Below are 57,671 nucleotides of genomic sequence, written 5' to 3'. Positions count from 1 at the left end.
TAAAGTCTGGGCGTCCATTCTGTCGGTGTCAGGTGACTGTTCGTTCTGTTTCAGAATGTGACAGTTTAAAATGAGATTGTGTCAGAGTGAGTACGCTGCGTGTACGGCATTTATGCGAGAACAATGAATATGATTAAAAACGGTATACAGCATACCGTTGTGAATCATGCCCTGTTTGCGCAGGACAGTAGCGCCGATAAAACATGTTCAGCTGAGCATTTCTCTGCATCTGATCTGCGTTCTGCATTGCTGCTGTTTCCTTTGTTCCTTGCAATGGCGTTCTACAGCATTCTGCCGGCAGCATCCCTTCATGGTATGCTGTTCACAGGATTGTCTTTTGCCGGAATATCGGTGCTGTTGCTCGCGGCGCAGGCCTCTCATATCCGTAACAGCCTGACCGGTATTGTAGCCCTCTCATTCTATAGTGCGGTTCTGGCCTTTACAGCATTATTTGCCGGTGCGGATAATGGTCTGGTTTGGGCGATGGTTCTGGCACTGCCTCTGGAGATATGGCTTGTCGCCCGCCACCGTGCGGCAGTCTTTGCCGGAGTGGCCATTTCAATGGTGCTGATTACGGTTTCGCTGACAAAAGGTATCAACACACAAGTGGCACTGCCTGCCGCTGTTTCAACGACATTCCTGTTTACCTATGTCGGGACTGTTTTGCTGCGCGTCTTGCGTATGTCGCTGCCTGCCGCTGCCAAACAACAAAATTCTGGCGCATCTGATAGCGCTGACAGCGATCTGGAAGCGGCGCTGGATGCTTTGGTTATTCGTCTGGATAGTGAAGGACAAATCCGTTCTCTGTCAGAACGCTGCGTTGAACAGTTTGGCGTAGATCGCGCTGTGCTCAATGGCACATTGCTGCTCGATCGTGTGCATGTGGCTGATCGCGTGCAGTATCTTGCCTTTCTGAATGGTCTCAAGAATAAAAATTCTTTGATGAAGCTCAGTGGTAAAACGGAAATCCGTCTGCGTTGTGTGGATAGCCGCGTGGCAGATAAAAACGGGCAGGCAAAAGTTTATTTCAGCGCTTTTGAAATTGAAGGCCAGATTAAAAGCGCTGTTGATGCAGAAGGCTTCCTGATTGTTGCGCGCAATCTGGCGCAGGCTGAGGAAGTACAGCAAAAGTTTAGCCGCCAGAGCGCGACCATTGAAAATCTTGAAACCTCACGCGGACGTTTGCTCGGCACTGTCAGCCATGAACTGCGCACACCGCTGAACTCAATTATCGGCTTTTCAGATCTGCTGCTGCATGATGTGGCAGGGCCGTTGCAGAGCGATAAACAGCGCGAATATATTGATCTGATCCGCAAGTCCGGCAATCATTTGCTGGAGGTTGTTAATGGTATTCTTGAAGCTTCTCGGCTGGAGTCCGGTCAGTATCCGGTTGTGCAAGAGCGCTTCTGTGTGCGTGACAGCATAACAATGTGTAATGCCATGCTCATGCCGCTGGCTGAGAAAAAAGGCGTTATTCTGTGCGACCGTATTCATCCTGCGGTTACGGATATGATCGGTGATCGCCGTGCAATCCGGCAAATTCTGATTAATCTGGTGTCCAACGCGATCAAATTTACAGATCGTGGCGGCTGTGTAACGATTGATGTTATGCCTGAAGGGACAACGCTCGGCTATGCGGGCGCGGTGCAGAATCTGGTTATCTCTGTTTCTGATACCGGCGTCGGTCTGGATGCTCATGAGATTGAGCGCCTGTGCCAGCCTTTCACGCAGATTGATAATGCACAGACCCGTATGCAGGAGGGTTCAGGCCTTGGTCTTTATCTGGTCAAAGGACTGGTGAGCCTGCATCAGGGCGAGATGGATATCCGCAGCCGTAAAGGGCAGGGTACAACAGTTTCTGTAAGACTGCCCCAAATGCAGCATCAGGTTGTGGATAACGCCGGACCTGTTGCAATGCAGGCCGCAAATTCTGCATCATCAGCCTCTATAATGCAGGCGGGGCGTTCTTCAACCGATGTTCGCAGCGCTCTTGAACAGGTAAAAACAGCAATTATCAATATTCAGGCCGACCAGACAGAAGATAGTTTGGTAGAAAAGGGTCGGGCAGAAAGTAGTTATGACGGAAAGACAGAGCCGCAGCGGTACGAAACGCAAGGGGACTTCCATGCGCAAAAACGCAAAACGGCGTAGCTTTGGCAGACGATTTTTTGATGCATGCCTGACCGGCGTGTCACGCATGGCGCTGGCGGCCGGAGATATTGTTGCGCGCAATCCGGTGGTAGCAGGCGGTTCAACCGCTTTTCTCGTAACACTGGGTTTTGTTGCCAGCAATGCAATCTGGTATCAGCCGCAGGCGCATGATGGTGTGTTTTTTAAAACCCGTCCAGAGCAGGTTTTCCGTGCTGTTGTTAAAGATGATGAGGCGCAACGCAGGCTGACAGGCAGTGCGGTTGTCCAGTCGTCGCAAACCGCGCCTGTGCGTGAAGCTGTCAATACACAAAGCGGCAATCATACGCCGCAGCAAACAGTTGCAACATTGCCCGACACCACTGTTGATGGCGGTGATCTTCCGGCTTTGGCGCTGAATGGCGACAAGCAGGTTGCGATCCTGCAATATAATCTGAAGCAGCTTGGCTTCTATAGCGGGGCTGTGGACGGGCTGACCGGCCCGCAGACCCGTAATGCGCTTGAGCAGTGGCAGAGTGTGCAGGCAAAGTTGCAGCCGTCACTGACTGCCGAGGCAAAGCCCGCCGAGAAAAGCCTGACAATTGCTGAAGCCATTGCTGTTGCTGTGCCTGAAAGCAAGCCGGAGATGAAACCTGAAAGCAGTTCTGCGCGATCTGTGCCTGTGGCTGAAAAAAGACCTGCGCCTATAATGGTCAGAACAGAAGATAAAACGGCTGCTGCACAACCGGCATCAGGACGGGCGGGGCCAAATGTCAGCGCTGAAGAACTGGTGCGCATTCAGGCCGGACTGAAAGCCTTTGGCAATGATATGGTTGTTGTGGACGGTGTTCCGGGTAAATCAACGGAAGATGCAATCCGCGAGTTTCAGAAGCTGTTCCGTCTCAATGTCAGTGGTAAGCCCGATTCTGAGCTGATCGGTAAAATGCGCGAAATCGGCCTGATCAGTTGATTGTGTGCTTGAGTAACAGGTATTCCCGCTCATGCGTTTGACTAGCGAGTTTTGGGTTTCCGCATTGATGCGCCGTATCCGGACAGCTGACGGCTTTGCCTATCTCGTCAGACGCGGCGCTACGGAAGCCGGTGCAATTTTTATCAAAATCCGCAATCGCGACGGGCAGTTTGATCTGTATATGCCTGCGCCGCAGAGTGAATATGATCCGGAGCGGGCGGATGAGCGCCGCTTCATTCTGTATAAGCAAAGCGAAGATGAGCAGCTTATCAATGAGCAGCTGGAAAAAGAATTGCGCTTTGATCCGGATCTCTGGCTCGTGGAGATAGAGGATTATCCTGATGCCGGTGAATTGCTAACCGGCCAGATATAACCGGCCGGATTTTTCTGACCAGATTTTTCCAACTAGATTTTTATTGTGCTTGTTTGTGCAGTGCGCCGCTGTCGTTATTGGCGGCATTGGTGAAGTTCTCGCCGGCGTTCTCTGCCAGATTACGCAGTTTGTCGCGCAGTTTTTCATTCATATCATCGGCCTTCCAGCGGCGTACGGCAGCGGAAGCCTGTTCTGTGCTGATTGAGCGGTAGATATGAACGAACTCGCGCAATTGTTCACGCTCACCATGAATGGTGCCGAGCACAGCTGTCAGGATCAGATATGTATCCTGCGCAGTGAGGCCGATGGCTTTGAGTGCCAGTGGCAGCTGAGAATTAGGCCATGTGCCGATAATTGTACTGGCGCGGGCATAAGTGACATCAAGCGCATCAGCCAGAGCGGTGCGGAACATGTTGTTGTCAATCAGCAGTGCCATATCAATCAGATATTCTGCCAGAGCCGGACGCAAATGCGACGTGATCTGCAATGTGCTGAGATCATGTGCTTTGAGTGTTTGCGTCTGATGAGGAGCGTTGCGCACTTCTTTGACGGGAACCGGCTTATGCACGGGCGCAGATGATGCGTAATGCATGTTTTGGATGTCTGGTTCGTTAGCGTCTTCAATTGCCTGCGGTGCGGCAAGAATTGGCTCGGCAATCAACGATTGGCTGATAACCGCATCTTCAAAGCTTTCAAGCATAGGCACCAGCAACGGATCAACCGGCTGGCGGCGTGCAATGATACGCGCATGGGAAAGGCCGTGTTTGCCGGTAATCTCGGTGAGGTCCGACGTTGTCAGAACAGGGGAGCGCAGCAGGAGCGGTGCTGCAACTTCAATATTATCATTGGCGAGCGCCAGAACCAGCCTGCGCGGGGCAACATCATGCTGGGCGAGAATGGCGGAGACTTGTCTGCGTGCACGTGGCGTTGCTGTTTCAAGAAGCGGCAGTGCCAGATCTTCAAACTGCTGACTTTCGTATCGTCCGGGGCGCGTGAGCGATGTAAAACCTGCTACTGCGGCGGCAAGCAAATCATCGGTCTTGTGGTGAACGGAATGACCACTTCCGGATAGGTTTTCCAAAGCGCGGAACTGATCAGTGGTCACGCGTATTTACCCCTTACGCCTACACAACACAGACAACAAAACAACAGCGCCCTTTATCTGCACAGGGCGAACTTGTTTCAATTTAAGGGAGAACACTTAGCAATCAATTAACCATCGGCCGGATAAGCCGATTTTTAAAGCTTATAAGTGAAATATTAATGCCTTTATTAACAAGGCAGAGCTGCTTCCTGCTTTGTTGCAAAGGCTCTAATTTTCTATTGAAACATTCATGCATTCAGCTGATTTCATAAATTCAGCAACCTCATCACGCCATGTCGCATCCGGTTCAAAAACGCGCAGCACGGCCATACCTTCATTGATGGCCTGATTGATAAGGACAGATTGTTCCAGCTGCTGCGGAATTGTCTGCTCAAGAAGGATTTTCTGTAAGGGCGATACGATCAGCAAATCAGTTGCCGGAGATACCTGATCATTCAGGCTGAATGTAATATCGCCCTGATGATTATAGATCGCCAGCGACCAGAACGGCACTTTGCCGATTGCACTGATATGAACAGGGCCGTCAGTCAGGTCAAAACGGCAGACCGCACTGCGCATCAGCGGATCGTTACGCTTTGCCCAATCGGCACCTTCCAGCTTGTGAAACGCGCCTGCCGGTCCCAGCTCTTCCACACGCTTCCATAATGTTTCAGAGGCATAACCCGGTACGAGCAGAATAATCGCAATATGCACGATTGCTGCGCCGACGAGGCCAAGAAGCAGCGCATAAAGGAGCTGCAAAAAGGAGTGTCTCATTGCCTGCCTCCTTTGCAGCTGCCTTTAATAAAATGCACTTCCGGCATTTGCGGGTTTTCAAAGCCGATAGAGGTTCCCAGATCTGTATCATACAGGGTCATAACCAGCTGATAGGGGCCGGCTGCATTGATGGCCAGCCAGTTAGCGGGCTGGGCGGAAGCGGAGACATTGATGAGGAAGCCGGAATCATTTTGATACCAGATCATCTGGCTATGCAGTTCCTGCGGCAGTCCGTCTTTTGGGGCAAGCGGGCGATCCTGCAAGTCACTGCCGTATAATGTCCAGAATCGGGAGGCGGGCGCCTTGCCTTGCAGGATATAATCGCAGCGCGGATCAAGCTTTGTCCCCGTTGCATCATGTCTGAGGACAAAACGCTGACCTTCAGCGCTGCCGAGCGGCAACAATGCAGCACGGCTGCGCTGTGCACGGGCATAAGGGTCGGCCTCTGCGCTGCCATAAGACGGGGAGGCATGCCACTGGCCGATTGTCAGCTGATTAAAGCCATCAAAATTGTTCAAAGCATAAAGCGCACTGACTGTTCCGCCTGTAAGCACAATCAGACAGGTTAAGCCGGCCAGCAATATGGTTCTTAAACAGGTCATGGGTGAACCATAAAACATGTCAGGTTAAAATTGCCTGTCAGTATGAGTTTCCCGGATACTTTAAATTCCATCATGATTGAAATCAGAGCGAAGATATGGTCGTGCGTATCAGCTGCGGTGTTTCATAAGCGCGAAACTTTTCATTCAGACTGCGCATGAAACGGGTGGTTTCCGAGGAAAGCACACGGGGATAATCCGGCGTGCTAACCGGTGCTTTTTCATCCGTGCCGGACTTGCCTTGTGCCACAAGTTTGGAATCCGTTGCAGGTGCCTGTTTGGGAAACGGATTGCTGATGCCCGGGATAGGTTTCAGATCAATATTCTGATGCGCCTGCATCATCATCATCTGCCATGTCATGGCCGGTATAATCCCGCCGGTCAGATTGTTCATCGGTGCATAGCTGTCATTACCAAACCAGACCGCAGCAGTATAATTGCCGGTATAGCCGACAAACCATGCATCGCGATAACTCTGGGTGGTGCCGGTTTTGCCGGCAACGCGTGTCATCGGCAGGGCTGCACGTCGTGCTGTGCCACGCTCAGGAACCTGAACCAGCATAGAGTTCATTTCAGAGGCAGCTTTTTCGGAAAGGACGCGATGCGGCTCAGGTGTATCGCGTTTGAATTCCCACAGAGTTTTCCCGGCCGGATCAGAGATTTGCACAATGCCGTGACGCATACCTGCAAAACCGCCATTGGCAAAAACACTAAAGCCGGTTGCCTGATCCATAACAGTCATGCCGGATGTGCCGAGCACCATTGTTTTATGATCGGATATTTCCGATTCAATGCCCATCGCCTTGGTCAGTGCCACAATCGGTTTGGTTGTCAGGTAATCCTTGGCAAGGCGCACCGGCACCGTGTTGTAGGATTTGACCAGTGCGGTTGCCAGATCAACGCGACCGGCAAAGGAGCGGCCGTAATTACGTGGCATCCAGTTGCCCCATGCTATCGGCGCATCGGAGATAACCGTGTTTGGCGTCAGCCCCTTTTCCATAGCAACAGCATAGACATAGGGCTTGAATGATGAGCCTGCCTGCCGCAATGCCTTGGTGGCACGGTTGAACTGGCTTTCACCATAATCACGCCCGCCGACAATCGCTCTGACCGAACCGTCATCTGCGATGACAACCGTTGCTGCCTCCGTCACTTTATATTCGGCACCATATTGGCGCAGATGAAACTCAATCGCTTCTTCCGCAGCTTTTTGCAGGTTGCGGTCAAGCGTGGTGCGCACAATCAGATTATGCTGCGGGATGGTACGGGTGATTTTCTTGACTTCATCAAATGCCCAGTCGAGAAAATAATCCGGATTATCGCCCTTGGCACGGTCAACAACACTGGCTGGATTACGTCTGGCAAAAGCCAGTTGGCCTTCGCTCATAAAGCCTGCATCTGCCAGATTGGACAATACAACATTGGCGCGTGCACGGGCCGCGGGCAGGTTGACATGCGGGGCATATTTGGCCGGTGCCTTGAACAGGCCTGCAAGCATAGCGGCCTCTGCCAGAGAGACATCTTTGACATTTTTGCCGAAATAAAACTCGGACGCTGCCGCAATACCGAATGTACCGCCGCCCATATAAGCACGATCCAGATAAAGCTGTAGGATTTCAGTTTTGCTTAAATTGGCTTCCAGCCACAAGGCGAGGAATGCTTCATTAATTTTGCGCTTCAGCGTTCTTTCATTCGACAGAAACAGATTTTTCGCCAGCTGCTGCGACAAGGTAGAGCCGCCCTGAACAACACCGTTAGCACGCATATTCTGCGTCAGTGCACGGCTCAGACCCCAGAAATCAATGCCTATATGTTCAAAGAAACGGCGATCTTCGGTGGCAAGCACAGCTTTAATCACATGATCCGGCAGCTCGGCAATCGGCACCGCATCGCGGTGCATGATACCGCGCTGACCGATCTCATTGCCGTAGCGGTCAAGAAATGTGACGGCATAGTCATCCTGTGCCCGCCAGTCTTTCTTGGTTTCTTCAAAAGCAGGCATGGCTAAGGCGAGCAGAAGCACACTGCCCAATACGCCGAGGGTAAAGCCTTCATCTGCTATTTCAACAAACAGACGTTTCCAGCCGCGTACGCGAAACTTGCGGGAAAATATTGTTGCGCCTTCCCAGAAACCGGCAAGGCGTGAGCGCAGATTATAAAGGCTGCTGTCCAGCCAGGCATCAACAGACATCAGAAACGGGCTGCGGGTCAGGCGGCGCGTTTTCTTTTTCTGGGTATCGTTGTCAGCCTGTTTGCTCATAGCCGGAAAATAACCCGTTTCGCTCATTCAGATAGGGTCAGTATTGTCCCATTCTACCACATCCTTGTGAATGGCCAATAAAGCAGAAGTGACAATGAAGGGTTTAAAATTATGCTTAATGGATAAACGAATTATTTCAGAATGATAAATGTTTCGCTGAAATTGAATGTGACGAAACTGGTTCCAAAAGCAAGAAAATAGGAATTTTATCCTTGACGGCGTGACGGTTCTGAAGTAGCTTTCAGATACAGTCAGAGAAGTGTGGCTGAGACATATAAGTGTTGTTTTGATAGGGCGTGGCATTCTGTGCTGCGCTTTTTTGTTATCTGAATATTGTACCGGCTGCGTGCATTTTGCTGAGATTACGGAGCCGGAACTATGGAAACCGTGAAACTGCCGCATAGCGCTTCTGCGGATCGCTTGCAGGCGGCGCATCGCTTACAGCGCCGCTATCAGATTGCCGCGCAGGATATAGCATTCCTGCTGGGATTAACGGCTGAGGCCTATCAAAAGCGCCTGAAAAAAGCGGGGCTGGATGCCGGAGCCTCTGCCATGCCGGTTCTGGATATTGAAGATCTGCTGATTAAAATTAATGCGGAATTGCAGAACTTTTCGAAAGCGGAAGGCCTGCCGGAAAAAAGCGCGGTTGAAGCCTTGGCGGCTCTTGCTAAAGCGGTGAAAAGCATCAGCGAGCTTTCCAGAGAAACGCGGGTGGAAGCACTTAGCGATAAGAGTGAAAACCAAAATCATAATGGCGGTGTGAAGCCGGAGGATGTGCGTGAAGCTCTTAGCCTCATCAGCGCCAGAATTGCAGAACTCAGCCATCACAACTGAAGCCTCGTTACAACAATATCTGGCGGATGCCGGTGTTGCACACGAGGTTATGATCGCAACAAGCAGAGAATGGCTGTTTCAGGGGCGGCTGGCACAATTGCCACCCTTTCAGAATAAAGACTGGCGTAACTGGCTGATTATGGGTGGTCGTGGTTCTGGAAAAACCCGTGCTGGCGCTGAGTGGATCAGCGGTATGGCGCAGGGGCTGGCACCTTTCAGCGATAAATCATGTGGTTCGATTGCACTGGTAGGAGAGACGCTGGCTGATGTGCGTGAGGTGATGGTTGAGGGGCCGTCGGGCATACTGTCTGTTTCCCGTTTACAGCGCCCGCGACTTGAAACAACACGCCGCAGACTGGTCTGGGAAAGCGGGGCGGTGGCCTCGTTCTATTCATCAGAAGATCCGGATAGTTTGCGCGGCCCGCAATTTTCCGCCGCATGGTGTGATGAGCTTGCGAAATGGAAAAACCCGCAGCAGACATGGGATATGCTGCAATTTGGTCTGCGTTTGGGAGACTATCCGCGGCAGGTGATAACCACCACACCTAAAATGCAGCCATTGCTGCGCGCTGTGATGGATGATCCGGCAACGGTAATGACCCATATGCGCACCGATGAGAATGCGGCGCATCTGGCACCCGCATTTTTGCAGGCTATGCAGCAGCGTTATGCAGGAACGGCATTGGGGCGGCAGGAACTGGACGGTGTGCTGATTGCAGATCGTGAGGATGCGCTCTGGTCGCGTGAGCAACTGGAGATGTTGTATGATCCGGCAGTGCCGGAGTTGCAGCGCATTGTCATTGCGGTTGACCCGCCTGCCACATCAACCAGGAACTCGGATGCATGCGGGATCATCGTGGCAGGGCTTGATGCTGGAGGCGGCGGTTGGGTGCTGGAAGATGCCAGTATGCAAGCGGCCAAACCACACCAATGGGCGGCACAGGTGGTACGGCTTTATCATCGCTATGATGCCGATCAGGTGGTGGCAGAGGTAAATCAGGGCGGCGATATGGTGACAGCTGTCATCCACGGGCAGGATTCAGACGTACCGGTTAAAGCGGTGCGGGCGCAACGGGGCAAGTTTTTGCGGGCTGAACCTGTGGCTGCACTCTATGAGCAAAAGCGCATTCGCCATGCCGGCCGGTTTTCTGCTCTGGAAGATGAAATGTGTGATTTTGCCGTGAGCGGGCTTTCATCGGGGCGCTCTCCGGACCGGATGGATGCACTGGTCTGGGCGTTGCATGCGCTTTTGTTGCAGGAAACGCATAAGCCGAGGATTAGAGCCTTTCCGGCAAAGGTGTGAAGCGCCTTCGCACGATATTGCGGCCGGATAAGAAACCGGTGCTCGTTAAATTTTCCGATTAAACTGAATGAGGTGAACATGGCTTGGACATGGCCGTGGCGGCGAAGTGCTGCCATAACTCAGGAACAAAAAGCTGTATTGCCGCCTTCTGCGAAAATGCAGCAAGGCTTTGTGGCTTTGCATATGGAAACGCAGGCGCGTTGGACAACACGCCATTATACCGCTCTGTCGCAGCAAGGATTTATGCGCAATCCGGTGGTGCATCGTTGTGTGAAAATGATCACCGATGCTGCCGCTAATGTGCCGTTGCTGCTGTATCAGGGTGAGACCGAGCTTGCAGAGCACCCGCTGCTGGATCTCCTGAAAAACCCGTATGAGGGGGCTTGCGGAGCTGGTTTTTTCGAGCAGCTTTACGGTCATTTATTGCTCTCCGGTAACGCCTATATTGAACGGCTGGATCATGAGGGGCAGGCGCGGGAATTACATCTTCTGCGCCCTGAACGCGTAAGCGTTGAGAGTGATGGCAATGGCTGGCCGCATTCACTGATCTATCGCAATGGCAGTGCAACCCGCCATATCAGTTTGACTGCCGGACCAGCCCTGTCGGGGAGGGCGCTGCATTTGCGCCTGTTTCATCCTCTCGATGATCATTATGGTTTTCCGCCGCTTGAGGCGGCGCTGATGGCGCTGGACATTCACAATGCCACGGGCGCTTGGAACAAGGCACTGCTGGATAATTCAGCCCGACCTTCCGGTGCGCTGGTCTATGCGCCGAAAGACGGTGGTAATTTAAGTGAAGAACAGTTTGACCGGCTGAAGGTTGAGCTGGAAGAGGGCTATACCGGTGCAGGCGCTGCGGGCAGGCCGATGTTGCTTGAAGGCGGGCTGGACTGGAAAGCGATGGGCCTTTCTCCCAAAGATATGGATTTTATCGAGGCCAAACATGTAGCGAGCCGCGAGATTGCACTGGCTTTTGGTGTGCCTTCCATGTTGCTTGGCATTCCCGGGGATAATACCTACGCCAATTATGCCGAGGCAAACCGCGCGTTTTACCGGCTGACCATTTTACCGCTGCTCACGCGCACAGCACAGGCGCTGAGCAACTGGCTGTGTCCGCTCTATGGTCATGGGCTGCGGCTTGTGCATGATTATGACCGCATCGACGGACTTTCCGAAGAGCGCGAGGCATTGTGGCGGCGTATTGGTGCGGCAGATTTTTTGAGTGATGCTGAGAAACGACAGGCAGTTGGCTATTCTCTTGAACAAGAGGGATGAAACACATGAACTTGTTTGGCCAATCGGGTGCATTAACGGAAGAGCAATGGATATGGCTCGCCAAAATATCCGGTGCTGTGAGCGGCTCTGCCGTTTCACTGGTTTATATGTTGCCCAAAGGGCGGCGCGAGGCGGCAATCCGGTTTGTCGTCGGACTTATCTGCGGTATGATTTTTGGCGGCGCAGCAGGTGTTAAAATTGCTGAGCACCTGACTTTGAACGGCAGCCTCGGACAGGCGGAACTGATGCTGATGGGCTCTGCCGCTGCAAGCTTTGCCGCATGGACGGCGCTCGGATTTTTCAAACGCTTTACCGATAAGATGAAAAATCAGGACAGCCTCGTACCCCCGCAACGGCCCGTATTTCCGCAAAGGCCCGTACTTCCGCAAAGGAATGAGAGCGATGAACATTAAAAGCGGTCGTTTGAGCGTTGTGAACAGTGATGTGCAGGCACTCACCTTCAGCGGTTATGCCAGCCTGTTTTCGCTTGCCGATCTTGGCGGGGATATTGTTGAGCGCGGAGCCTTTGCCGCCTCATTACGGCGCGGCAGCACTGTGCGCATGCTCTGGCAGCATCAGGCGGATAACCCCATCGGTATCTGGACCAAGATCACTGAAGATCAGCATGGGCTATATGTTGAGGGGCAACTGGCCTGTGGCGTGGCACGGGCTGAGGAGGCGTGGCGGTTGATAGAGAGCGGCGCACTTGACGGCTTGTCTATCGGCTTTCGCGCCCTGCGCAGCAAAAAATCTGCAGCAACAGGCAAAAGGCATATTCTGGAGGCGGATTTATGGGAAGTGTCACTGGTGACATTTCCGATGCTGCCGCAGGCGCGGGTCACCGCCGTTCAGCATAAAAATCAGGATGCAGTGATATCCGCACATATTATCCGGCGGGCTGCGGCCTGCTTGAGAACCAGAGCCTCTTTCTGAAATCTCCGTCCGGTCGGTTTGTACCGTCTTTTTAAACCAAGCCCGAAGGGACAGGAAATGACAACCAAACATATGAAAACTGCGGGAAACACGCAGCCGCTGGAGATCAAAGCGCTGAACAGCCAGCAGGAAGTGGGACAGGCTTTCGGCGAGTTTATGCAGGCCTTTGAAGGTTTTAAAGAAGCCAATGATGAGCGCCTGACCCAGATTGAAAAGCATGTTGGCACCGATGTTCTCACGGTTGAAAAGGTCGAGCGCCTCAACCGCGCAATGGACGAGCAGAAGGCTGCCCTTGACCAATATATGCTCAAACAGGCACGCCCTTCGCTGGGCGGGGAAAACCACCTGCTATCCGGCGTTGTTGCGCAGGAGCATAAACAGGCTTTTGACCGTTATGCGCGCCGTGGTGACGAGCAGTCTTTGCGGGGGCTTGAGCAGAAAGCGCATTCTTATGGTGCAGGGCCGGATGGTGGCTATCTCGTACCCGCCGAGCTTGAAACTGCAATTGGTACACGGCTTGCAGCTTTGTCACCGGTACGCGGGCTGGCAACAGTGCGTCAGGTCTCCGGTGCTGTTTTAAAGAAGCCGTTTTCCATCAGCGGTCCGGGAACGGGCTGGGTCGGTGAGGAGGGCGCCCGCCCGCAAACCACCACCGCCAAACTGGCAGAGCTGCAATTTCCGACTATGGAAATTTATGCCATGCCTGCGGCGACAGCCAGCCTGCTGGATGATGCTGCGGTGGATGTGGAGCAGTGGATTGCCGCCGAGGTTGAAAGTGCCTTTGCTGAGCAGGAAAGTGCTGCCTTTATCAAGGGCGATGGCGTGAATAAACCGCACGGTTTTCTGGCCTATGACACGGTGAATGAAGCAAGCTGGGCCTGGGGTAAGCTGGGCTGCCTGAAGACCGGCGTGGCGGGCGCGCTGCCTGCCAGCAACCCGTCTGATCTGTTGATTGATCTGGTCTATGCGCTCAAATCCGGTTACCGCCAGAATGCTCACTGGATGATGAACCGTAAAACGCAATCAGCACTGCGCAAGCTGAAAGACAGTAACGGAAACTATCTCTGGCAGCCACCGGCATCGCTCGGTCAGAAAGCATCCTTTATGGGCTTTGGTCTGGTTGAGGCTGAGGACATGCCGGATATTGCGACTGACAGCACACCGGTTGCTTTCGGTGATTTTGCCCGTGGCTATCTGATTGTGGATCGTATCGGCATCCGCATATTGCGCGACCCGTATTCTGCCAAGCCTTATGTTCTGTTCTATACTACGAAACGCGTGGGCGGTGGTGTACAGGATTTTGATGCGATCAAACTGCTGAAATTCTCCGTTTAGTCGCTTTTTATTCTGGCTGTCCGGTCTGTGGCAGGCTGAATGAATCATTCTGACAAAGAATGATTTTATCTCATTGATTTTCATATAAATTAGGGGAGATAGCATGGTTCTCCGACTTATAGCGCCGCCGGTTGAAGAGCCGGTGACGACAGTGATGTTGCGCGATTTTTTACGCCTGCCGGCAGATCAGGAAGAGGATCTGCTGGGGCGGCTCATCCGCGTGGCGCGTGAAACCATAGAGCAGTATTGCAATCTGGTGATGCTGCCGCAAAGCTGGCACTTACAGCTTGATAACTGGCCGCAATCGGGACGTGTCGCCCTTTATAAAACGCCGGTCATTTCCATTGATAAAGTGCAGGGTTTTGGTGTTGACGGTACTGCGGTACTGTTTGGCTCAGATGATTGGCGGCTAGATACGGATAGCCGTCCGCAGCGGCTTTATCTGTCTCGTCCGCAACATATTACCATTGCCCGTGGGCTGGTGATTGAGCTGACAGCAGGCTTGAGTGATGATCCGGAAAAGCTGCCGGAACCTCTGCGTCATGCCTGTCTGGTGCTGGCTGCACATCTTTATGACAACCGCAACATTTCTGATGTGCAGGGCATTGAAGGTACTTTGCCGGAAACAGTTGTGCAACTGCTCTACCCCTGGTTGCGGCGGGGGCGCTTATGAACCTGCAATTTATCGATGCGGGACAATTCAGAAGCTTGCTAAGCCTGCAGGAAAACCAACCTGTGTTTAATGATACCGGCGGGTATCTGGAGCAATGGACGGAGATCGCCACGCTCTGGGGGCGCATTGAACCAAAGCAAAGCGGCAGTCAGGTTTTTGCCGGTCAGCACATTCCTCATGTCACGCATCTTATTACCATTCGCTATCGCAGCGATATTTCCAGCCCCATGCGTCTTACGCGCGGGGGACGGGTTTTCACGGTTTTGGGGCTTCACGATCCTGATGAAAGCCAACGCTATCTCATCTGCTCAGTTAGAGAGGAAATCCGATGAATTTTTCCATACGCTTTATATTTGAAACTCTGTTGCGCAGTCTGCGTCTGGTTGGCTTGCAAGCCTGTGAGCAAGCACTCGCCAAAAAGCGCGACGGCCTGTTTTTGAAAAGCAGCGAGACAAAAGTAACTGATCAGGAACACCGCGAATGAACGGCGCGGCACTGGCTTTGCAAAAGGCAATATTGGCGTGGCTGCAAGCCGCGCCTTTATTGATGGAGAAGCTGCGCGGACAGGGCATTTACGATCATGTGCCGCCTGCCGCGCCCTATCCTTATATCAGTTTTGGTCAAGGTCAGGTCTATGCGTGGAATACGGATAACACCAATGGTGAGGAGCACAGCATTGTGCTGAACATCCGTGCTCGTTCCACTGGCCGCAGGCAGGTGCTGGAACTGATGATGCTGGTGGAGGAGCTGATGGAAACGCTTGGAGCAAGCGGCAGCGTTTCCGGCCGACGGCCGGATATCGGCGGATATTCTCTCGTTAATCTGACACTGCAATCGTCACAGATCCGTAATGAGGAACTGCGTGACGGCTATAGCGGCCAGTTGCGTTACCGCGTCGTGACGGAACAAATCGGAAAGGAAACATAATGAGCGCTCAGAGAGGGAAAGACCTGCTTTTGAAAATTGCAGCTGCGGGTGGTGCTTTTCAGACCTGCGCAGGCTTGCGTAGCAAGCGCATTGCCTTCAACGCAGAAACGGTTGATGTGACGGATGCTGATGCTTCCGGCCGTTGGCGTCAGTTGCTGGCAGGCAGCGGTGTGCAGCGCGCTTCGGTCAGCGGTGCCGGTATTTTCAAAGATGCGACATCGGACGCCTTGATCCGCACGGCATTTTTCAACGGCGATATTCTGAACTGGCAGATTGTTGTGCCGGATTTTGGCACTATCAGCGGTGCGTTTCAGATCACTGCACTGGAATATGGCGGGGCACATGACGGTGAGGTGACATTTGAAATCGCTCTGGAATCCGCAGGTGTTGTCAGTTTCGGAGCACAGCCATGATGGTCAATGCCAGACGCGGTGAAATTGCGGCCGTATTGAATGACAAGGATTGGGTTTTGTGCCTGACACTCGGCGCACTGGCTGGTCTCGAAGCCGCATATAAGACCGAGGATCTCTCTGCTTTGATTGCACGCTTTTCAACGGGCAGGCTGAAGGCCGAGGATATGATCCGGATTGTTACTGCAGGTTTGCGCGGTGGAGGTCATGATGTGGCCGAAGATGATGTGGCGGATATGCGCATTGATGGTGGCGCAGTCGGCTTTGCGCTGCTTGTGGCGCAATTGCTGGAAGTTACGTTCGGCGTAGCTGCTGAAAAGCCGGAAAACCCTGAACAATCAAAAAATTAGAAGCCGTAGTTGAATCAATGTCTTTCCCCTGGGATGCGCTAATGCATTTCGGGTTGGGGCAGTTACGGCTGTCGTCAAAGGATTTCTGGCGATTAAGCATGCTCGAGATCAGGGCGCTTAACCAATCTGTGCGCGGCGGCAGGCAGGCACCGTCACGCGATATTTTAACTACGCTGATGCGGGCTTTTCCTGATGGTGAAATATGATTGAGACAGGCACAGAACAACAAACAGTTATGGTTGCGGTGGAGGCCGATACCAGCGGTTTTGACCGCGCACTTGATAATCTGCAAAAGCGATCAGGCTCATTCGGCCAGAGTTTGACCAGTGCATTTAAAAGCGCAGTTACGTCCGGCAAAGGGCTGGATGATGTGCTGCGGGGGCTGGCTGGCAATATGGCATCAATGGCGCTTGATGCAGGGATGAAGCCTTTGCAGGGGCTGTTTTCGTCCATGTTCTCCGGCGTGATGGGCGGGCTTAAAGGGCTGGGTGGTGTTACACCTTTTGCAAAAGGCGGGGTGGTTTCCAGCCCGACTTATTTTGGGCTGGGCAGTGGCTTTGGCGTGGCCGGCGAGGCGGGCGCTGAGGCCATTCTGCCGTTGACACGGGGCTCTGACGGCAGTCTTGGCGTGGCGACTGGCGGTGGTGGCGGGCGCAGTATGCAGGTCAATTTTTATATGTCATCGCCGGATGCGGCCTCATTTAGCCGCTCGGAAGCACAGGTCAGCGCTATGCTGGCGCGTGCTGTTCGTCATGGCACCAGACAGATGTGAAAGGGGCGATATGCAGGATTTATCTTCATTCCATGATGTATCCTTTCCGCTTGGGGTGTCTTTCGGTGCCACAGGCGGGCCGGAATGGCGCAATGAGATTGTGAGTCTGAATTCCGGTCATGAAAAGCGTAATGCGCGATGGTCGATGTCGCGCCGTTTCTACGATGCCGGAACAGGGCTGCGCTCGCTGAATGATTTGCGCGATGTATTGCGCTTTTTCGAGGCACGGCGTGGCTCGCTATACAGCTTCCGGTTTCGCGATCCGTTTGATCATCTTTCTTCACAGCAGGATGCGCCGCCGCAAGCAACAGACCAGTTGTTAGGCTATGGTGACGGTACCACACGACATTATCAATTGGTGAAACATTACGGAGATTATCAGCGGGTAATCACCAGACCCGTAGCTAATACTGTGCGCATTGCCGTGGAGGGGGAAGTACTCGCCTATGGCAAAGCATTCAGCGTGGACTGGCTGACTGGTATAGTGGAAATCCATCAGGATTATGCACCGCCGCCACAGGCTAAAATTACGGCCGGTTTCCTGTTTGATGTGCCGGTACGCTTTGACACAGACAGGCTCACCGCGAGCATTGCCAGCTTCAAAGCAGGAGAAATCCCTTCCATTCCGATCGTTGAGGTGAAGTGATGCTGACACTCGATCCGGCATTTGAATCTCATTTGCAAGGCGATGTGACAACACATTGTTTTGCATGGATTTTAAGACGAAAAGACAATCAGGTTTTTGGCTTTTGTGATCATGACAAAACATTATCAGTGCATGGAATAAACTGCTTTCCGCAAAGCGGTATGAATGGCTCGGAGGTGAGCAGTCAGCTCGGGCTTGCCAATGACAGTGCGGAACTTGAAGGGGCTCTGACCAGCGACGCTTTGAGTGATGAGGATATCGAACGCGGGCTTTATGACGGCGCGACAGTCGAGACCTATCTGGTAAACTGGGTTCAGCCTGAGCAGGCAGTTTTGCTGCGCAGTGCGGTGATCGGTAAAATTACCCGCAGCGGTTTGAGATTTGTGGCGGAACTGAAAAGCGTGTCGTCCTTGCTTGACCGTGTTTTCGGGCGCCGTGCCAAACGCTGTTGTGATGCGGAATTTGCAGACCGGCGCTGCGCGATGAATCCGGTTGATCCGCGCTATTACGGTGAAGGTGTGGTGGTGGCCGTCAACGGGCCGGATATGATCGTGTCAGGCATTTCAGGTTTTGTCGCGCATTGGTTTGAGCGCGGTGCGTTGCACTGGCAGAGTGGTCAAAATCAGGGCAGTTCCAACACGATTGTTTCGCATCTGCGTCAAACGGATGCCGCAAGCCTGCTGCTTCAGGAACTACCGGTTTATGACGTTAAAGCGGGTGACCGTTTTAGTGTTCTGGCGGGGTGTGACAAGAGTTTTCAGCAATGCCGCGACCGCTTTGGCAATCATGAGAATTTCCGCGGTTTTCCGCATATTCCGGGCAATGATGCTGCTTATCGCTATGCGGACGGGCAAGATAATTTTGACGGCGGGGTACTGGTGCCATGACGATGTCACCGGTGAATGTCAAAGTGCTGGGTATAGCTGAGCAGTGGCTTGGCACGCCCTATCGTTATGGGGCAAGCCGCCTGCAGGTGGGATGTGATTGTCTGGGACTGATCCGTGGTATCTGGCGTGAACTTTATGGCGCTGAACCGGAGGCTTCCGGCAGGTATTCACGCGACTGGGCGGAACTGACTAAGGGGGAACCGCTGATCGACGCTGCAAGGCGCCATATGCGGCTAAAACTGCTTTCAGATGTGCAGGCCGGTGATATGCTGATCTTCCGCTGGCGGGATGGGGTGGCAGCCAAGCATCTGGGTATTATGGCGCAGGAAAACCGTTTTATTCATGCCTATGAAGGCAATAGCGTCATGCGTTCTGCCCTTGTGCCGCAATGGCGGCAACGGATTGCAGCGGTTTTTGCATTTCCGGAATAATCTTGAATTTTCGGTTTGAAAACAGGCAGTCCAGATTATGGCGACAATGGTTCTTCAGGCAGCGGGCGGCATGATAGGCAGCCTGTTCGGCCCTGTCGGCACGGCGATTGGCAGCGCAATCGGTGCAATGGGCGGTTATATGATCGACAATGCGCTGATCAACTCAACGCGGCGTATTGAAGGGCCGCGTTTGTCCGGCACGCGGCCGATGCAGGCGGAGGAAGGGGCTGCCTTGCCTGCTATCTACGGCACGATGCGTGTGGGCGGCACCCTGATCTGGGCAACACGCTTTGAAGAAGAAAAGATCACGACCCGTCAGGGTAGTAAAGGCGGGCCGAAAACAACCACTTACAGCTATTATGCGAATGCGGCCTTTGCTGTTTCGCAAGGGGAAATCTCCGGCATACGCCGCATCTGGGCCGATGGTAAGGAGCTTGACCAGACACAAGTCACGATCCGTGTTTGTAAAGGCACGGAAGAACAGCAGCCTGATCCTTTGATTGAGGCGCGGCAAGGTGCGGGCAAAGCCCCCGCCTATCGCGGCACAGCCTATGTAGTGCTCGAGCGGTTGCCGGTTGATGCCTATGGTAACCGGCTGCCCTTGTTGCAGTTCGAAGTCATGCGCAGTGTGGGCAGGCTTGCGCGTGATATCCGCGCTGTGGCGCTTATTCCCGGTGCAACGGAATTCGGCCTGTCACCGCAGGCGATCCGCGATGAGCCGCAGCCTGGTGAAACTCGGGCTCTGAACCGGAACAATCTGCGCGCGCAAAGCGACTGGAGTGCATCACTGGATGAGTTGCAGGCGCTTTGCCCGAACCTGAAAACTGTGGCGCTGGTTGTGCCGTGGTTTGGTACGGATTTACGTGCAGGAGAGTGCCGGATTGTACCCGGCGTCACTGCTGTACAGGCACGCAACCCCAGCCGTGAGTGGCGTGTTGGCACTGTGGGTCGTATGGACGCGCACCTGATTTCAGATAATAACTTTGAGAAAGCCTATGGTGGTACACCGAGCGATTTCTCAGTGATTGATGCAATCAGAGATGCTAAACAGCGTGGTCTGCAAGTGACGCTTTATCCGTTTATCATGATGGATATACCGGCAAACAACACCCTGCCTGCCTTAGATGGTAATGGTTTTCAACCGCCTTATCCGTGGCGTGGCAGAATAGCTCTGCCATTGGATCAGGATAAAACGCCGGAAGCTGATATACAGCTTTCCCGTTTTATAAGCGGAACTTGGGGCTATAAGCGCTTTATCCGGCATTATCTTGAACTTGCAGGCAGTGCCGGTGGCGTGGATGCCTTTTTAATCGGCTCTGAGTTACGTGGTCTGACCCATAGCCGCAATGCGCAAAATGGCTTTCCTTTTGTGAATTGCCTCTGTGATCTGGCAACTGAGGCACGCAACCTGTTGGGCACGCAGTGCAAAATTACTTATGGCGCAGACTGGTCAGAGTATTTTGGCTATCACCCGCAGGATGGCAGCGGCGATGTCTTTTTTCATCTTGATCCGCTCTGGGCACATCCGGCTGTTAGCTCTGTCGGTATTGATAATTATATGCCGCTAAGCGATTGGCGTGATGGTGATGAGCGCAGCATTGATCCTGCTCTTCCTGTCTCTGCATATGATGAAGTTGCTTTGCAAAGCGCTATTGCCGGCGGGGAGGGCTATGACTGGTATTATGCTTCTGCGGAAGACCGGCAGCAGCGCAAGCGTAGTGACATAACGGACGGGCTGGCGGGTAAGCCTTGGGTCTATCGTTATAAAGACTTGTGCTCATGGTGGCAGAACCGGCATTATAATCGCGTTGGTGGTGTTGAACTGACCGAGCCGACCGCATGGCAGCCGATGTCCAAGCCTTTTTGGCTGACCGAACTTGGTTGTGCGGCTGTTGATAAAGGCTCCAACCAACCTAATGTGTTTCCCGATCCGAAATCGTCTGAAAATGCTTCGCCTTATTTTTCAGACGGATCACGCTGCGATATTGCGCAGGATCGTTTTTTGCGGGCGCATTTCTCCTATTGGCGCAAAACCGGCAGCCACAATCCCGTTTCCCCTGTTTATGGCGCGCAGATGCTTGATCCTGAGCAGATCTATGTCTGGGCATGGGATACGCGGCCATTTCCGGAATATCCGCTGAAAGCAGATATCTGGGGAGATGCTGCGAATTGGGCGACCGGTCATTGGCTGAACGGGCGGTTGAGCGGGGTGGCGCTGGATGAACTGTTTGAGGCGCTTTTTAAAGATTTTGATCTTGCCGGACTGGCCGATTGCCGTGGTGTTGAAGGTTATTTATCCGGTTATATTGCTGACAGTCCGGTCAGCGGCAGAGCGCTGCTTGAGCCGCTGATGGATGTTTTCGGTGTTGCCGCCTTTGAACAGGTGACAGAGCGGGAGGCTACTCAGCAAAGGTTGGTTTTTCGTAGTCTGTCGCAGCGGCAAAACCCGATACTCCTGTCTGAAACTGTACAGGAAAAAGCTGAAGACCAGCCGGTACTCACGCTGGAGGATGCGGAAGAACTGCCTGCCAGTGCGGAGCTCTACTTTAGCGATGCCTTGCGGGACTATCAGTCAGGCAGTGCTTTGGCACAAAAATCCGGTTGGCAAAGGGCAGGGCATGAGAGCCTGTCTTTGCCTGCTGCGATGGAAAACGGGCAGGCGCGAGGGCTGGCTGAGAGCTGGTTAGAGCGAAAACGGGCGGAACGGCGCACAGTCTCATTTTCTTTGCCGTGGTCACAGGTGCACTTAACTGTGGGGGACAGAGTGCGGCTTCCGCAAGTGACAGGCACGCGGGATTATACAATTGTCAGCCTTGAGGATGGTGTTGCCCGTCGTGTTAAAGCCGTGGCGCTGGCTCCGGTTCTACGTCGTCCTGATCGCACGCGTATGCCGGAGCTTCCCCGCTCAGATGGTAGCAATGTAGCGGGGCCGCCAGTGTTTCATTTGCTGGATTTGCCAATGTGGCCCGGTGTTGAAAACCAGAATAATCAGTTTCGTATTGCTTGTTATGCAAAGCCTTGGCGTGAAGTGGCGCTCTATAGTTCGCCGGAGGACAGTGATTATCAGTTGCGAACGATGGTACCCCATGCCGCTGTTATGGGAGAATTGGCAACCGGCCTCAAAGCGGCTGCCAGTGGTCGTCTCATGCATCAGCAGAGTTTCGACGTGCGTCTCTATCATGGTGAACTGCAGACTCAGACACTCCGGCAGGTGCTGAATGCCGCGAATACAGCTTTGGTGCAAAATGCACAGGGAAGTTGGGAGATTCTGCAATTTTTGCAGGCAGAGGAAGTTTCTGCTGGGCACTGGAGGCTAAAAACTCTGCTGCGCGGACAGTGCGGTACAGAAGAATCCGCACGTTTCGAAAAGCAAACCGGCGCTGCATTTGTTTTGCTGGATGACAGGGTTGTGCCGGCCGGTCTGCAAGAGTCGGATGCCGAATTACTACTGAACTGGCGTGCAGGATCAGCAGGGCAGGAGTTTTCAGATGCATATTTCAGCACACAATCTTCTGTTGGCGGGGTGAGAGCACTGCAACCTTTAAGTCCGGTACATCTGCGTTATCAACGGCAGAATAATGCAGAGATCGTGTTTGAGTGGGTAAGACGCGGGCGTATCGATGCAGATAACTGGATGGGGGAAGATATTCCGCTGGGAGAGGCCACTGAAAAATATCAGATACAGCTCTGGAATGATGAGACGCTGTTGCTGAAATCGGAAGTGATGCAGCCACGTTTCATTTATACCGGACAGGTATCAAGCGGCGACTTATTGCGTATTGAAGTCGCACAAGTCAGTCAGGCTTATGGTGCAGGTGCTGCAGCCACACTGTCATTCCGTTATTGATAGCCTTGATATTTACAGGTTTTTCCTGATTTTGCAGCTTTGCCGCAGATGAGAAGACTTTCGTTTTTCAAAAACTAATGTTAACGAAAGAAAAATCTAGGTGGATACTGTTTGTCTGATACACAATATTGTTCATTCAACATTCAGGTAAAAAGCGTTAAAGTGAGCGTTATGATGACACAGAAACCAGTTCGCACATTTTTCGCTGCTTTTACTCTGCTTGCCGGTATGACCGGAGCAGTTTTGACAAGCATTGTTCCATCTGCGGGCGCTGCAGGATTGCAACGGCATGTACCCGCCGGTTCGCAGCTTGCGCAGACCGCATCTTCAAAGCAACATGTTCTTCGCATTGCCGGTGATTGTGCTGCTATCGGACAGCAGGTTGCTGCGGCTCAAGGCGGAACGCTGACCAAAGCAACAGCCGCAGTGCAGAATGGTACGCCTGTTTGTATCGTTGTTGTGCTGGTTCCGGGACGGGACGGAGAGCGTCCGCGCCGCGTGGAAGTTGCTGTACCGGCTAAATAAAACTTGGCCGGTCTGTTCCGCTTAGTAATTCCTCCGTTTGCTCATTTTTACAATGTGCTGTAAAAAGTGCTGCCTGCTCGCAAGGCAGGCAGTGTTTTGTGCTGCTTGATGAAATATTGAAAAGGTTTGCTGATGAGAATTCTGATCGTTGAAGATGATAAGGATCTGAATCGTCAGCTGGCCGAGGCTCTGCGTGATGCCGATTATGTTGTCGACTGTGCCTTTGATGGCGAAGAGGGGCACTTTCTGGGTGATACCGAGCCTTATGACGCCGTTATCCTTGATATTGGTCTGCCGCAAATGGATGGCATCAGCGTTGTAGAGCGCTGGCGGCGTGAAGGACGGGTTATGCCTGTGCTGATGCTCACTGCCCGTGATCGCTGGAGCGATAAAGTTGCCGGTATTGATGCAGGGGCAGATGATTATGTGGCCAAACCTTTTCATATTGAAGAGGTGCTGGCGCGATTACGGGCACTGATCCGTCGTGCGGCAGGACATGCTTCATCAGAAATTACGAGCGGAAAACTGGTTCTTGATACCAAAGCCTCAAAGGCAACTGTTGATGGTACGGCTCTCAAGCTGACTTCACACGAGTTTCGCCTGCTCTCATATCTCATGCATCATATGGATGAAGTTATTTCCCGCACTGAGCTGGTTGAACATCTTTACGATCAGGATTTTGATCGTGACTCCAATACAATTGAGGTTTTTGTCGGCCGCTTGCGTAAGAAAATGGGCATCGACATGATCGAGACAGTGCGGGGCATGGGCTATCGCATTCGCTCCGATAATGATGCCGGTGGCAAAGACTGAGATGCGGCTGTTCTCCGGGAAGGTCTTTGCCCTCGGTTTACGCTCATTGGCGTTACGCGTTGTAACGCTGTCGACTTTTTGGGTGATTATTGCCCTTGTTGTCGTGGCGACGCTCATTCAGTCGCTTTATCAGGATGCTGCAGAACGCAGTTTCCAGCGCCTGTTATCCGCACATCTTTATAGTTTGGTCGGTGCCGTTAGTCTGACACCGGAAGGTGTTTTGCATGGCCGGCCGGAACTGGGCGAGATACGTTATGCAAGTGCAGATTCCGGCTGGTATTGGTCCGTTGATCCTGTATCGCCAAGTGTGCAGGGCCATCTTGGCTCAGTCTCGTTGGGGACAAAAGATATTCCGGTTAAATCTGTAGCTGAGGAACCCTTCGATCAGTCCTTTATGCGTAGCTATGTTGTCGATTCTGGTCATGATGAGGAGCTTTCGGTTGTTGAAACCGAAGTGGTGCTCGACAGTACGGATAAAATCGCGCGCTTTCGGGTGATGGGCAACCTGAATGAGGTGAAAGAAGAAGTCAGTGATTTCCGCAACCGGCTGTATCTTTATCTGGGGTTGTTTGGTTTAGGCAGTATTCTGATTAATGCGGCGATTATTTTGTTCGGTTTGCGGCCGCTGGATCATGTGCGGCGCACATTGGCCGATATCCGTGAAGGGCGAAGCAACCGCGTTGATGCGGATTTGCCTTTGGAAATTGCCCCGCTCGCTCAGGAAATGAATGCCCTGATTGAAAATAACCACCGTATCGTTGAGCGTTCACGCACGCAGGTTGGCAATCTTGCACATTCTTTGAAGACGCCGCTTTCTGTTTTGATGAACGAAGGGCGGAATATTGGCGGGCGGCAAGGCAAGCTTGTGGTTGAACAAAGTGATGCTATGCAGGTGCAAATTCAGCATTATTTGCAGCGGGCGCGGGTTGCCGCTCAGCGTGACAGCGTTGTGTTTCGTGCGCCTGTGTCGCCTGTTCTGGAGCGCATGATTCGTGTGACTTCAAAGCTGAACCCGCATTTGAAGATTACTTTTTCCAATCAGTTTCAGAATGCAATTTTTGCTGGTGAGAAAGAGGATCTTGAGGAAATCATTGGCAATATTATGGAAAATGCTGCCAAATGGGGGCGATCTAAAATCCATCTGACATTACGCCATCCGCAAAAAACACTGGCCTCTGAAGAACTGAATGCTGCATTCGAAATAGTGATTGAGGATGATGGTGCAGGTCTGCCTGGGGATAAAATGGCTGAAGCTTTGAAGCGCGGTAAGCGCATTGATGAGAGTAAGCCGGGAACGGGGCTGGGTCTTGCCATAGTGCAGGATACTGTGCGGGAATATGGCGGTTACCTGAGTTTGAATAAAGCATCACTTGGCGGGCTGGCAGTGCAGATTACTTTGCCGCTTGTTGAAAGCTGACTCTGGCTTTTATGGTGTTTTATCGTAAGGCTCTTTATCCGGCTCAAAACAGAAAATAGTCATTTCAGGCTTTTGTTTTGTGTTGAGATGTCAATGGAATGATTGCAGAGTGTGCAGACAACAGTCATAATGCGACCCAAAGTGTTGCTGACAGGATGTTAAATTGCTCATGAAGTCGTCTTCCGGAAGTGTATTGCGTAAGTTTGTTTTCATTCTGCCGCTGTTTACTCTTGCAGCCTGCTCTACACTCAATAGCTCCAAAGTATCCGGTACATCATCCGGAAGTGCTTTAACCGGCAGTTCTGTGAGCAATGCTGTGCTTGCGCCGATGGGCAACGGTATCTTAGGTGCTGCGATTACCCAGCTTGCACCTGCTGACCGCAGAGCTGCTGTTGAAGCCGAATATAAAGCGTTGGAATATGCGCCTAAAGGTGAGGCTGTCACATGGAAGGGCCGCTCGGGAAAAGCTTCCGGAGAGGTGACCGCTGCCCAGCCTTATCAGGTTGGTTCGCAGAACTGCCGCCAATATAATCATAGTTTTACTGTTGACGGCGCACCGCAACTGGTGCGTGGTACTGCCTGCCGGAATGATGATGGCAGCTGGACACCGCTGACCTGATCTCTGCCTGTTGTTCGTAACCGCTCTGTGTTGTCAATCTGACGCATGAAAGCTTTGCGGCCAAATGACCTATATGCCTATAATTATACAACAGGCAGTTGGTTTTATTGTGCAGGTAGATTAAGTCTCCGATCATGGATTTTTGGCTTGTTTCTGCACTTTTAACTTTCGTTGCAATTCTTATCGTGATGCTGCCTCTGACACGCAAAGACATCGTGTCCGCGGCGCAAGGCGAGGAGAACCGCTCGGTCTATATTCAGCAATTGAAAGAAGTTGATTCTGATCTGGCGCGTGGTTTGCTGGACGAGCAGTCAGCGGAGCAGGCGCGTCTCGAAATATCACGCCGCATTTTGCAAAATGATCGCCGCATGAGTGGTCCATCTCTGATCGGAGATGATGCGGTTGCCGGTACTTCTGAAAAAACATATCTGTTTAGCAAAAACATGCGCTGGACTATTGTTCTTGTATTGCTGTTTATCCCTGGCATCAGCTGGGGGTTGTATTCTGCAATCGGGACGCCTGATTTGCCTTCGCAGCCATTGGCTGAGCGTAAAGGCAATACAATTCAGGATAAGAGTGCGGTAGAATTGATCGCACAGGCAGAGGCGCATTTAGCCCGCTCACCGGAAGATGGTCGTGGCTGGGCTATTCTTGCGCCGATTTATTTGCGTATTGGTCGCGTGGATGATTCCATTAATGCCTATCGTAAGGCACTGGAATTGCAGGGCAAAGATATCGATCGCCTGATCGGCCTAGGAGAAGCTCTGACAATCAAGGCGAATGGTCGTGTAACGGATGAAGCGCTTTCTCTGTTTGAAGATGCAGGCAAGCTGGAGCCGACAGATGTGCGTCCGCCTTTGATGAAGGCGCGTGCTCTGCTGCAAGCCGGAAAGCGCGACGATGCAATCGGCGTCTTGCAGATCATTCTGAATACCTCGCCTGAAAACGCGCTTTGGCGCGCTGATATTGAACAAACAATTGCCAATCTGAAATCCGGTAAAACAGATACATCACCGGCAGCTGGTAATAACGGTCCGCAGCCACGTGGTCCTACGGCAGAAGATGTTGAAGCTGCTGCGGCGCTGGATGAGCAGGGTCGTAAAGATATGATCCGCTCTATGGTGGACGGTCTGGCTGAAAAGCTGCGTGATAATCCGGCTGATGTTGATGGCTGGGAGCGTTTGCTGCGTGCTTATGCTGTTCTTGGCGAGCGGGACAATGCGACTGAGGCTCTGCGTAATGCTGCGAAAGCCTTGCCGGAGGGGGATATGCAACGGCTTAAAGAGGCTGCATCGCAGTTGGGAATTGACACGACAGGAGTACTGAAGTGACCCATAGTCAGCTATCTGCATCACCATCTGTGCAAGACCCGAAACCACGGGTTTCTCAGGTCATGCGAAACCGCAAGCGCAAACGCCTGATTTTAATTTCAGGTGCTATGGCGGTTCTGGCGCTGGCTATCGGACTGGTGTTGATCGCTTTCAGTCAAGATATCCGTTATTTCCGCACGCCGGATGATGTGACTGCCGAAGATATTGCTTCCGGTGCGCGTTTTCGTCTTGGTGGTCTTGTAGAGGCCGGATCTGTGGTGCGCGGCGCGGACAAACATGTGCGTTTTGATGTTACCGATACGCTCAAACAGGTGACTGTAACCTTTGAAGGTATTTTGCCTGACCTGTTCCGCGAAGGGCAGGGTGTTGTGGCGGAAGGACGGTTTACACCTGACGGCGTTTTTATTGCTGATAATGTTTTGGCCAAGCACGATGAAAATTATATGCCTAAAGATGTCGCTGACAGTCTGAAGGAAAAAGGTGTCTGGGAAGGCAACTGAGCCGGCATTTAGCTGCCAGCCATGTTTAAACTTTCCCATTCCAAAGTCTGGGTATTGCGGGCTCTTAGTTTTGCGCAATATTCAACAGACAGGATAAAAAACGATGAGCGTTGAAATCGGACATTTTGCATTGGTGCTGGCCCTGGCTCTTGCCTTGGTGCAGTCCTTCCTGCCGGTTATCGGGGCAAAACGTAATGATATGAGGTTGATGAGTGTTGCCGAGCCATGCGCTGCGGCAGTGTTCGCACTTGTTTTATTATCATCAGCGATGCTGGTACGGGCGTATGTGGCCTCGGATTTCTCCGTACTCAACGTGGTTGAGAACTCTCATTCGTTGAAGCCATTGCTGTTTAAAATCACCGGCGTATGGGGCAATCATGAAGGCTCCATGATGCTCTGGGTGCTGATTTTGACATTCTTCAGCGCTTTGGTTGCGGTGTTTGGCGGTAATCTTCCTAATACTTTGCGTGCCAATGTTCTGGCTGTGCAGGCATGGATTGCCACAGCATTTCTTAGCTTTATTCTGCTGACATCCAATCCGTTTATCCGTGTTATTCCGGCGCCGATTGAGGGGCAGGATCTTAATCCGATCCTGCAGGATATTGGTCTCGCCATTCATCCGCCGCTGCTTTACCTCGGCTATGTTGGTTTCTCGGTCTGCTTTTCATTCGCCGTCGCCGCTTTGATCGACGGGCGCATTGATGCGGCATGGGCGCGCTGGGTTCGCCCCTGGACTCTGACTGCATGGGTTTTCCTGACCGGCGGTATCTCAATGGGCTCCTATTGGGCCTATTATGAGCTGGGCTGGGGTGGCTGGTGGTTCTGGGATCCGGTTGAAAATGCATCCTTTATGCCTTGGCTGATCGGTACTGCATTGCTGCATTCCGCAATTGTGATGGAAAAACGCGGCGCTTTGAAAATCTGGACGATTTTGCTGGCACTGCTCACCTTCTCCTTGTCATTGCTCGGTGCATTCCTCGTGCGTTCGGGTGTTTTGACCTCTGTACACAGCTTTGCAACAGATCCGGGACGCGGCCTGTTCATTCTTGCTATTCTGGTGTTTTTCATCGGCGGTTCTTTGACGCTGTTTGCAATGCGCGCTCAGACATTAACTACCGGCACTATGTTTCAGCCTGTTTCGCGTGAGGGTGCGCTGGTGCTCAATAATTTGTTCCTGAGCACAGCCACTGCGACTGTTTTGATCGGCACACTCTATCCGCTTTTGCTGGAAGCACTTACTGGAACCAAGATCTCCGTCGGGGCACCATTCTTTAATATGACATTCGGGCCATTGATGATTCCGCTGCTGGCTGCTGTGCCTTTCGGGCCGCTTTTGGCGTGGAAGCGCGGTGATCTTTATGCGGTTGCACAACGTCTGATGTGGGTGTTCGGCCTGTCTTTGGTTGGCGTGGGTCTGGTTTTAATACTGATCGATCCCCGCGCTGTATGGGCTGCTTTCGGCATCGGTTTATCCATATGGGTTGTGCTCGGAAGCCTGATGGATGTTGTGACCAAAGCAGGTTTCGGCAAAGTTGAGCTTTCACGGGCATTCCCGCGTTTGCTCGGGCTGCCGCGTTCCGTTTTCGGTACGGCTCTTGCGCATCTGGGACTTGGTATGACCCTGCTTGGTATCGTTGTTGTTACCAGTTTCGGGACTGAACAAGTCGTCACCATGAAGACAGGGGAAATCGTACCTGTCTCCGGCTATCAATTACGTTATGACGGACAAACACCGTTTACAGGCTCTAACTTCACAGAAGATCAGGGCTCGTTCACTCTGCTGGATAGCAACGGCAATACAGTTGGCACGGTTATGGCTGCCAAGCGTTTTTATCCGGCGCGGAATATGCCGACAACCGAGGCTGGTATTCTGACCCGTGGCGTCAATCAGTATTATATCGCATTGGGCGACGCGCTTGAGGGCGGCGGTATGGTTGTGCGCATTTGGTGGAAACCATTTGTAACGCTGATCTGGCTTGGTACTGTTGCAATGATACTGGGCGGAATGTTGTCGCTCATGGATCGGCGTCTGCGGGTTGGGGCACCGGCAAAAGCCAGAAAAACCGTCAAAGCAGCGAGCGGAGCAGCGACATGATTGTTTTGAAAACTTTGAGCCGGCAGTCATTTTACATTTTTTTCTTCGCTGCATTTTTGAGCGTGTCAGCACTGTTTCCTGTCAGTGTGAAACAGGCATGGGCCGTTAATCCGGATGAAGTCCTGTCCGATCCGGTTCTGGAAAAGCGTGCGCGCGATTTGTCTGCCGGATTGCGCTGCATGGTGTGTCAGAACCAGTCGATCGATGATTCCGATGCTGATCTCGCCCGTGATCTGCGCATCCTTGTCCGTGAAAGACTTGTTCAGGGTGATACGGATGATCAGGTGTTGGACTTTCTGGTCAGCCGCTACGGTGAATTTGTTTTGCTGAAGCCGCGCTTTGAAAAAAGAACAATCATCCTGTGGAGCTTTCCGGTATTAATATTGGTGGCAGGTATTGGCTTTATCTGGATTTCACGCCGTAAGGGCGGCGTCTCACAGTCGCCGGTTGTTCCGCTGAGTGATGAAGAAAAAAAGCGTCTGGAAAGGCTTCTGGACGGGAAGTAACCGGTTTTCAGGAACCTTACGAAAAATTCATCTTTCAGAAATTATCCGGTAATGTTCGGTAAGCTATCTCTTGTCAGGAATAATTGGTAATCTGTTACAGGTTATCTGCCCTCTCAGGAGATATTTTATGTCTGATATCAAGTCATCTTCCCAGCGCCGTCTTACCCGCATTTTCTTGTCTTGCGCTCTGGCAGGAACTGTTCTGGCCACGGGTCCTTTGGCGTCTGTCACGACTGCACATGCCGCTCCTGTCAGTGTTGCTGCGCAGGCGCAGCCTGGTTTTTCTGAACTGGTTGAAAAAGTCCGCCCTGCCGTGGTGAGTGTGCGCGTTAAAAGCGATGTACAGACTGCGCGCAATGACCGTACTCAGTTTTTTGGCGGTGACGGCCTTGACCAGTTGCCGGACGGCCATCCTCTGAAGCGTTTCTTCAAGGAGTTCGGCAATCCATCCGGCCCGGATGGCGAACAGGCTCGTCCTAATAAGCGCCAGAAGCGTGGCGACCGAGGTCACGCCCGCCCGTTTGCACAGGGCTCAGGCTTCTTCATCTCTGAAGACGGCTATGTGGTCACCAATAATCACGTTGTAACAGACGGCGATTCATTCTCTGTCGTGATGGATGACGGCACAGAGCTTGATGCCAAGCTGATTGGTACCGATGCCCGTACAGATCTTGCCGTGCTGAAAGTGGACGACAAGCGCAAGTTCACATATGTCGCCTTCGACGATGAGAGCAAAGTCAAGGTCGGTGACTGGGTTGTCGCTGTCGGTAATCCGTTTGGTCTCGGCGGTACTGTAACTGCTGGTATTGTTTCTGCCCGTGGTCGTGATATCGGCGCAGGTCCTTATGACGATTTTATCCAGATTGATGCGGCCGTTAACAAAGGTAACTCCGGTGGTCCTGCTTTTGATCTGACCGGTAAGGTTGTTGGTATTAATACCGCGATCTTCTCACCTTCCGGCGGTAGTGTTGGTATTGCCTTTGCAATTCCAGCTTCCACAGCCAGCAAAGTTGTAGATCAGCTGATCAAGACGGGCTCTGTTGAGCGCGGCTGGATCGGCGTGCAAATTCAGCCGGTCACCAAGGAAATCGCGGACTCGATCGGTCTTGCTGAAGACAAGGGTGCAATCGTTGCTGAACCGCAAGCTGATGGTCCTGCTGCCAAAGCCGGTATCGTTGCCGGTGATGTGATTACAGCCGTGAATGATGAGACAGTGAAAGATCCGCGTGATCTGGCAAAGAAGGTTGCTGCAATCAATCCGGGTGAGAAAGCAAACCTGACGATCTGGCGCAAAGGCAAGGCTGAAACTGTCAGCATCGACATTAAGCCATATCCTGATGACCAGAAGCAAGGCGATAAGAGTGCTGCACCTTCATCAAATAATAGCGAAACTCTTGATGATTACGGCCTTACAGTTACGCCGGATGACAGCGGTAAAGGTGTTGTTGTAACCGATGTGGACCCTGACAGCGATGCAGCTGATAAAGGTGTGCGTGCAGGCGATACGATTGTGACGGTCAATAATAAAGATGTGAAATCTGCATCCGATATTAATGCCGCTATCAAAGAAGCTGTGTCAAACGGCAGAAAAGCAGTGTTGCTGCAAGTTCAGAGCAATGGACAAAACCGCTTTGTTGCTCTGCCTGTTGATCAGGGCTGATCTGTTCTGATACGTTAAGACATGAAAAGGCGGTGCTTAAACAGCGCCGCCTTTTCAATAATTTACACTCTGCTTTGAGGGTCGCTGATGCGTATTTTGATTATTGAAGATGACCGCGAAGCGGCACGTTATCTCGAAAAGGCCTTTGCTGAGGCCGGACATGTTGCAGATGTCGCCGGTGATGGTGAGACCGGCTATACGCTTGCTGAAAACAATCACTATGATGTTCTGATTATCGACCGGATGCTGCCGAAGCGTGACGGGCTTTCCGTTATTGCCGGATTGCGGGCACAGGGACAAACTACACCGGCGCTTATTCTTTCTGCTTTGGGGCAGGTGGATGACCGCGTTACCGGCTTGCGTGCAGGCGGCGATGATTATCTCACTAAACCTTATGCATTTTCAGAGCTGCTGGCGCGTGTTGAAGTGTTGCAGCGCCGTGTCAGCCCGAAAGAGGCGGATACGGTTTATCGTGTGAGCGATCTGGAACTTGATCGTCTTTCCCATACAGCACGCCGTGCCGGTACCGATATCAATCTTCAGCCGCGTGAATTCCGTTTGCTGGAATATCTGATGCGCCATGCAGGGCAAGTGGTAACCCGTACCATGCTCTTGGAAAATGTCTGGGATTATCATTTCGACCCGCAGACCAATGTGATTGATGTTCATATTTCGCGTCTGCGCTCCAAAATCGAAAAAGATTTTGACGAGCCGTTGCTGCACACAGTGCGTGGCGCTGGCTATATGTTAAAAGCAGGCACACCGGCAACCAAATCCAAAGCGGCAGACAGCCAATGATGAGCCGTTTGAGCGCATTGCTGCGTACTACCGCCGTTCGGCTGTCGGCATTATATCTGCTGCTGTTTTTGCTGAGCGCGATGGCGCTGTTCTTCTATATGACAAATCTGTCGGTCAATTTTCTGACTGCACAGACGCAAAAAGCACTGCTGGATGAGGTGACAAGTGTCACTCAGTCCTATGAGCGTGGCGGTATTCCGTTGCTGGTGCGCTCTATTGACCGGCGCTCGCGTCAGCCCGGCGCGTTTCTCTATCTGATATCGGATCCTGCGGGTCGTATTCTGGCCGGTAATGTTGAGAGCCTTGAGCCGGGCGTACTGGATATCAGCGGTATGTCTGACCGGCCGTTCACCTATATGCGCTATGGCGAACAGGGCAATGCCGAAAAACACAAAGCGATTGCGATTGTCTTTGCCATTCCAAACGGCATGCGGGTACTGATCGGCCGCGACCTGAGTGAGCCGGAACTGTTCCGCGATATTATGCGCCGCGCTTTGGTGCTGGCTCTTGGTATCATGGCAATCGGTGCTTTTTTGATCTGGTATTTTGTCGGGCGCAGGGCGCTGTTACGGCTCAAACAGGTTTCCAGTTCCTCGCAACGCATTATGGCCGGTGATCTGGGTGAACGTCTGCCGGTTAGCGGATCAGGCGATGAGTTCGACAGGCTCTCAATCAATCTGAACGCCATGCTGGGACGGATTGAGGAGTTGAATGACGGGCTGAAGCATGTGTCCGATAATATCGCCCATGACCTGAAAACACCGCTGACAAGATTGCGCAATAAGGCGGAAGCCACACTTTCCGGCGAGAAGGAAAATACAGAATACCGTACGGCACTGGAAGATATTATTGTCGAGTCTGATCAGCTGATCCGTACATTCAATGCAATCCTGATGATTTCGCGCCTTGAGGCCGGTTACTCATCCGAGAATATGGCAGTGCTGCCGGTCAATCTGATCCTGCATGATGTGGCTGAGCTTTACGAACCAGTTGCGGAAGATGCGGGGCTGGAGCTTGTGGTTGAGGCCGGTGAGGATATCAGCCTGCGGATCAATCGTGAGCTGGTTGGCCAGACCATTTCCAATTTGATTGATAATGCGATCAAATATTCACCGATTGCGGATGAGGGTGGTGAAAACCGGACAAAGATAACCGTGGCGATGAAGCAAGAGGGCGATCAGGTGCTGATCAGTGTTGCTGATCAAGGCGCCGGTATTCCCGAAGCGATGCGCGAACAGGCGACAGAACGTTTTGTGCGCCTTGAGGAAAGCCGCACGCAGCCCGGTTCCGGCCTTGGTCTCAGTCTGGCAAAAGCAGTGATGAAACTGCATGGCGGCAGTTTGATGCTGGAAGATAATTCACCGGGACTGCGGGTTGTTCTTGCTTTTCCTGCCCTGCCTGAGACAAAACAGTAATCAGGTATGAATCTGGGGTGGAATTGCAGCATGACCGGTGTTTTGTTTTTTGATAGTTCGCTGAAATCTCTGACAGTTCCGAACCCGCAACAGGCAAAGATTTACCTGCAAAATTTAACAGGAGCGGCGGCAGAGCGCGGATGCAGCGCTCTGAGCCGCTATCTTGAAACCGCAGATGAAACCGGATTTTTAGCAGCCATACTCGATTGCTCATCCTTCCTGAGGGAAGTGACAGAAACCTGTCCTGAAATTCTGGAAAGCCTGTTTACAGCACCGCTCGATGCATTGCTGGCAAAGGCATTGGAGCAGATTTCTGCTCTGGGTACTGACCCGGAAATGACGGAAAACCGGTTGATGGCGGAACTGCGCCGCCTCAAGAAAACCGCTCATGTGCTGATTGCACTGGATGATCTGGCAGGCTTTGCCGATGTGATGCAAACTACCAATCGGCTGAGTGATCTTGCAGAGGCCAGCCTGCGCGCTGCCGTACAATTTCTGCTTCTTGAAAGCGATGCAAAAGGCAAATTGGCTTTGCCGGATCGTAACGATCCTGAAAAAGATAGCGGGCTGATTGTGCTCGGTATGGGTAAGTTCGGCGCAAGAGAGCTGAATTACTCTTCCGATATTGATCTGATTATTTTTATCGACAGCGCCCGTCCGGCAATTACCGATCCCTATGAATGTGTTGATCTGTTCTCACGCATGGCGCGGCGGCTGGTCAAGATTTTGCAGGACAGAACGGCGGACGGCTATGTCTTCCGCGTGGACTTGCGTCTGCGCCCTGATCCGGGTGCAACCCCGCTGGCTATTCCGGTGAGCGCAGCACTGCATTATTACGAGGGGCGCGGCCAGAACTGGGAACGCGCGGCGATGATTAAAGCACGTCCAGTCGCCGGTGATATCGCTTCGGGAGAGCAGTTCATCAAAGAACTCGCGCCCTATGTCTGGCGCAAATATCTCGACTATGCGGCGATTGCCGATATTCACTCGATCAAACGTCAAATCCATGCCCATCGCGGCCACGGTGATATTGCAGTGCGTGGGCATAATGTGAAACTCGGGCGCGGTGGCATCCGTGAGATCGAGTTTTTCGTACAGACACAGCAGCTGATTGCAGGCGGACGTTTTCCTGAATTGCGTGGCTCACAAACACTGGTTATGCTGACCAAGCTCTATGAGCGTGGCTGGGTGGGTGAAAATGCCTGCGATCAGCTGAGCCGCAATTATCAGTTTCTGCGCAATGTTGAACACCGCATCCAAATGGTTGCTGATGAACAGACGCATATTCTGCCGGAGGATGATGAGGGTTTCAGCCGCATCGCTTCGATGATGGGCTATCCGGATAATGAAAGTTTCACAGCGGAATTTTTGGCTGTGTTGCGTACTGTTGAAAAGCACTATGCGGCATTGTTTGAACAGGCGCCGGAACTTGGCAGCAGTGGCGGCAATCTTGTCTTTACCGGTGAGACGGATGATCCTGATACGCTACAAACCCTTTCGCAACTTGGCTTTGAGCGCCCGAGCGATATTTGTCGTATCATCCGCACATGGCATTTCGGCCGTTACCGCGCAACGCAAACGGCAGAAGCGCGTGAACGCTTAACGGAACTGACACCGGCTTTGCTGAATGCCTTTGCGGCAACCGAGCGCGCAGATGATGCACTGCTGCGTTTTGACGGCTTTTTGCAAGGTCTGCCATCCGGTATTCAGCTTTTCAGCCTGTTGCAGTCCAATCCGGCACTGCTCAATCTGCTGGTTTTGGTGATGAGCGCGGCACCGCGTCTGGCTGAAATCATTACCCGTAAGCCGCATGTTTTTGACGGTATGCTCGATCCGCGCATCTTCTCCGAATTGCCAACGCGCAGCTATCTCGAAGAGCGGCTCGATACATTCCTCACCCATGATGAACCATATGAAGAAACACTCGACCGTTTGCGTATTTTTGCTGCCGAGCAGCGTTTTCTGATTGGTATCCGCTTGCTGACCGGCGCGATTGACGGTGTGCGTGCGGGCAGGGCTTTTTCTGATCTTGCTGAACTGATGATCGATCGTGCATTGAGCGCGGTGATGAAAGAGTTCACGATACGCCACGGCCGGATTGCCGGTGGTCGCATTGCAGTTCTGGCCATGGGTAAACTGGGTAGCCGTGAACTCACTGCCGGTTCCGATGTCGATATTATCCTGCTCTATGATCACGACGCAGATGCCGATTATTCGGACGGCGAGAAGCAACTTGCCGCATCGCAATATTATATCCGCCTGACACAGCGTCTGATCGCGGCGCTGTCCGCACCTATGGCCGAGGGTGTGCTCTATGAAGTGGATATGCGCCTGCGCCCAAGCGGCAATAAGGGGCCGGTCGCAACCCATATTGAAGCTTTCGGTAAATATCAGCGCAATGATGCCTGGATATGGGAGCATATGGCGCTGACCCGCGCCCGCGCGATTGCCGGTGACCACTCATTCTGTGATGAGATTGATGTAGAAGTGGACGCTATTCTCACCATTCCTTCAGAGGTGAAAAAAACGGCGAAGGAAATGACCGATATGCGCACGCTGATTGCTAGTGAAAAGCCGCCGCGTGATGCCTGGGATTTGAAGCTGCGTTCCGGCGGTTTGATCGATCTGGAGTTTATTGCCCAGTTTGCCGTGCTGACAGGGCAGGTGGCGACAGATATCCGTCACACTTCCACAGAGCTAAACCTGCGTCATCTGAAACCGGATTTTTCCAGTCCTGCACTGGCCGAAGAACTGGCCACGGCTCATCATTTCTATAGCAATCTCACGCAAATTATCCGTCTGTGCGTGGATGATAATACAGGGCGGGAGGATTACCTGCCGGGCTTGCTGGAATTGCTGTGCCGCGCTGCTGAATTGCCGGATATTGCCCATGTCGAGCATCAGCTGGATCAGACCACAGAAGCTGTCGCCAAGGCGTTCAAACAACTATTAAAGGGGTGAACTTAGGCTGCAACATCATTGCTGATCTGGTTTGTACCGGCAGGCACAACGCGATCCGGAATGCGCACAGAGACAATTGTGCCCACACCTTCGGTTGAGCAGATGCGCAGGGCACCATTATGCAGCTCAGCCAATGAGCGGGAAATAGCAAGGCCGAGACCTGAACCCGTATGGGTCTTGGTGAACTGGTTTTCCACCTGTTCAAACGGATGGCCGAGCTTCTTGAGCGCATCGCGCGGAATACCGCAGCCGGTATCTTTAATGGTGAGGATCAGTGCACCGTTGGTTTTGCGGGCGCGTACTAGAATGCGGCCACCGTCACCGGTGAACTTCACCGCATTGGACAGGAGATTGATCAGCACCTGCTTGATCGCACGGCGGTCAGCGCTGGCGGTTATCGTATCGGCAATACTGGTTTCAACCGTAATATGTTTCTGCTCAGCCTGCAGGGAAACCACGCGCACGGTTTCTTCAATCAACGGATAAAGATCAATCTCTTCGCGATCCAGTGAGAAATGACCGGCCTCAATCTTCGACATATCGAGAATGTCATTGATAACATTGAGCAGATAATTGCCGCTGGTATGAATGTCGTGAATGTATTCTGCGTAACGGTCAGAGCCGAGCGGGCCAAACGTACCTGCCGAGATCATTTCGGAGAAACCGATAATCGCATTGAGCGGTGTGCGCAATTCATGGGACATATTGGCAAGAAATTCTGACTTGGCACGGTTCGCGCTTTCCGCACGTTCCTTTTCTGTCGCATATTTGGAGGCCAGCTCTGACAGCTCGCGCACACGGTCTTTTTCCGCTTTACGGGCAAGGCTCAGATCTTGAATGGTCGCCATCAGACGGCGTTCGCTATCCACCAGACGTTCCTGATGCAGCTTGAGCTGGGTAATGTCAGTGCCAACCGAAACCAGACCGCCGTCCTGTGTGCGGCGTTCGTTGACCTGCAACCAGCGGCCGTCACCAAGCTGGCGTTCAAAAGTTTGCGCACCACTGCGGTCGTTTTCATTGGCCATGCGGCGCTCAAAGGCGGCAGGGCGTAGCAGCGGCTGAATATCTTCGCGGGTTACGCCGGCTTTCAGGGCTGTGGCAGGCAGGCCTGCATATTCATTATATTTGCCGTTGGACATCACCAGACGGCTCTCGGCATCCCAGAGAACGAAAGCCTCGGAAATGCTTTCAATCGCTTCACGGATACGCAAGTCGGCTTCCACTGTTGCCTGTGCAAAGCGGTGCTGTTCGCTGACGTCAAATGCAATACCGACCAGATGCACATCACCTTCATTGGCAATTTCCGCGCGCACCCGCATCCACACCCAGTAGCCGTCTGCATGGCGCATACGCAGCACTTTATCGACCTGACGCAATTCGCCGGACATAACCTGCGTTGCGATTTCATAAAGATCGCCGTCAACCGGATTAACAATCGCTGCCACATCACCAAAGGACAACACGCTGTCTACGGATTCATAGCCGAGCATTTCATACATCGAGCGCGACCAGTACATACGTCCGCGCGCCATGTCCCAATCCCAGAGGCCGCAACGACCACGGGCAAGCGCCAGATCAATACGCTTTTGTATCTGGTGGGAAAAGTCGTCCGCATCGCGTGCACGGGCGGCCTGACTGAAGTAGGCGTAGAGGATAGCCAGCAGCACACCGGCAGTTGCGGCGAACAGGGTGATGTTCAGCGAGACGACCTGACGCCAATCTTTAAAAATAGCTTTTTCAGTGTTGAATGTCAGAACGGAAAAAGCACCGGCGGCGGCTGCCTGAATATTTTGCGGTTCAACTTTTTCCAAAGCGGCAAAGCCCGCCTCATTGCGGTATTTGACAGGCAATACACCGGCACGCGCGCCAAACATCAGCAGCGGCTGTGCTTCGGAAAGCAAGGTTTCGGCCTGAATGCCTAGCAACTGGCGTGAACTCAGAGCCGCAATAATCTTTGAACTTTCGTCAAGAATTGCGAGCTCGACATTGCCGCTGATCAGCCCTTGCGAACGCAAATCCACAAGCAGATTTTGAACGGCACTGTAATCATCATTGCTATCGGCAAGAGGTGTGATTTCAAGCTGGCTTTGCAATTTTGCAGCCACATGAGCAGCAGTGAGAGCGAGTTCATGACGCGCATCACCTTCAATCTCGTCACGCTGGCTGAGCAGCGACAGCATGCGCGCACCGGCCAGAATAATCAGGAAAGCGATGATCAGTACCGGCACAATGCGGCGCAGAACCGGCTCAAGCGACAGGAGCTTGCGATAGGCAGGACCAGACAACAGATAGACGTAACCGGAAAGCTTGAAGCGCTTCGGGCGTCTTTCTGAGGTGTAACGGGCACCATTCGGCGCGCGGTACGCGTCGGTATTTGCCATCCTGTGGCCCTCATCTGAGTGGTTGCTTTGAAGTGATTCGGTATGAAAAATCCGAATAACCCTAATGAATCAAATGTGATTCGCTGTGTCCAGTGTTTTTCATTAATAATTAATAAAAAACCTGTTCCGATTCGAGGGTGATTCGATCAGTTTTTAAAAGAATAAGATTTAAGATCGGCAGACATGATTCTGATTTGATTCAAAATCATGTCTGTCTCTGATTAATTTATCAGGGAAAAATATGTTCTTTTTAGAGCATGCAAGCGGAGCTCATTTATCAGGCCAGCATGCGTTCCGTAATGTCACGCACATCTGCGGAGAGGTTCTCTGCCTGCGCGATTGTCTCCAATGCCGTTTTAAGATGCTCCCGTCGCACCGGTTCCAGTGTTTTCCATGAACGCAGGCTGGTCAGCAGGCGCGCGGCCAGTTGCGGGTTTTCACGGTCAATCTGCAGGATCAGACTGGTGAAAAATGCATAGGTACGGCCATCCTGCCGGTTGAAGCCCGTTGGATTGCTTGCTGCAAAAGTGCCGAGCAAGGCGCGGCAGCGGTTCGGATTGTCGAGCGAGAAGAGCGGATGCAGCATCAGTTTTTGCACAGCTTCCAGTGTGTCCGGAGCAGGGCGGCGTGCCTGCACACCAAACCACTTGTCCATTGCCAGCGGTACATTGCCGTAGTCTTTTTCAAACTGTGCCAAAGCTTGCGTCGCATTGTCATGACCATAGAAGCGGTGCACCAGCAAGGTCAGTGCTGCGAGTTTGTCCGTCATATTATCGGCCTGGCTGAACTGAGCGTAGACCTGTGCCGGAGCTTCATCAGAAACGGCGAGGTAAGTCAGGAGCACAGCTTTCAGTGCGCGCTTACCGGCACTTGCTGCATCGGGTGAGAAAGCACCATCATCCTGCTGGGCATCATAGGATTTTGCGAAAAGCGGCGCATTGTGTTTCGCAATGGCCGCAAGCAAGGCTTCTCTGCTGCTGCGGATAAGGTCAGGGTCAATATCATCGCCGAGTTCGCGCGCAATATCTGCTTCATCCGGCAGGCTGAGGCACAAAGCACGGAAGGCATGATCCAATGTCTCATCCTGCACAACCTCGGCCAGCAGTTCTGCGAGAGCCGGATCAAACTTTGTTTGTGTTTGTTTGCGCAGATTTTCAACATTGGCCATGATGGCCGTGCTCATCAGATGATGGATCGCCTGCCAGCGGCCAAAGGCATCACTGTCATGACGTGCAAGAAACAACTGCTCCTCGCGGCTCAGTTTCTGATCAAGGTACACCGGAGCAGAAAAATCCCGTAGCAGAGACAGAACAGGCTTTTCGTCAATATTGTAGAATGTCCAGCTTTGCGAAGCTTCGCGCAGGTGTAGCACATCACCTTGTAATCCGGCGCCATCATGAGCGCTGATGATGATATCCTGACCATCTGCACCGATCAGTGCGAATTTGAGCGGAATATGCATTGGCTGCTTGTGGCTTTGGCCGGGCGTTGGTTCCAGCTTCTGCTCCAGCGTCAGCCGCAGGCTCCGGCTTTTTGCATCATAGTCAGAACTGACAGTGATGCGTGGCGTGCCCGCCTGATCATACCACAATGCAAATTGTGCCAGAGATTGCTCTGTCACGTCTTCAAACACTTTGAGAAAATCTTCAATCGTTGCAGCATCGCCGTCATGGCGGGTGAAATAGAGATCCAGCCCTTTGTAGAACTTCTCGTCGCCGATAATCGTGCGCAGCATACGAATGACTTCGCTGCCTTTTTCATAGACTGTTGCCGTGTAGAAATTATTGATCTCGCGATATTCTTTCGGGCGTACAGGATGCGCAAGCGGGCCGCCGTCTTCCGGAAATTGCTGTGCTTTAAGAATTTTCACCTCATCAATGCGATGCACGGCACGGGAGCGCATGTCGCTGGAAAACTCATGGTCACGATAAACGGTCAGGCCTTCTTTCAGGCAAAGCTGAAACCAATCGCGGCAGGTAATGCGGTTGCCGGTCCAGTTGTGGAAATATTCATGGGCAATGACCGCTTCAATACCGGCATAATCCGTATCGGTAGCGGTCTGCGGATCGGCAAGAACATATTTATCATTAAAGATGTTCAGGCCTTTATTTTCCATCGCCCCCATATTGAAGTCTGACACGGCAACGATGTTGAATATGTCGAGATCATATTCGCGGCCATAGACCTCTTCATCCCAGAGCATCGAGCGTTTCAGTGCATCCATCGCATAGGTTGCGCGAGCCTCATTGCCATGTTCGACATAGATATTCAGCGCGACCTCTCTGCCCGAGCGTGTGGTGAACCGGTCACTGATCGAGCCGAGATCACCGGCGACCAGCGCAAAGAGATAAGATGGCTTGGGATGCGGGTCATGCCACAGAGCATAATGGCGGCCATTCTCAAGATCACCGCTGTCTTGAAGATTACCGTTGGAAAGCAGGATCGGTGCAGAAAGTTTGTCGACCTCAAGGCGGACGGTGTAAACGGAGAGAACATCCGGCCGGTCAAGAAAATAGGTGATACGGCGAAAACCCTCGGCCTCACATTGGGTCGTATAGATATTGCTTGAACGGTACAGCCCCATCAGCTGCCGGTTCGTTGTCGGGTTAACTTCCGTAACAATATCAAGCACGAAGACCGTGTCTTGCGGCAGTGAACGGATGGTGAGTAGCTCAGGTGTCGCCACATAATCCGTAACAGTTGCTCCGTTGATGTTGAGACTCACCAGTTTCAGCTCATCGCCATCCAGCACCAATGGCACCGACGGTGAAGCACCTTCGCGCCGCTCTATTGTGAGGCGGGCGGTGACTATTGTCTTTTCCGGATCAAGCTGAAAATCCAGTTCTGTTTTGCGTATCAGATAGTCTGACGGACGGTAATCTTCGAGGCGAAAGACATGACCTGTATCGGTACGCATAACTGCTCCTGAACTGACTGAAAACATATGGAGATGAAGCTAAAACATTTCGCGGTCAGGTGAAACTGTCTGTGACAATAAATTCCGCTGATCGCTTAAAATGATAATATGAAATGTCCGTTTCGCCATCACAATTATAGCGCGGTTTCTGTGCAGTAAAGTTTTTGAAATTTAGCGGAAATCTATGAAATAGGACTGGAAAACGACCTGCAACCAGCTATGCTAATTGCATAAAATAAGAGGGAGTCTGCCGTATCGTATTCGACGGCAGTTGAGGAATTTTCATTGTGAATGCCCCTGAGCGCCATCTGCCTTTGGCAGATACACCCGCCGTTGCTGCTGAACCAAGACCGTTGCTTGGTATCGCCTGCAAAGTGACATCTGTTTTCATTTTCGTGCTGATGTCGACACTGCTGAAATCTGCTGAAGGTATACCGGCAGGAGAACTGGTTTTCTTCCGTTCTTTCTTCGCGATTTTTCCGGTTGTTATCTATCTGGCCTATACGCATCAATTGAAGGGCGCGATGGTCACCTCAGATATTTTCGGCCATTTCTGGCGCGGACTGGTCGGGGTTATGTCGATGCTCTGCGGCTTCTATGCGCTGACGCTGCTGCCTTTGCCTGAAAGTATCGCCATCAACTATGCATCGCCGCTGATGATTGTTGTGCTGAGTGCTTTGTTCCTCAAAGAGCAGGTGCGCGCCTATCGCTGGAGCGCGGTGCTGATCGGCTTTGTCGGCGTGGTGATTATTGTCTGGCCGCGACTCAGCCTGTTTTCCAGCGGTAATTTTAGTCACGGTGAAGCTGTAGGGGCCGTGTTCGCGCTGATTGCTGCGCTGTCATCGGCTGTGGCGATGATGTTGGTGCGCAAGTTGGTCAAGCATGAGCGCACAGCAACAATTGTGATCTATTTTTCTCTGACCTCGACGATTATTGCGCTGTTTACAATCCCCTTTGGCTGGGTTGTGCCGCAGATGTGGCAGCTGGCACTTTTGGTTGCCGCCGGATTTGCCGGTGGTATCGCGCAAATTTTTCTGACCGAGTGCTACCGCCATGCGGAAATGTCGACCATTGCTCCGTTTGAGTATACGTCAATGTTGCTGGGGCTTGGTATCGGCTACGTGGTTTTCGGCGATGTGCCGACAATGCAAATGCTGATCGGCAGCGTCATTGTGATTGCTGCGGGCATTTTTATTATTTTCCGTGAGCATAAATTATCCGGCAGAAAACTGAGAAGGCACTGAGAACCTCAGTCCTTCATGTTTTCTGTTGGCGTATCTTCTGGAGGAGTATCGTCCTCCGGTACATCGCTGCGCGGATCCATCTGATAACTTTCAGGTGTGTTGATGTTCTTGGTCGCCTGATATTTGAACTCGGTTTTCTGATCGCTGATGGCAGGGCGTTCACGCAGGCTGATGCGCCACAGGGCGTGCAGGCCGTAGGCAGCAAAACAGATGATTAATGTGAGTGGCATGCCGGATTTGCCGAAACTCTCTATCATGCGTGCTGCAATCTGCGGGCCGATCATATTGCCCACGCCGTAAACGATCAGCAGGCCACCGGAGATTTTAACGAATTCATTGGCTTCCGCATAATCATTGGCATGAGCAACATTGAGGCTGTAAATCGGAAACAGCACTGCGCCCATAAGGAAAATGACCATATAACCGCTGAAACCATCGGCCGGAGAAAATTGCGCTAAAACCAGAGACAGGATAACGCCGATGATACCGCTCAGCACCATAATGTAACGACGATCGACAAAGTCCGAGACGCGCCCCAGCGGATATTGAAAAATCGCTCCGCCGATCATGGCTGTTACCAGCATGGTTGCGATGCTTAAATTATGAAGTCCGTTCATTTGGCCGTAAATCGGGGCAAGAATATTCCATGAGCCTGCAATAATGCCGGAGATAAGCGAACCGACAACGGCAGCAGGCGAGCGTCTGTAAAGCCCTTTAATATCAAGCGAGACCTGTGTCAGCGGCTTAGGGGATTCCGCGCGCGACAGGGCGGTCGGGATCAAAGCAAAACTGTAGATCAGGGTGCAGATAATAAACAGCGTCTGCGTGGAAGGATCACCAAACGGCAGAATATACTGACCAGACATGGTGCCGATCATGGTGGTGATCATATAGACGGAGAAAATCATGCCGCGACTGTCATTGTTGACGCGTTCGTTCAGCCAGCTTTCCACCACCATATAGCCGCCTGCCAGCGAGAAACCTGCCAGACCGCGAAATGCCATCCATGCAATCGGGTCGATGATGAGGGAATGCAGCAAAAGCGACATGCCGAGAATGGTCAGCAGAACGGTAAAAACCCGAACGTGACCGACATTGCGCACAAAAATAGGCACCACCAGACAACCGATGGTAAAGGCGAGGGAATAGAATGTTCCCATCCAGCCGATTGTGATTGTTGACCATCCCTCCATACCGGCACGGATAGGCAGTAACAGCCCTGCCAGACCACCGGCCATAAGCATCAGCAGCGTGCTGAAAAGAAGCGCTGTAATCGGCAACAACTGAGCTGGCATAGACTTGTCCGGATATAGAGTTTAAACGGCTTCTCATTCATAAGATGAGTTTAATCAGCGACGCTTTATTGCAAAATCCATCACAGGGATACTGCCATTTTCTGCCTGTGATGAAATTCTTCTTTGCGGATAGTTCGTGTCGCAATTAAGCATGGCTGGCTGGTGCTCAGCCTGCTGTATTTTCCAGTCGCATTTTGACCATCAGCCAGTCCTCCCACGCAAAGCGCTTTTGGGCAGGCGTGCGTAACAAATAGTCGGGATGCAAGCTTGGCATAATGGCAACGGATTGCCCGTTTGCTGTGGTGAGGCTGTGCCAGTTACCACGCAACTTATAGATCGGCTCACGGGAGCCGGTCAGTGCCTTTGCCGCAGGATCGCCCAGCGCTACAATCACTTTTGGTGCAACCAGTTCAATCTGCCGGTCAAGAAACGGACGGCATAAATCAAGCTCCAGCGGAGTTGCAGGGCGATTGCCAGGTGGCCGCCAAGGGAGTGTATTGGCAAGATAAGCCTGTTCGCGCGTGAGATTGATTGCTGCGAGAATGCGGTTGAGCATTTGTCCGGCAGGCCCTGAAAAAGGAACGCCCTCCAGATCATCATCACGCCCCGGGGCATCGCCGATAACCATCAGAGCAGCACCGGCAGAGCCGTCAGCAAAGCAAATATTCTTGGCAGTAAATTTCAGGCGGCAGCCATCAAAACCTGTCATAGCCTGCTGCAATGCAGTCAGGTCGGTGGCGCTGGCCGCAAGTTTACGGGCTTCTTGCAGCAGGACTTCCGGTGCAATAGTGGCTTGCGCGGCAATATTGCTGGCAGCTTGTTGTTTTTGCGGCTGAAGAGCAGACGGCGTATTCTCTTTACGCGGTGCTGGTTGCGCAGAACCGGCCTGTATCGGCGTATTATTGCGCGCACGGTTGTCAGGCAGAGCAGTGCGATTTGGTTGTGTTGCAGCCTCAGTAAACCGGTCAACAGGCTCATCACTGAGCGCGCAATCAACTCCGGCCTCCGCATAAAAGCGAATCAGATCTTCCCAATTGGCTGTTATTGCAGTGTCTGACACACGATTTTTCCGGTTTAAGGCTTGTTTACAGCTCTGAGGTCGCAAATTGTCAGGGCTTTGGCAAGGGCTTTCGGGAACGCTTGTATAAAAACCATTTACATTGACGTAAACGTCAATATTATTGTGATCTGTTAGTGAACAAACGTCATGATCTGCGGCGATTTTGGACAATAGGACGCATTTGAACTGTGTTACAACCCTGTATCAGGGTGAGTAAAGCATTTCAAAGTCCATTGATGGCCACGATAATGTGACGGACTAAAAACAGGGCGGGCGCGATGAATATAATAAACGTGACACGCTCCAGATTATAATAACGGGAACCCGATCCTACGCCCGATGCTATGGAGGAATAAATGAGCGACGCAAACGAACTCCCTGAACCACGCGAAAGTATGGAGTTCGACGTTGTGATCGTCGGCGCCGGTCCTGCCGGTCTTGCTGCTGCGATCCGCTTGAAACAGGTTAATCCTGAGCTTTCTGTCGTCGTTCTGGAAAAGGGCGGTGAGGTCGGTGCGCATATTCTGTCCGGCGCTGTTGTTGATCCTGTTGGTATCGACAAGCTGCTGCCAAATTGGCGCGAAGAGAGCGATCATCCTTTCAAAACACAGGTGACAGATGACCAGTTTTTGGTGCTGGGGCCTGCGGGTTCTGTAAGACTGCCAAACTTCGCAATGCCACCGCTGATGAATAATCACGGCAACTATATTGTGTCGCTGGGCAATGTGGCGCGTTGGCTCGCGACCCATGCGGAAAATCTCGGCGTGGAAATCTATCCGGGCTTTGCTGCCGCGGAAGTGCTTTATAATGAGGCTGGTGCAGTTACAGGTGTTGCGACCGGTGATATGGGCGTTGAGCGCAATGGCGAGCCGGGTCCGAATTACACCCGCGGCATGGAACTGCATGGCAAATATGTGTTGTTTGCAGAAGGTGCACGCGGCTCGCTCTCCAAGCAGGTCATTGCAAAATACAAGCTGGATGAAGGCCGTGAACCGGCCAAATTTGGTATCGGCCTGAAAGAACTCTGGCAGATTGATCCGTCGAAGAGCAAGCCGGGTCTGGTGCAGCACTCTTTCGGTTGGCCGCTGGATTTGAAAACGGGTGGCGGCTCATTCCTGTATCATCTGGAAGATAATCTGGTGGCTGTCGGATTTGTGGTGCATCTCAACTACAAGAATCCGTATTTGTCGCCGTTTGAAGAGTTCCAGCGTTACAAGACACATCCGACGATCCGACCGACCTTTGAAGGTGCCAAGCGCATTTCTTATGGTGCGCGTGCGATTACCGAAGGTGGCTGGCAGTCTGTGCCGAAGCTGACCTTCCCGGGCGGCGCTCTGATCGGTTGTGCAGCCGGTTTCGTTAACGTACCGCGTATCAAAGGCTCGCATAATGCGGTGCTGTCAGGCATTCTGGCTGCGGATAAGGTTGCGGAAGCGATTGCTGCCGGTCGTACCAATGATGAAGTGATTGGCATTGAAAACGAATGGCGCGACAGCGCTATCGGCAAAGACCTGAAGCGCGTTCGCAATGTGAAGCCGCTGTGGTCGAAATTCGGCACCATTATTGGTGTGGCACTGGGTGGTCTGGATATGTGGACAAACCAGTTGTTCGGTTTCTCCTTCTTCGGAACGCTCAAACATGGCAAAACCGATGCGGCTTCGCTTGAACCGGCAGCTAAACATAAGCCAATCAGCTATCCGAAGCCGGATGGTGTGGTGAGTTTTGATCGCTTGTCATCGGTCTTCCTGTCGAGCACCAATCATGAGGAAGATCAGCCGGTTCACTTGCAGGTTAAAAATCTGGAACTGCAGCTGAAATCTGAACATGATGTGTTTGGCGGGCCTTCAACACGCTATTGCCCTGCGGGTGTTTATGAGTGGGTTGAGAAGGACGGCAAGGAAACTTACGTCATCAATGCGCAGAACTGCGTGCATTGCAAAACCTGCGATATCAAAGACCCGAACCAGAATATCAACTGGGTCACTCCGCAAGGTGGAGAGGGACCGGTTTACGCAAATATGTAATATTAATAAAAAACGGCGCCTTTCGGGGCGCCGTTTTTTATTAAGAAATCAGTGTCAGATGCTGACTGCGTTCGGAGCAGGCTGTGGGCTGTCTTCCACAGGCTCGGATGCAGAAGCCGGAACTGAAAATTCCAGCAATAAAGGCTGATGATCCGACCCGATAGGTTCACCGGTGCGGATACTGCGCATCGTTACTGTTTCATTGATGAGAATATGGTCAATCGGCAACCCGATCCACGGGCGCAATGCGTCCGGCAGGCGGGTGGTCAGCCATGTTGGGCCTGCACCGGCAATGCGCTTGGTTTCGGTGAGCATTTCGTACTGGCGCAGATTGGTGCTCCACGGCGCAGCATTGAAATCACCGGCAATGATTACCGGAATACCATGAGGATTGGCCATCGGCTCCAATGCAGGGCGCAGCATCTCAAATTGCTGCACTTGTTTAAAAGGCCACGGCCAAGACTGATGCAGCGACGAAACCAGCACATTGGTGCCGCTTAAGTTAACGAGTGCTGTCGCCAGAACACCGTCACCAGTGCAGACAGGTGTGCCAAAATCGGCGAAAGGACGACGTGACAGAATGCCAACGCCCCATTTTTTCGGCAGAGAACCGCATTGGTGGCGGTAAGGATAGCTGCCTTCCAATGTCTTGAGCCAAGGCTGCCACTGCTCAGACCCTTCCTGATAGGTAATGATATCAGGCTTGTTGCGCGCAACGGCTTGCAGCAAGGCTTTAGGATCGGCGTTATTCTGTAAAAGATTAATCTGCATCAGCCGGTAGGTGACCGCATCGGTTTCCGCTACTGCGGGTTTTGCCTCACCAGACCAGTTTACAGTGGTTGAGAAGGCGCTGAGGCCGAGCAGCGTTACCATTGCCGCTTCACGACGCAGGCTGGTGAAAAGCAGAATAATTCCGCCGATAGCCATAAGCGCTGCAATATGCGCACGAAAATGCGCAAAACTGTCTAGTGCCGGATGAACACGACCGAAAAAGCCCAGCACCAGCGGAACGGATAGCAGGACTAAAACAATCAGCAAGGCAAAGAGCAGAGGAGAAGGCCGTTTGACGGAAGGTGATGGCGTTTTGCTGGACATGGAGACCGTTGAGCAAGAGAAGCAAAAGTGTGCAGCACGATGGCCGGAAAAAGCAGCTTTATCAAGGCTGCATAAAAAAACAGAGCTTTTTAAAGCTCTGTTTCTTCGTTCGCAGGCAGGCTTTTACTGAAAAGCTGTTTCAAAAAAGCTGCGCAGTTTTCGTGAGTGCAACCGGTCTGCAGGCATGGCGGCAATTTTTTCCATTGCGCGGATGCCGATCTGCAAATGCTGCGCAACCTGCTTCTTGTAGAAATCGGTTGCCATGCCTGGCAATTTCAACTCGCCATGCAATGGCTTGTCTGAGACGCAAAGCAAAGTGCCGTAAGGCACGCGGAAGCGGAAACCATTGGCAGCAATCGTGGCCGATTCCATATCCAGCGCTACAGCGCGGGATTGAGACAGCCTTTGCACGGGGCCGCGCTGGTCGCGTAACTCCCAGTTGCGGTTGTCGATCGTGGCAACAGTACCGGTGCGCATGATACGCTTCAGCTCGTAGCCTTCAAGGCCCGTGATTTCCTCGACCGCATCTTCAAGAGCAACCTGAATTTCGGCAAGTGCCGGAATAGGTACCCAGATAGGCAGATCATCATCGAGAACATGGTCTTCTCGCACATAGGCATGGGCAAGCACATAATCACCAAGCTGCTGGCTGTTGCGCAAGCCTGCGCAGTGGCCGAGCATCAGCCATGCATGCGGGCGCAGCACGGCAATATGGTCGGTAATGGTTTTGGCATTGGATGGGCCGACACCGATATTGACCATAGTAATGCCGGAACCATCCGGTTTTGCCAGATGATAGGCAGGCATTTGCGGTAAACGGGCAGGCTCGGCTCCCTGTGACGGGGTGCTGTTTCCGGCAAAGGTAATCAGATTGCCGGGCTCTACAAATTTTGTGAAACCGCCGCCGCCTTCTGCCATCAGTTTGCGGGCATAGGCGCAGAATTCATCCATATAGAACTGATAGTTGGTAAAAAGCACATAGTTCTGAAAATGTGTCGGGCTGGTAGCGGTGTAATGCGACAGGCGCTGCAATGAATAATCAACTCGCTGGCCGGTAAAAGGCGCCAGCGGCATGACCTCAAGGGTCTGGAATTCGGAATCACCATTAACGATGCTGTCATCCGTATTGCCGAGATCCGGTACATCAAACATATCGCGCAACGGAAGTTTGAAGGCATCTGAAACCGATGCTTCAACATAGGTGCCTTCCAGAAAGGCAAAATGCAGCGGGATTGGTGTTGTGGATTCCTGAATAGTCACCGGAACGCCGTGGTTTTTAATCAGCAGGCGGATTTGTTCCATCAGATAACTGTCGAACAGATCAGGGCGTGTCAGCGTGGTTGCGTAATCACCGGGCAGGCTCACATGGCCATAGGCAAGACGCGTATCCACATGGGCAAAACTGGCTGTTGAAAAACGCAGCTCCGGATAAAAAGCGCGGAAGCGTTGCGGTGCAACCTCACCCTTGGCAACCTTATGGAATGCATCGCGTAAGAACGCAGTGTTGCGATCATAGAGTGCACGCAATGCGTCTACCGCAGCGCGGGCATCAGTAAATGATTGAGGAGCAATCGGCTCCGGTGTGGCAATGCCAGCAGAAATAACATCTGAAACAGACTTGCCGGTAAGGGGATTGATTCTTTTGCTCATGCGTTACTATAAGCCGGAATTCTTACAGTTTATATGGCAAGCTTTAAGGGCGTAAACTTGCTTTCACTGTGTGGATCACCGGTGTTTATTTCTGGAGACTAACAAAAAGAACAAGTCCGGTTGCGGTGACTTTTCCGCCGGTATTGGCGGCAATACCGGCAAATCCTGCAATGGGAGCCACAAAGAACAAGCTGAAAACGCCGATGCGCATTGTCAGAAACAGCGCATCCTTTACGTGGTTTAATTTGCTGGCGGGGTTCATCGTACATTCTCCCCTTTTGGCGCTGATTGTTTTGAGGCGGCCTGAATGAGGCGGGAAGTATCGGGTTGCAGCAGGGCGTGAGACGTTAGATGTTCCCCGTATAATGATGGTTGAGAAGTGCGGTTCAGATGGCCGTCATCCAGCAAAGCGATGCTGAGAAGACTGGCTCCAAGCAGAAACAAGCTGATAATGGTAAACCGGTGATACAACATTTCCGTGCCCCGCATGTGTTGTCTGGAATAACCTGTTGCTTCACAAGTTAGACGCAGAGGCCTGAACTCTTGCTGAGGCGGGCGTTCATCAGGCGTTCAAACTTCTGAAATTGCGTTAAGCTTATATTTTTGAACACGAAACGAAATTTGGATTTATGGATTGCTTAATATGTAGTCGTGACTATATTATTGGTTCCGCGCAGTCACACCGACTGCACTTACCGATTTCATAAATCAGGAGCTGATCCCTATGAGTGCCGAGCTTAAAACCCAGACCAAGCCGATTGAACTTTATTACTGGCCAACACCCAATGGCTGGAAGATCAGCATCATGCTTGAAGAACTCGGCATTCCCTATGAAGTGAAGTATATCAATATCGGCAAGGGTGATCAGTTCGAACCGTCATTCCTTAAAATCGCACCGAATAACCGCATGCCTGCGATTATTGATCCGGAAGGGCCGGACGGACAGCCGATCTCCGTGTTTGAATCGGGCGCTATCCTTCAATATCTGGGGCGCAAATTCGGCAAATACTATCCGGCAGATGAGCGTAAGCGTGTAGCCGTTGATGAATGGCTGATGTGGCAGATGGGTGGTCTGGGGCCAATGTCCGGTCAGGCGGGTCATTTCCGTGTCTATGCACCGGAAAAAATCGAATATGGCATCAACCGTTATACCAATGAAGTGAACCGGCTTTATGGTGTGCTGAACCGTCAGCTCGAAGGCCGTGATTACATTGCCGGTGATTACTCTATTGCGGATATGGCCTGTGTGGGCTGGATCAGTGCTTATAAAAACTATGACCAGAAGCTGGAAGATTTCCCGAATCTGAAACGCTGGTATGAAGCGGTATCTGCCCGTCCGGCTGTACAACGCGGTATGGAATTGGGAAAAGCAGAGCGTGAAAAGAGCAATCTGGCAACGGATAAAGCCGCTCAGAGCGTGTTGTTCAACCAGAAAGCCCGCTGAATAATTTAATGAAAGCGCTGCGTATCGCACAGTTACGCAGCGCTTTCACATGATGTCTTCCGATATATTATTGGCGTGTCAGTTTTTCTGTTTTGCAGATCAGGCCGCCCGCAACGCAACCGGCAAGTGATAATGTGTTGTCGCTGACACTGGCTTTTCCTGAATAGGTCTTGCCTTCATCAAGCTTGTTGACCGTGCCTTTGTAGCTGCTGTCTTTGCCGGTCATCTTGCCGATGGATTTGCCTTTAAACTCACCGTTGAGCACTGTGCCGCAATAATCATCGCCACCGCAGTTTTTATATTCAATGATTGTGCCTGACGTACGCTTCCATGTGCCGATAATCGGCTCGGCTGTCAGAGCAGGGGCTGCGGACAGTGTCAGTGCCATAATTGCGAACAGGGTCTTCTTCATCGGTTCCTCCCAGAAATGCGTAATATGTGAAGTGCATATGTTTTACGCTCACGTAAACGTAATCCAAAGAATGCCGCTTGAAAAGAGCTGATTTTGAGGGTGACCAGCATCAATATGCTGTGCTTATAAATAGTCAGATGTGATCTTTGGTTAGCATTGCGTTTAAATTTGCCATGCGTGAAAACGCGTGTTTTTTGCCAAAAACCCGCAAAACCGGCAGAGTTATTCTTAATGAATTCTGATATTTACCGATTGTTCGGACTTTGTTGAGCTGCCGTTAAGGATGGTATTTAACTGCCATTTTAGCTCTTTGCGGCATTCTGATCCCAACAACAGCAGAGATCTGCACGGCTTTTCCGGCTTTAAGCGGACCGCAGTTTAACAGGACAGGATAACAACAATGTTTGCACGTTTCAGCGCGAAGTCAGAAAATAGTATCAATGCCATGCAGGCCGAAATGCTGTTTGAAACCGGCATGATGTATTATGCAGGGCGTGATTGTGTAGCAGATCGTATCGAAGCCTATAAATGGTTCAATATTGCAGCTATTCGTGGTGATGACCGTGCTCTGCCGATGCGCAGTCAATTATCAGAAATGATGAGCAAGTCGGAACTGGTACGTGCCTTGCGTGAGGCACGCGAATGGATGGCGCGTCATTAATCGCGCCACCCGGTTTCTTGCGGGAGACGGGCACTATTAGCTCGTGGCCAGATATCGGCCGGGCTTGTGATTGATGGCAATAATAATATTCATGACCACAGCGCCGATCAGAGAAATGGCAACCTGTTGCGGGGACAGGTAAATCAGCGAGATAGCCATCAAGACGAAATCAAGCCCAAGCTGAAACCATCCGGCGCGGATATTATAATTATCCTGTAAATAGAGCGCGAGAATATTGATCCCGCCAACACCGGCACGATGCCGGAACAGCGCCAGCACGCCCATACCCATCAGCGTGCCACCCATAAAGGCAGCAAAAACCGGTTGCAGGTTGGAGAAGTCTACCCACATCGGGAACAGGCGGGTAAAGATTGACATCAGCGCCACGGCAACAAAGGTGCGGATGGTGAAACGCCAGCCCATCCGTTTGATCGCCAGATAGTAAAACGGCAGATTAATCAGAAAAAATGTAAGAGCAAACTGCCAGTTGGTTGCATAGTGCAAAAGCAGTGCCACACCGGCAGTGCTGCCGGTCATCAGTTTGGCCTGCGCGTAGAGCGTCAGTCCGAGACTCACAAAGCTGGTACCGATAAACATCGCGACCACATCTTCATAAAAGCGGTGTCTTTCTGCCGTCACAACGGGAGAAAGGGCAGGAATTGCATCTGGAGTCGTGACATCAGCCATGAAAAAGACCCTGCAACATACTGCTGCGGCGTGGTTTTAAACGTCGGACAGGATATTGTTAAAAAGCAAACTGAAAAGTGACAGAACCTTCATTGATGTCTGTCAGTTCTGTATTTATCCGAAAAACAGGGTAAAATCAGCGGTGAGAAAATTGTTATTTTTCGTGCGGCAGTAGCGATTTATGTGCAGATTGCCGGTTCATGCATTTCAAAAATTGCGCGAATACCCAAGACTGATATCACCGCGAAGTCTGCAATGAAGAGGCTGATACGCTGTATAAATAAAATTTAAACTGTCATTCAGCGCGGTTTTACTGTTGCAGAGCGTATGCCTTCAGCAATTATCTGCATCCCGGATTATTATAAAAATGCTATGTTTAGGATCTATAATATAAAAAATCGCAATCTTGTCTCACAGCGCGTCAACTCCTTTCAGAATTTGTGAAAAGGATTTGTGTTCGGAATATTATACGATATTGACAGAAAAACGCTTTAGGCACAGTGTTTTAAAACTTACTCAGGAGAACAGAGATGAAAATTCAAACTCTCAGCCGCCTCAGCGGCGCTGCATTGCTGGCAGGAATGGCCGTCTTTGTGCTGTCTTCACCGGCAAGTGCGCTGACTATGGCAGAATGCAGCACGAAATATCAGGCTGCTAAAGATGCCGGCACGCTCGGAACCATGAAATGGAATGATTTCCGTAAAGCGCAGTGCGGTACAGATACTTCTGCTGCTCCTGCCGCAGCACCGGCTGCACCGGCAAAGCCTGCGACAGCAGCAAAACCTGCAAAGCAAGCACCTGCTGCTGATACAGCAGATGCCGCTAAAGGTCTGACCATGCAGCAATGCTCGGCCAAGTATAAAGCAGCGCAGGAAACAGGTCTTGCTACAGGCCTGAAATGGAATGCATTCCGTAAAGCCGAGTGCGGTCCGGGTGCTGACCCTGAAATGGTAACATCCGTTTCGACAAAAGAACCGGCTGCTCCGACTGTAGCTGCACCAAGCGGCGTTAAATTTCCGTCCGCAGTTTCCGGCAAATATGCCACTGAGACTGAAGGCAAGCAGCGCATGAAAACCTGTCTTGATCAGTATTATGCCAACAAAAGCGCTAACTCGCTCAATGGTCTGCGCTGGATCCAGAAGGGCGGCGGTTATTACAGCCTCTGCAATGCTCGCCTGAAGGGTAATTCCTAACGGTCTTGAGCAGTCGCATATTTAAGTGGTGACACTCAGCTATGCGAATTGTTGTAACAGACTAAGGAAACCAGAGCGATTTATCGCTGTGTAAACTCCAATAATTAAAAACACCCGCTTCATTATCATGAGGCGGGTGTTTTCATTTGTAAGTGAAGTGGCTTTTAACGATAGTGAATGATTTTAAGGCAGATGTTTCAGCATTAACCTGCTGCGGTTGGTTTCTTCGCTGTGCCCGGCTTTGCTTTGGCCTTGGTTTTTACCGCTGATTTTGCTGAGGTTTTAGCTGTGCGCTTTGTGGTTTCAGCAGCAGGTGCGCTGACCTTATTCGCAAGCTTCTTAGCTTGGCCTGCCCAGTTTTCGCGCTCTGCGCGACCTGCAAATCCAATGATACGGTTCAGCCAGACCGTTTGATCTGTGTTGAGATTGGCCAGCTGATCATAATGGAAAATGCCGGCATCATATAACTTCGCCTGAATAGATTTGCCTATACCAGAGATTTTTGTCAGGTCGTCCGCCTGATCATTGCGGGGCTTCTTCAGGCGCTCGGGTTCTTTTGCAGGTGCTGGTACTGCAACAGCATCCGTATCTGTTGTCTCTGCAGTTTTTACAGCAGGAGCAATTTCCTGCGCCGGTTTCGACATAAATGCAGCTTTGATGTTGCTCTGTGCGGGGCCGACTGGTTCTGCATCCGGTATGGTTTTTTGTGCAGGCACGATGTTTTTCGCCGGAACTGGCTTCTGAATATCTGTGTGAGTGGTTTTTACAAGTTCAACAGCTTTTGCAGGTTCAGGAGCAGGGGAACTTTTGTGCTCAGTAACTTTGTTTTGGGATCCAGTTGTCGTTTCAGGTGAAATTGCCGGAGAGATTGTGCGGGCAGCAGGTTGCTTCGCTTTTGCAGAGTTAAACTTGCTGTAAAACAGACCAAGGAGAAATACGATTACACCGATCAGGGCGATCCAGAGTAAAAAATCCATATAATTCTCCTTTTGAGCGTTGTCTGGCAGGGCTGCCTGTACTGCACATTCCCGATTATGATTTTTCCTGTTCTAAAGCAGGGCAGAGAATATGTGTGCTGTGAAATATAGCAGATAGCACCGGACTGCAAAATGCCGTGCTTTATAAAGCGTGGGGATAACAGCCCGATTGAAAAACCGCACTTTGCGATTTTAAGCCCGTTATAAGCGCAAAACAGAAAACCCGGCAGCGTGAGCTGCCGGGTTTCTGTAACCTTACGGTCTGTTCTAAGTATAAAACTTAGAAAGAACGCTGGAAGCGGATCATACCACCGAAAGCGTCTTTTTCGCCACCGGCCAGACGAGCTGGATGATCGCTCTTCCATGAAGTGTAGGACACTTCTGGAGTGATTGTGAAGCCTGGAACCAGCTGGTAAGCTACGTTAGCTGTAACAGCGGTTTTGCCCCAATCTTCGTAAGCAGCCTGCAGGTTGATGGTCGCTTTGTCAGTTGCTTTGAACTTCGCGCCACCCCAGACAGCCCAATCGCCGCCCCATGCACCGTACATGCCAACAGCTTCTTCATAAGAAGCGTAACCGCCCTGTACCCATACGGAGAAGGCATCAGTTACGTTTACATCGAGGCGAACTTTACCAGCCCACTCTTCGATTTCAGAGTCGTAAGCTGCAACACCAGCGATCGAACCCCAAGCCTGTTCGAACTTCAGACCACCAACAACGTGTGGCATGTAGTCATCGATAACGCCGTCATAAACGTTGCCATTGATGTCTGTGAATGCATCAACGCGTTCGCCCTGTTCAGCAGAGATAATAGCCGAGAAGCCGTTACCGCCAGTGAATGTGTAGCTGATCAGAGTTGTGTCATATGCACCTGGGTTTACAACGTCATCGTTGATCACGTCGCCGAGGTAACCTGTGAAGGTGTGGAATGCTGATTCATCTTTACCGATGCGCAGACCGCCCAGTTCGATGTAAGCATACTTCAGTTTGTCCTGTTTGAAATCGCCGTCGCCGAATTCAAAACGGTTTTCTGTGAAGGTCTTCAGAGTACCGAGTTCGGTTTCCGAAGCTGTGTGTGTACGCAGTGTGAAACGTGCGTTCTTCGCCCATGTGTCGCGATCACGGCCGGAATATACATCGTCGCCGCCTTTAGCGTCGTAACGAACGTAACCGGAGATA

53 protein-coding genes are annotated in these 57,671 nt (G+C 51.9%); 38 read left to right on the top strand and 15 right to left on the bottom strand.

Going from position 1 to position 57,671, the window contains the following annotated elements; genetic code table 11:
* The first annotated feature begins 129 nt into the window (after window positions 1–129).
* From P8H26_RS07255 to P8H26_RS07245, 3 genes are read left to right on the top strand one after another with little or no spacing between them, the layout of a single operon-like run.
* Window positions 130–2,151 carry a PAS domain-containing sensor histidine kinase gene (locus tag P8H26_RS07255; protein WP_289632270.1) on the top strand — a complete coding sequence of 674 codons (2,022 nt, stop codon included), beginning with the start codon at window positions 130–132 and terminating at the stop codon, window positions 2,149–2,151.
* Window positions 2,126–3,097, top strand: a complete 972-nt coding sequence (locus P8H26_RS07250; protein ID WP_289632269.1) for a peptidoglycan-binding domain-containing protein — start codon at window positions 2,126–2,128, stop codon at window positions 3,095–3,097. Before P8H26_RS07255 ends, P8H26_RS07250 begins: the two co-directional genes overlap by 26 nt.
* Window positions 3,098–3,128: 31 nt before the next feature.
* Complete coding sequence (locus tag P8H26_RS07245) at window positions 3,129–3,470, top strand: DUF1491 family protein (protein ID WP_289632268.1); 342 nt, start codon at window positions 3,129–3,131, stop codon at window positions 3,468–3,470.
* A 40-nt stretch (window positions 3,471–3,510) separates the two neighbouring features.
* Here the strand turns inward: P8H26_RS07245 and P8H26_RS07240 are convergent, their stop codons facing one another.
* The 4 genes from P8H26_RS07240 to P8H26_RS07225 form a co-directional block, all read right to left on the bottom strand.
* Complete coding sequence (locus tag P8H26_RS07240; RefSeq protein WP_289632267.1) at window positions 3,511–4,575, bottom strand: DUF2336 domain-containing protein; 1,065 nt, start codon at window positions 4,573–4,575, stop codon at window positions 3,511–3,513.
* A 207-nt stretch (window positions 4,576–4,782) separates the two neighbouring features.
* Complete coding sequence (locus tag P8H26_RS07235; protein WP_289632266.1) at window positions 4,783–5,331, bottom strand: hypothetical protein; 549 nt, start codon at window positions 5,329–5,331, stop codon at window positions 4,783–4,785.
* Window positions 5,328–5,933, bottom strand: a complete 606-nt coding sequence (locus tag P8H26_RS07230) for a DUF1214 domain-containing protein (protein ID WP_289632265.1) — start codon at window positions 5,931–5,933, stop codon at window positions 5,328–5,330. The genes P8H26_RS07235 and P8H26_RS07230 overlap by 4 nt, the downstream gene beginning before the upstream one ends.
* Before the next feature lie 82 nt (window positions 5,934–6,015).
* The gene (locus P8H26_RS07225; RefSeq protein ID WP_374708256.1) at window positions 6,016–8,121 is read right to left on the bottom strand and encodes a transglycosylase domain-containing protein; all 2,106 of its coding nucleotides are present in this window, start codon (window positions 8,119–8,121) and stop codon (window positions 6,016–6,018) included.
* A 447-nt stretch (window positions 8,122–8,568) separates the two neighbouring features.
* Between P8H26_RS07225 and P8H26_RS07220 the strand changes: the two genes are divergently transcribed.
* The 30 genes from P8H26_RS07220 to P8H26_RS07075 all read left to right on the top strand — a co-directional run bounded on the left by P8H26_RS07220 (window position 8,569) and on the right by P8H26_RS07075 (window position 37,453).
* A complete protein-coding gene (locus P8H26_RS07220) occupies window positions 8,569–9,024 on the top strand; it encodes a hypothetical protein (RefSeq protein ID WP_289632264.1) in 456 nt (151 codons plus the stop codon).
* Window positions 9,025–9,073: 49 nt separating this feature from the next.
* Entirely contained in the window at window positions 9,074–10,327 is a 1,254-nt protein-coding gene (locus P8H26_RS07215; protein ID WP_289632452.1) for a DNA-packaging protein, read from the top strand.
* Window positions 10,328–10,405: 78 nt separating this feature from the next.
* Window positions 10,406–11,602: a phage portal protein gene (locus tag P8H26_RS07210; RefSeq protein ID WP_289632263.1), complete on the top strand. Its 1,197-nt coding sequence runs from the start codon at window positions 10,406–10,408 to the stop codon at window positions 11,600–11,602.
* A gap of 5 nt (window positions 11,603–11,607) precedes the next feature.
* Window positions 11,608–12,015: a DUF6107 family protein gene (locus P8H26_RS07205; protein WP_289632262.1), complete on the top strand. Its 408-nt coding sequence runs from the start codon at window positions 11,608–11,610 to the stop codon at window positions 12,013–12,015.
* On the top strand, window positions 12,005–12,535 hold the full coding sequence (locus P8H26_RS07200; RefSeq protein WP_289632261.1) for an HK97 family phage prohead protease: 531 nt from the start codon (window positions 12,005–12,007) through the stop codon (window positions 12,533–12,535). The genes P8H26_RS07205 and P8H26_RS07200 overlap by 11 nt, the downstream gene beginning before the upstream one ends.
* Window positions 12,536–12,592: 57 nt before the next feature.
* Entirely contained in the window at window positions 12,593–13,870 is a 1,278-nt protein-coding gene (locus P8H26_RS07195) for a phage major capsid protein (RefSeq protein ID WP_374708250.1), read from the top strand.
* 103 nt (window positions 13,871–13,973) lie between these two features.
* Window positions 13,974–14,543: a hypothetical protein gene (locus P8H26_RS07190; RefSeq protein WP_289632260.1), complete on the top strand. Its 570-nt coding sequence runs from the start codon at window positions 13,974–13,976 to the stop codon at window positions 14,541–14,543.
* Window positions 14,540–14,875, top strand: a complete 336-nt coding sequence (locus P8H26_RS07185; protein WP_289632259.1) for a phage head closure protein — start codon at window positions 14,540–14,542, stop codon at window positions 14,873–14,875. The genes P8H26_RS07190 and P8H26_RS07185 overlap by 4 nt, the downstream gene beginning before the upstream one ends.
* Window positions 14,872–15,027, top strand: coding sequence for a hypothetical protein (locus P8H26_RS07180; RefSeq protein WP_289632258.1), 156 nt, complete (start codon window positions 14,872–14,874; stop codon window positions 15,025–15,027). Before P8H26_RS07185 ends, P8H26_RS07180 begins: the two co-directional genes overlap by 4 nt.
* Window positions 15,024–15,470 carry a DUF3168 domain-containing protein gene (locus tag P8H26_RS07175; RefSeq protein WP_289632257.1) on the top strand — a complete coding sequence of 149 codons (447 nt, stop codon included), beginning with the start codon at window positions 15,024–15,026 and terminating at the stop codon, window positions 15,468–15,470. Before P8H26_RS07180 ends, P8H26_RS07175 begins: the two co-directional genes overlap by 4 nt.
* Window positions 15,470–15,883, top strand: a complete 414-nt coding sequence (locus tag P8H26_RS07170; protein WP_289632256.1) for a phage major tail protein, TP901-1 family — start codon at window positions 15,470–15,472, stop codon at window positions 15,881–15,883. The genes P8H26_RS07175 and P8H26_RS07170 overlap by 1 nt, the downstream gene beginning before the upstream one ends.
* Window positions 15,880–16,230 (top strand): gene transfer agent family protein, encoded by a 351-nt coding sequence (locus P8H26_RS07165; protein ID WP_289632255.1) that lies wholly within the window; start codon window positions 15,880–15,882, stop codon window positions 16,228–16,230. The genes P8H26_RS07170 and P8H26_RS07165 overlap by 4 nt, the downstream gene beginning before the upstream one ends.
* Before the next feature lie 17 nt (window positions 16,231–16,247).
* Window positions 16,248–16,436, top strand: coding sequence for a rcc01693 family protein (locus tag P8H26_RS07160; protein WP_289632254.1), 189 nt, complete (start codon window positions 16,248–16,250; stop codon window positions 16,434–16,436).
* On the top strand, window positions 16,433–17,002 hold the full coding sequence (locus tag P8H26_RS07155) for a phage tail tape measure protein (protein ID WP_289632253.1): 570 nt from the start codon (window positions 16,433–16,435) through the stop codon (window positions 17,000–17,002). Before P8H26_RS07160 ends, P8H26_RS07155 begins: the two co-directional genes overlap by 4 nt.
* Before the next feature lie 10 nt (window positions 17,003–17,012).
* Window positions 17,013–17,648 carry a DUF2460 domain-containing protein gene (locus P8H26_RS07150; RefSeq protein WP_289632252.1) on the top strand — a complete coding sequence of 212 codons (636 nt, stop codon included), beginning with the start codon at window positions 17,013–17,015 and terminating at the stop codon, window positions 17,646–17,648.
* On the top strand, window positions 17,648–18,535 hold the full coding sequence (locus P8H26_RS07145) for a DUF2163 domain-containing protein (protein WP_289632251.1): 888 nt from the start codon (window positions 17,648–17,650) through the stop codon (window positions 18,533–18,535). The genes P8H26_RS07150 and P8H26_RS07145 overlap by 1 nt, the downstream gene beginning before the upstream one ends.
* 2 nt (window positions 18,536–18,537) lie before the next feature.
* The gene (locus P8H26_RS07140; protein ID WP_289632450.1) at window positions 18,538–18,966 is read left to right on the top strand and encodes an NlpC/P60 family protein; all 429 of its coding nucleotides are present in this window, start codon (window positions 18,538–18,540) and stop codon (window positions 18,964–18,966) included.
* 37 nt (window positions 18,967–19,003) lie between these two features.
* Entirely contained in the window at window positions 19,004–22,813 is a 3,810-nt protein-coding gene (locus P8H26_RS07135; RefSeq protein WP_289632250.1) for a glycoside hydrolase TIM-barrel-like domain-containing protein, read from the top strand.
* A gap of 171 nt (window positions 22,814–22,984) precedes the next feature.
* The gene (locus P8H26_RS07130; protein WP_308446656.1) at window positions 22,985–23,338 is read left to right on the top strand and encodes a hypothetical protein; all 354 of its coding nucleotides are present in this window, start codon (window positions 22,985–22,987) and stop codon (window positions 23,336–23,338) included.
* Window positions 23,339–23,470: 132 nt separating this feature from the next.
* Entirely contained in the window at window positions 23,471–24,151 is a 681-nt protein-coding gene (locus P8H26_RS07125) for a response regulator transcription factor (protein ID WP_289632249.1), read from the top strand.
* Window positions 24,152–24,239: 88 nt separating this feature from the next.
* Window positions 24,240–25,568 (top strand): ATP-binding protein, encoded by a 1,329-nt coding sequence (locus P8H26_RS07120; RefSeq protein WP_289632448.1) that lies wholly within the window; start codon window positions 24,240–24,242, stop codon window positions 25,566–25,568.
* Window positions 25,569–25,737: 169 nt separating this feature from the next.
* On the top strand, window positions 25,738–26,187 hold the full coding sequence (locus P8H26_RS07115; RefSeq protein WP_289632248.1) for a hypothetical protein: 450 nt from the start codon (window positions 25,738–25,740) through the stop codon (window positions 26,185–26,187).
* A gap of 134 nt (window positions 26,188–26,321) precedes the next feature.
* Complete coding sequence (ccmI, locus tag P8H26_RS07110) at window positions 26,322–27,518, top strand: c-type cytochrome biogenesis protein CcmI (RefSeq protein ID WP_289632247.1); 1,197 nt, start codon at window positions 26,322–26,324, stop codon at window positions 27,516–27,518.
* A 62-nt stretch (window positions 27,519–27,580) separates the two neighbouring features.
* Window positions 27,581–28,018, top strand: a complete 438-nt coding sequence (gene ccmE, locus P8H26_RS07105) for a cytochrome c maturation protein CcmE (RefSeq protein WP_289632447.1) — start codon at window positions 27,581–27,583, stop codon at window positions 28,016–28,018.
* 103 nt (window positions 28,019–28,121) lie between these two features.
* A complete protein-coding gene (locus tag P8H26_RS07100; RefSeq protein ID WP_289632246.1) occupies window positions 28,122–30,113 on the top strand; it encodes a heme lyase CcmF/NrfE family subunit in 1,992 nt (663 codons plus the stop codon).
* A complete protein-coding gene (locus tag P8H26_RS07095) occupies window positions 30,110–30,619 on the top strand; it encodes a cytochrome c-type biogenesis protein (protein ID WP_374708249.1) in 510 nt (169 codons plus the stop codon). The genes P8H26_RS07100 and P8H26_RS07095 overlap by 4 nt, the downstream gene beginning before the upstream one ends.
* Window positions 30,620–30,746: 127 nt before the next feature.
* Window positions 30,747–32,279: a Do family serine endopeptidase gene (locus P8H26_RS07090; protein WP_289632244.1), complete on the top strand. Its 1,533-nt coding sequence runs from the start codon at window positions 30,747–30,749 to the stop codon at window positions 32,277–32,279.
* Window positions 32,280–32,366: 87 nt separating this feature from the next.
* Window positions 32,367–33,077, top strand: a complete 711-nt coding sequence (locus P8H26_RS07085) for a response regulator transcription factor (RefSeq protein ID WP_289632243.1) — start codon at window positions 32,367–32,369, stop codon at window positions 33,075–33,077.
* The gene (locus tag P8H26_RS07080) at window positions 33,074–34,492 is read left to right on the top strand and encodes an ATP-binding protein (RefSeq protein ID WP_289632242.1); all 1,419 of its coding nucleotides are present in this window, start codon (window positions 33,074–33,076) and stop codon (window positions 34,490–34,492) included. The genes P8H26_RS07085 and P8H26_RS07080 overlap by 4 nt, the downstream gene beginning before the upstream one ends.
* 30 nt (window positions 34,493–34,522) lie before the next feature.
* Complete coding sequence (locus P8H26_RS07075; RefSeq protein WP_289632241.1) at window positions 34,523–37,453, top strand: bifunctional [glutamine synthetase] adenylyltransferase/[glutamine synthetase]-adenylyl-L-tyrosine phosphorylase; 2,931 nt, start codon at window positions 34,523–34,525, stop codon at window positions 37,451–37,453.
* Between the two features lie 2 nt (window positions 37,454–37,455).
* Here the strand turns inward: P8H26_RS07075 and P8H26_RS07070 are convergent, their stop codons facing one another.
* Entirely contained in the window at window positions 37,456–39,834 is a 2,379-nt protein-coding gene (locus tag P8H26_RS07070; protein WP_289632240.1) for a PAS domain-containing sensor histidine kinase, read from the bottom strand.
* Window positions 39,835–40,111: 277 nt separating this feature from the next.
* On the bottom strand, window positions 40,112–42,751 hold the full coding sequence (gene pepN / locus P8H26_RS07065; RefSeq protein WP_289632239.1) for an aminopeptidase N: 2,640 nt from the start codon (window positions 42,749–42,751) through the stop codon (window positions 40,112–40,114).
* 287 nt (window positions 42,752–43,038) lie between these two features.
* On the opposite strand from pepN, the gene P8H26_RS07060 reads away from it, so the two are divergent.
* On the top strand, window positions 43,039–43,995 hold the full coding sequence (locus P8H26_RS07060) for a DMT family transporter (protein ID WP_374708248.1): 957 nt from the start codon (window positions 43,039–43,041) through the stop codon (window positions 43,993–43,995).
* Between the two features lie 5 nt (window positions 43,996–44,000).
* On the opposite strand, the gene P8H26_RS07055 is transcribed toward P8H26_RS07060, so the two are convergent.
* Entirely contained in the window at window positions 44,001–45,290 is a 1,290-nt protein-coding gene (locus P8H26_RS07055; RefSeq protein WP_289632238.1) for an MFS transporter, read from the bottom strand.
* A gap of 166 nt (window positions 45,291–45,456) precedes the next feature.
* Window positions 45,457–46,350 carry a uracil-DNA glycosylase gene (locus P8H26_RS07050; RefSeq protein ID WP_289632237.1) on the bottom strand — a complete coding sequence of 298 codons (894 nt, stop codon included), beginning with the start codon at window positions 46,348–46,350 and terminating at the stop codon, window positions 45,457–45,459.
* A gap of 356 nt (window positions 46,351–46,706) precedes the next feature.
* On the opposite strand from P8H26_RS07050, the gene P8H26_RS07045 reads away from it, so the two are divergent.
* Window positions 46,707–48,374: an electron transfer flavoprotein-ubiquinone oxidoreductase gene (locus tag P8H26_RS07045; RefSeq protein WP_289632236.1), complete on the top strand. Its 1,668-nt coding sequence runs from the start codon at window positions 46,707–46,709 to the stop codon at window positions 48,372–48,374.
* A 54-nt stretch (window positions 48,375–48,428) separates the two neighbouring features.
* On the opposite strand, the gene P8H26_RS07040 is transcribed toward P8H26_RS07045, so the two are convergent.
* The 3 genes from P8H26_RS07040 to P8H26_RS07030 all read right to left on the bottom strand — a co-directional run bounded on the left by P8H26_RS07040 (window position 48,429) and on the right by P8H26_RS07030 (window position 51,381).
* The gene (locus P8H26_RS07040; RefSeq protein ID WP_289632235.1) at window positions 48,429–49,469 is read right to left on the bottom strand and encodes an endonuclease/exonuclease/phosphatase family protein; all 1,041 of its coding nucleotides are present in this window, start codon (window positions 49,467–49,469) and stop codon (window positions 48,429–48,431) included.
* Between the two features lie 123 nt (window positions 49,470–49,592).
* Window positions 49,593–51,119, bottom strand: coding sequence for an AMP nucleosidase (locus P8H26_RS07035; RefSeq protein ID WP_289632234.1), 1,527 nt, complete (start codon window positions 51,117–51,119; stop codon window positions 49,593–49,595).
* Between the two features lie 85 nt (window positions 51,120–51,204).
* Window positions 51,205–51,381 (bottom strand): hypothetical protein, encoded by a 177-nt coding sequence (locus tag P8H26_RS07030; protein WP_289632233.1) that lies wholly within the window; start codon window positions 51,379–51,381, stop codon window positions 51,205–51,207.
* Window positions 51,382–51,843: 462 nt separating this feature from the next.
* Here P8H26_RS07030 and P8H26_RS07025 point away from each other — a divergent pair, with 462 nt between their 5' ends.
* Window positions 51,844–52,563 carry a glutathione S-transferase N-terminal domain-containing protein gene (locus P8H26_RS07025; protein ID WP_289632232.1) on the top strand — a complete coding sequence of 240 codons (720 nt, stop codon included), beginning with the start codon at window positions 51,844–51,846 and terminating at the stop codon, window positions 52,561–52,563.
* A gap of 67 nt (window positions 52,564–52,630) precedes the next feature.
* On the opposite strand, the gene P8H26_RS07020 is transcribed toward P8H26_RS07025, so the two are convergent.
* Complete coding sequence (locus P8H26_RS07020; protein ID WP_289632231.1) at window positions 52,631–52,975, bottom strand: DUF2147 domain-containing protein; 345 nt, start codon at window positions 52,973–52,975, stop codon at window positions 52,631–52,633.
* Window positions 52,976–53,375: 400 nt separating this feature from the next.
* Here P8H26_RS07020 and P8H26_RS07015 point away from each other — a divergent pair, with 400 nt between their 5' ends.
* The gene (locus P8H26_RS07015; protein WP_289632230.1) at window positions 53,376–53,636 is read left to right on the top strand and encodes a sel1 repeat family protein; all 261 of its coding nucleotides are present in this window, start codon (window positions 53,376–53,378) and stop codon (window positions 53,634–53,636) included.
* Between the two features lie 36 nt (window positions 53,637–53,672).
* Here the strand turns inward: P8H26_RS07015 and P8H26_RS07010 are convergent, their stop codons facing one another.
* Entirely contained in the window at window positions 53,673–54,323 is a 651-nt protein-coding gene (locus tag P8H26_RS07010) for a YitT family protein (RefSeq protein ID WP_289632229.1), read from the bottom strand.
* A 530-nt stretch (window positions 54,324–54,853) separates the two neighbouring features.
* Here P8H26_RS07010 and P8H26_RS07005 point away from each other — a divergent pair.
* Window positions 54,854–55,516: an antifreeze protein gene (locus tag P8H26_RS07005; RefSeq protein ID WP_289632228.1), complete on the top strand. Its 663-nt coding sequence runs from the start codon at window positions 54,854–54,856 to the stop codon at window positions 55,514–55,516.
* A gap of 203 nt (window positions 55,517–55,719) precedes the next feature.
* On the opposite strand, the gene P8H26_RS07000 is transcribed toward P8H26_RS07005, so the two are convergent.
* Together P8H26_RS07000 and P8H26_RS06995 are read right to left on the bottom strand one after the other, a co-directional pair.
* Window positions 55,720–56,493 (bottom strand): hypothetical protein, encoded by a 774-nt coding sequence (locus tag P8H26_RS07000; RefSeq protein ID WP_289632227.1) that lies wholly within the window; start codon window positions 56,491–56,493, stop codon window positions 55,720–55,722.
* A gap of 280 nt (window positions 56,494–56,773) precedes the next feature.
* A partial coding sequence (locus P8H26_RS06995; RefSeq protein ID WP_289632226.1) for a porin occupies window positions 56,774–57,671 on the bottom strand: 898 nt, incomplete at its 5' end.

The sequence above is a fragment of the Pseudochrobactrum sp. sp1633 genome (genome assembly GCF_030376605.1).
Taxonomy (GTDB): Bacteria; Pseudomonadota; Alphaproteobacteria; order Rhizobiales; family Rhizobiaceae; genus Pseudochrobactrum.
Note: the sequence above shows the minus strand (reverse complement) of the source record. Positions and strands in the feature narration are given on the sequence as shown.

Coding starts and splice junctions, on each gene's coding strand:
- P8H26_RS07255 (WP_289632270.1), top strand. CDS start 130: ATGATTAAAAACGGTATACAGCATACCGTTGTGAATCATGCCCTGTTT.
- P8H26_RS07250 (WP_289632269.1), top strand. CDS start 2,126: ATGCGCAAAAACGCAAAACGGCGTAGCTTTGGCAGACGATTTTTTGAT.
- P8H26_RS07245 (WP_289632268.1), top strand. CDS start 3,129: ATGCGTTTGACTAGCGAGTTTTGGGTTTCCGCATTGATGCGCCGTATC.
- P8H26_RS07235 (WP_289632266.1), bottom strand. CDS start 5,331: ATGAGACACTCCTTTTTGCAGCTCCTTTATGCGCTGCTTCTTGGCCTC.
- P8H26_RS07230 (WP_289632265.1), bottom strand. CDS start 5,933: ATGACCTGTTTAAGAACCATATTGCTGGCCGGCTTAACCTGTCTGATT.
- P8H26_RS07225 (WP_374708256.1), bottom strand. CDS start 8,121: ATGTCTGTTGATGCCTGGCTGGACAGCAGCCTTTATAATCTGCGCTCA.
- P8H26_RS07220 (WP_289632264.1), top strand. CDS start 8,569: ATGGAAACCGTGAAACTGCCGCATAGCGCTTCTGCGGATCGCTTGCAG.
- P8H26_RS07215 (WP_289632452.1), top strand. CDS start 9,074: ATGATCGCAACAAGCAGAGAATGGCTGTTTCAGGGGCGGCTGGCACAA.
- P8H26_RS07210 (WP_289632263.1), top strand. CDS start 10,406: ATGGCTTGGACATGGCCGTGGCGGCGAAGTGCTGCCATAACTCAGGAA.
- P8H26_RS07205 (WP_289632262.1), top strand. CDS start 11,608: ATGAACTTGTTTGGCCAATCGGGTGCATTAACGGAAGAGCAATGGATA.
- P8H26_RS07200 (WP_289632261.1), top strand. CDS start 12,005: ATGAACATTAAAAGCGGTCGTTTGAGCGTTGTGAACAGTGATGTGCAG.
- P8H26_RS07195 (WP_374708250.1), top strand. CDS start 12,593: ATGACAACCAAACATATGAAAACTGCGGGAAACACGCAGCCGCTGGAG.
- P8H26_RS07190 (WP_289632260.1), top strand. CDS start 13,974: ATGGTTCTCCGACTTATAGCGCCGCCGGTTGAAGAGCCGGTGACGACA.
- P8H26_RS07185 (WP_289632259.1), top strand. CDS start 14,540: ATGAACCTGCAATTTATCGATGCGGGACAATTCAGAAGCTTGCTAAGC.
- P8H26_RS07180 (WP_289632258.1), top strand. CDS start 14,872: ATGAATTTTTCCATACGCTTTATATTTGAAACTCTGTTGCGCAGTCTG.
- P8H26_RS07175 (WP_289632257.1), top strand. CDS start 15,024: ATGAACGGCGCGGCACTGGCTTTGCAAAAGGCAATATTGGCGTGGCTG.
- P8H26_RS07170 (WP_289632256.1), top strand. CDS start 15,470: ATGAGCGCTCAGAGAGGGAAAGACCTGCTTTTGAAAATTGCAGCTGCG.
- P8H26_RS07165 (WP_289632255.1), top strand. CDS start 15,880: ATGATGGTCAATGCCAGACGCGGTGAAATTGCGGCCGTATTGAATGAC.
- P8H26_RS07160 (WP_289632254.1), top strand. CDS start 16,248: ATGTCTTTCCCCTGGGATGCGCTAATGCATTTCGGGTTGGGGCAGTTA.
- P8H26_RS07155 (WP_289632253.1), top strand. CDS start 16,433: ATGATTGAGACAGGCACAGAACAACAAACAGTTATGGTTGCGGTGGAG.
- P8H26_RS07150 (WP_289632252.1), top strand. CDS start 17,013: ATGCAGGATTTATCTTCATTCCATGATGTATCCTTTCCGCTTGGGGTG.
- P8H26_RS07145 (WP_289632251.1), top strand. CDS start 17,648: ATGCTGACACTCGATCCGGCATTTGAATCTCATTTGCAAGGCGATGTG.
- P8H26_RS07140 (WP_289632450.1), top strand. CDS start 18,538: ATGTCACCGGTGAATGTCAAAGTGCTGGGTATAGCTGAGCAGTGGCTT.
- P8H26_RS07135 (WP_289632250.1), top strand. CDS start 19,004: ATGGCGACAATGGTTCTTCAGGCAGCGGGCGGCATGATAGGCAGCCTG.
- P8H26_RS07130 (WP_308446656.1), top strand. CDS start 22,985: ATGATGACACAGAAACCAGTTCGCACATTTTTCGCTGCTTTTACTCTG.
- P8H26_RS07125 (WP_289632249.1), top strand. CDS start 23,471: ATGAGAATTCTGATCGTTGAAGATGATAAGGATCTGAATCGTCAGCTG.
- P8H26_RS07115 (WP_289632248.1), top strand. CDS start 25,738: ATGAAGTCGTCTTCCGGAAGTGTATTGCGTAAGTTTGTTTTCATTCTG.
- ccmI (WP_289632247.1), top strand. CDS start 26,322: ATGGATTTTTGGCTTGTTTCTGCACTTTTAACTTTCGTTGCAATTCTT.
- ccmE (WP_289632447.1), top strand. CDS start 27,581: ATGCGAAACCGCAAGCGCAAACGCCTGATTTTAATTTCAGGTGCTATG.
- P8H26_RS07100 (WP_289632246.1), top strand. CDS start 28,122: ATGAGCGTTGAAATCGGACATTTTGCATTGGTGCTGGCCCTGGCTCTT.
- P8H26_RS07095 (WP_374708249.1), top strand. CDS start 30,110: ATGATTGTTTTGAAAACTTTGAGCCGGCAGTCATTTTACATTTTTTTC.
- P8H26_RS07090 (WP_289632244.1), top strand. CDS start 30,747: ATGTCTGATATCAAGTCATCTTCCCAGCGCCGTCTTACCCGCATTTTC.
- P8H26_RS07085 (WP_289632243.1), top strand. CDS start 32,367: ATGCGTATTTTGATTATTGAAGATGACCGCGAAGCGGCACGTTATCTC.
- P8H26_RS07080 (WP_289632242.1), top strand. CDS start 33,074: ATGATGAGCCGTTTGAGCGCATTGCTGCGTACTACCGCCGTTCGGCTG.
- P8H26_RS07075 (WP_289632241.1), top strand. CDS start 34,523: ATGACCGGTGTTTTGTTTTTTGATAGTTCGCTGAAATCTCTGACAGTT.
- P8H26_RS07070 (WP_289632240.1), bottom strand. CDS start 39,834: ATGGCAAATACCGACGCGTACCGCGCGCCGAATGGTGCCCGTTACACC.
- pepN (WP_289632239.1), bottom strand. CDS start 42,751: ATGCGTACCGATACAGGTCATGTCTTTCGCCTCGAAGATTACCGTCCG.
- P8H26_RS07055 (WP_289632238.1), bottom strand. CDS start 45,290: ATGCCAGCTCAGTTGTTGCCGATTACAGCGCTTCTTTTCAGCACGCTG.
- P8H26_RS07045 (WP_289632236.1), top strand. CDS start 46,707: ATGAGCGACGCAAACGAACTCCCTGAACCACGCGAAAGTATGGAGTTC.
- P8H26_RS07040 (WP_289632235.1), bottom strand. CDS start 49,469: ATGTCCAGCAAAACGCCATCACCTTCCGTCAAACGGCCTTCTCCTCTG.
- P8H26_RS07035 (WP_289632234.1), bottom strand. CDS start 51,119: ATGAGCAAAAGAATCAATCCCCTTACCGGCAAGTCTGTTTCAGATGTT.
- P8H26_RS07030 (WP_289632233.1), bottom strand. CDS start 51,381: ATGAACCCCGCCAGCAAATTAAACCACGTAAAGGATGCGCTGTTTCTG.
- P8H26_RS07025 (WP_289632232.1), top strand. CDS start 51,844: ATGAGTGCCGAGCTTAAAACCCAGACCAAGCCGATTGAACTTTATTAC.
- P8H26_RS07020 (WP_289632231.1), bottom strand. CDS start 52,975: ATGAAGAAGACCCTGTTCGCAATTATGGCACTGACACTGTCCGCAGCC.
- P8H26_RS07015 (WP_289632230.1), top strand. CDS start 53,376: ATGTTTGCACGTTTCAGCGCGAAGTCAGAAAATAGTATCAATGCCATG.
- P8H26_RS07010 (WP_289632229.1), bottom strand. CDS start 54,323: ATGGCTGATGTCACGACTCCAGATGCAATTCCTGCCCTTTCTCCCGTT.
- P8H26_RS07005 (WP_289632228.1), top strand. CDS start 54,854: ATGAAAATTCAAACTCTCAGCCGCCTCAGCGGCGCTGCATTGCTGGCA.
- P8H26_RS07000 (WP_289632227.1), bottom strand. CDS start 56,493: ATGGATTTTTTACTCTGGATCGCCCTGATCGGTGTAATCGTATTTCTC.